This is a genomic window from Streptomyces sp. NPDC042201 (genome assembly GCF_055582185.1).
In genome coordinates, this window is record NZ_JBVJDS010000001.1 from 1 (window position 1) to 56493 (window position 56493).

The following is a 56493-nucleotide window of genomic DNA, read 5'->3' on the forward strand; positions in this document are numbered from 1 at the left end:
TCTATCAGACTCTTTCGTGTCCGATTCCCCGTCGGAGCGGGGTTGCCTTCCGGTTCTTCGCTTTCGCGTTTCCCTTTCCGGCGATTCCGACTCTATCAGATCCTTTCGGGCCTGATTCCCAGTCAGAGTGGGCTGCCGTCCCGGCCCTTCGGCCGTTCCGACGTTCCAAACCCTAGCGGATTTCGCAGGCGACTCATAATCGAGTCTTCGAAATTAATTTCGGCATGCCGAAATGTATCCCGGCTGGGAGATCGCACTGAGTTTTGGTGCCGCATCAGCGGCGGGAGTGGCTGTCACAGAACCGTTCCGGCCACGTGACAACTCGAAGAACCTTACGGATCGGCCGGGGGTGTGTCAAGCGATCCCTGGCGCGCCGTTCAGTCCAGATCGGTCAGCCGGCCTCCGGCGTCCGGCTGGGCGTGCTCGACCCGGCGCAGGAGGCGGATCAGCATCTCGCCGAGTACTCCCCGCTCCTCACCGGAGAGGTCCTGGAGCAGCTCTTCCTCGAAGTCCGTGGCCATCCGCATCGCCTCCAGCCACTTCGTACGGCCCTCGTCCGTCAGCTCCACGATCACGCGGACCCGGTTGTTCTCGTCCCGGTCCCGGGTGACCAGGCCCTCGCCCGCCATGCGGTCGATGCGGTGGGTCATGGCGGCCGGGGTGAGTCCGAGTCGCTTGGCGAGTTCGCCGGGGCCGAGGCGGTAGGGGGCTCCCGAGACCACGAGGGTCTTGAGGACTTCCCACTCGGCGTTGCTGATGCCGAGATCGGCGACCTGCCGGCCGTACGCGACGTTCATACGGCGGTTCAGTCGGCCGAGCGCCGAGACGATCTGCTCGACCTGGGGGTCGAGGTCGCGGAACTCGCGCTGATACGCGGCGATCTGCTCGTTGAGGCTCGGTTCCTGGAGACCCGATGGGCCGGGCTTCTCGGGGGTGTCGGACATCGGGGCAGTATCGCACGCACCCTTCCTGGCGTTGAAGTCCTTCGATGTGTATTGTTGAGGTTCTAACTTTAGCTTTGAAGTCTTCAGGCTTGAGCTCTTCGGGCTCGGCTCGCTTCGGCTTTTCGATCTTTCGACCTCTTGAGGCAGGTGAGTGTGACCAGGGCGATGGGCGCAGCGATGCGCAGGATCCAGGCGGGGAACGCGCTGAGTGCGTTCGGGCTCGGGTTCACGGTTCCGTATCTCTATGTGTACGTGGCTCAGGTACGGGACCTGGGCGCCGGTACGGCCGGTGCCGTGCTGGCGGTCTTCGCCATGGCCGCACTTGTCGTACTGCCGTTCACCGGGCGGGTCATCGACCGGCGGGGTCCGCTGCCCGTGCTGGTGGCGGGTGCGGTGCTGGCGTCCGTGGGCGCGGTCGCCATGGGGGTGTCGGGGAGCGTCCCGGCGGCCGTGCTGTCCGCCGCGCTCCTCGGCGCCGGTACCGCCGTCATGCAGCCGGCGCTCGCCACGATGATCGTCTGGTGCTCGACGCCGTCGACACGGACCCGGGCGTTCGCCACCCAGTTCTTTCTGGCGAACCTGGGCCTCGGCGTCGGGGGGCTGATCGGCGGTCAGATCGTCGACCTGAGCAGGCCGGGCAGCTTCACGCTGCTGTTCTCCATCGAGGCCGTGATGTTCCTCGTCCTGGCGGCCATCGCCGCCACCGTCCGGCTGCCGCGGCCGGCGTCCCTCGTGAGCGCGCTGCCCAAGGAGTCAGGTGCCCGCGCTCAGGGCGGGCTCCGTGCGCTGCTCGGTCATCGGGCCATGGTGCAGCTGTGTGTGCTGGGCTTCGTGCTGTTCTTCGCCTGCTACGGGCAGTTCGAGTCGGGGCTCGCGGCGTACGGCACCGAGGCCGCCGGGATCGACCCGTCGACGCTCGGGATCGCGCTCGCCGCCAACACGGCGATGATCGTGATCGCGCAGTTCGTGGTGTTGCGGCTGGTCGAGCGGCGCAGGCGCAGCCGCGTGATCGCGGCGGTCGGGCTGATCTGGGCCGCTGCCTGGATCTTCGCGGGGTACGCGGGGCTCGGGCACGGCAGTCAGACGATGGCGACGGCCGCGTTCATCTCGACGTACGCGCTGTTCGGGCTCGGCGAGTCGATGCTGTCGCCGACCGTGGCGCCGCTGGTGGCCGATCTGGCGCCGCCGTCGATGGTCGGGCAGTACAACTCCGCGTTCGCGCTGGTCAAGCAGCTCGCGCTGGCGGTCGGCCCCGCGGTGGGCGGGCCGATGGCGGCCGCGCTGCACGGCCCGTACATCGTGACGTTCGTTCTGTTCTCGCTCTGCGTCACCGTGCTGGCGCTGCGACTGGGCAGGCGGCTCACCCCCGTACAGGACCAGCCGGCGCTGATCTCGGCGTCGCGTGTGGTCGCGCGGCACGAGCCGGAGACCGTGCTGACGCCGGCTCACTGAGGCCGCTCAGCTCAGTGGGGCAGTGCGAATTCGCACCAGACGGCCTTGCCGCCGCCCGGCGTGCGGCGCGACCCCCAGGACGAGGCGATCGTCGCGACGATCGAGATGCCGCGGCCCGCCTCGTCCACCGGTTCCGCGCGGCGGCGGCGCGGCAGATGGTCGTCGCCGTCCGTCACCTCGATGATCAGCCGGCGGTCCGTGCGGCGGAGCCTGAGGCGCATGGGCGGGGTGCCGTGCTGGAGGGAGTTCGCGACCAGCTCGCTGGTGGCGAGCACGCCCAGGTCGCGCAGCTCGACGGGGAACCGCCAGGAGGCGAGGACCCCGGTGGCGAAGGCGCGGGCGCGCGGGGCGGCTTCGATCCCGCCGAGCAGGTCGAGCGCGGCGTTGTGGAACAGCTCCGCGTCCTGGCCCTTGCGGGCGGGGTGCTGCAGAACGAGCACCGCGACATCGTCGTCATGGTCCGCGGTGACACCGAGGGAGCGGATCAGCCGGTCGCAGACGACCTGGGGTGAACCCTTCGCGCCGGAGAGGGCACGCTCCAGGGAGGCGACACCTTCGTCGATGTCCTCGCCGCGGCGCTCGACCAGTCCGTCCGTGTAGAGGACGGCGGTGGAACCCGGGGGGAGCGCGATCGAGCCCGAGGTGTGGATCCAGCCGCCGGTGCCGAGCGGCGGGCCCGTCGGCTCCTCGGCGCGCTCGACCGTTCCGTCCTCGGCGCGTACCAGGATCGGCAGATGGCCGGCCGACGCGTAGACGAGCCGGCCCTCGTTGGGGTCGTGGACGGCGTAGACGCAGGTGGCGATCTGGCTGGCGTCGATCTCGGAGGCGAGTCCGTCGAGGAGTTGCAGCACCTCGTGCGGCGGCAGGTCGAGCCGGGCGTAGGCGCGGACGGCGGTGCGCAGCTGGCCCATGACGGCGGCCGCGCGGACGCCCCGGCCCATGACATCGCCGATGACCAGCGCCGTACGCCCGGCGCCGAGCGTGATCACGTCGTACCAGTCGCCGCCGACCGCCGCGTCCGCGCCGCCCGGCTGGTACGTGGCGGCGACGCGCAGGTCGTCGGGCTGCTCCAGCTCCTGCGGGAGGAGCGAGCGTTGCAGGGTGACGGCGGTCTGGCGGTGCCGGCGCTCGCTGGTGCGCAGCCGTTCGGCGGCCTCGGCGTGGTCGGTCACATCGGCGGCGAAGATGAGGACGCCGCCGGTGCCACGGCAGTCGACGGGGGTGCAGGTGACCGTGTAGGAGCCTTCTCCGCGCGGCGCGGCGGACGCCCCGCTCTTGTGGTCCCTGGCTCCCTCGGCCTGTGCCCGCTGCTGGATCTTGCGGGATTTGACGGTACGGGACGTGCCGCTGCGCAGCACCTGGTCGAGCAGCGGGAACAGCCCCAGCTGGGCCAGCTCGGGGCAGCTCTCGGCCGCCGTGGCGCCGAGCGGGCGCGGGCCGAAGGCCGTGGTGTACGCGTCGTTGACATAGGCGACGCGGTGCTCGGGGCCGTACACCAGAGCGACCAGGGCGGGCAGCTCGCCGAGGATCTCCCGTACGGAGAGGTCTTCGAGGGCGGGGACGTCCGTCACGGGATCGGGCTGTCGCTCGTACTCACCACGGGCCGCGGGCACGGAGCCGCGGTCCGTCCGCGCGGCGGCGCGGCGCTGCGTACCGGGGAGTCGGGCGCTCCAACGCGTGAAGTTCACGAATTCTCAGGCCTCATGGTGTCGTGTGGCTGTTCGTCTTGGCCGGGCTGGTCGGGCCGGGCAGTCGTCGGGGCCGGTTGCGCCGAGCGGGCCGGATCACTCTGTGCAGATGTGAATCCACCTATGGTCACACGTCCAGTGTGGCCGAACGAACTGACAGCGACACCGGTCGCGCGCGGGTCGTTGACGTCGGCCGCCTTCCGGTCGTTGACGTCGGCTGCCTTCCGGTCGCCGGCGCCGGCCGTCCTGTGTCGTGGGCGCCGGCCGTCCTCCACACGGGACATCACGTGTCCTTGGGCCGTTCGCCTCCCGCGGCGAGTTCGAATTCGGCGCGCGGGTGTTCCAGCGAGCCGAGGGAGACGATCTCCCGTTTGAAGAGCCCGGAAAGGGTCCATTCCGCGAGGACGCGTGCCTTCCGGTTGAAGGTGGGGACACGGCTGAGGTGGTACACGCGGTGCATCAGCCAGGCCGGATAGCCCTTGAGTTTACGGCCGTACACATGCGCCACACCTTTGTGGAGGCCCAGGGACGCCACGGAACCCGCGTACGCGTGACGGTAGTCGCGAAGGGGCTCGCCGCGCAGGGAAGCGAGGATGTTCTCCGCGAGAACTCTGGCTTGACGTACGGCGTGCTGGGCGTTGGGAGCGCACTCCTTGCCGGGCTCGTCGGCGGTCAGATCGGGGACCGCGGCCGCGTCGCCGGCCGCCCAGGCGTGCTCGGCGCCGTCGACGGAGAGCTTCGCGGTGCAGCGGAGGCGGCCGCGCTCGTTGAGGGGCAGATCGCTGGCGGCGAGGATGGGGTGGGGTTTGACGCCGGCGGTCCAGACGACGGTACGGGTGCGGAACCGGGCGCCGTCGCTCAGCACGGCGACGCGGTTCTCGCAGGAGTCGAGCCGGGTGTCGAGCCGTACGTCGATATTGCGGGCGCGCAGCTCGCGGACGGCGTACTTGCCCATCTCGTCGCCGACTTCGGGGAGGATCCGGCCGGTGGCCTCGACGAGGATCCACTTCAGGTCGTCGGCCTTGATGTTGTGGTAGTACCGCGAGGCGTAGCGGGCCATGTCCTCCAGCTCGGCGAGCGCCTCGACGCCCGCGTAGCCGCCGCCGACGAAGACGAAGGTCAGGGCGGCGTCGCGAATCGCGGGGTCGCGGGTGGAGGAGGCGATGTCCATCTGCTCGATGACATGGTTGCGCAGGCCGATGGCCTCCTCGACGCTCTTGAAGCCGATGCCGTGCTCGGCCAGGCCGGGGACCGGGAGGGTACGGGAGACGGACCCGGGGGCGAGGACGAGTTCGTCGTAGGTGATGTCGACCGTGCCGGTGCCCTCTTCCTCGGAGGCGAGGGTCTTCAGGGTGGCGGTGCGCCTGGCGTGGTCGATGGAGGTGGCCTCACCAATGACGATCTTGCATTTCTCCAGCACACGGCGGAGGGGGACCACGACATGACGGGGCGAAATGTTCCCGGCGGCCGCCTCCGGCAGAAACGGTTGATAGGTCATATAGGGGTCGGGGGATACCACCATGACCTCGGCCTCGCCGCTCTTCAGCTTTCGCTGGAGGCGCAGTGCGGTGTACATCCCGACGTAGCCACCGCCGACCACGAGAATGCGCGCGGGGGGCGGGGACGCGGGGGTCGTCTCTTGATTGATCTCAGCCTTCACCATCCCATGACGCAACGGGCCCCGGTGTTTGTCCACAGCCCCGGCAAATTGTGTGACTGGGGGCCGTCAGCCGCGCCTGGCGGGCAAAAGCGCAGGTATTGACGAAGGCGCGCAGGTCAGCGGGGGCGCGCGGGAGGGCGGGTGTGGGGCGAATCAGGCATCTTCCGGTCCTTGCTCCGATCGGGGGGCGCTCTGTGCGGAACTACCCCTTCTGAATTGACCCGGGCTCAACTATGTTCGTACTTCGTCGGAGTGCCCGGTCGTGACTGCCCGTGCACCCGGCTGTCAGGGCGGGGCGTCTCCGGGGGGAGACATCATTACCGGGGGAACGGTATGCACATTCAGGATTCTCATTGGCAGACCACCGCCGTCGCGGACAGCGACGGACGGGCGGACATGGGCAGGGTCGGCCGCTCGGCGCCGCTCCGCGTGGACGCACAGCGCAATCTCGAACATGTACTGCGGGCGGCTCGCGAGGTGTTCGGCGAGCTGGGGTACGGGGCGCCGATGGAGGACGTGGCGCGGCGGGCCCGGGTCGGGGTCGGCACGGTGTACCGGCGGTTCCCCAGTAAGGACGTCTTGGTACGGCGGATAGCCGAGGAAGAGACGTCCCGGCTGACCGACCAGGCGCGTACGGCGCTGGGCCAGGAGGAGGAGCCGTGGTCGGCGCTCTCCCGGTTCCTGCGCACGTCGGCGGCTTCGGGCGCGGGCCGGCTGCTGCCTCCGCAGGTGCTGCGGGTCGGGGTGGACGTCGACGACGCGGTGGAGCTGGGCGGGCCGGCCGAGCTGCGGGTGCCGCCGCAGCGGCAGGCGGGGCAGCCCGATCTGCGGGTGGTCGCGCAGCGGCTGTCGGCGGAGGACCTGGATGACCCGGGCGCCGTCGAGCTGCTGGAGGTCGTGGGGCAGTTGGTGGAGCGGGCGCGGGCGGCGGGCGAGCTGCGGGTCGATGTGACCGTGGCCGATGTCCTGCTGGTGATAGCCACGGCCGCGCCCTCGCTGCCGGACGCGGCGCAGCAGGCGGCGGCTTCGGCGCGGCTGCTGGACATCCTTCTTGAGGGGCTGCGGTCCCGGCCTGTGTAGGGCGGGCCGGCGTGAGGGGTGTGCCGGCGCGTAAAGGATGGGCCGGCGTGACGGTGAGGCCACTCCGGTCTGTCATCGAACTGGCTTACGGGTGAAACCCGTTGTGCACTCCCCGAACGAGTGAAGGTTGCGGCGCGGATCGGGGAAACCTCCCCGGATGAGTGGTTGCCGGGCTTGAAGGCCCGAGCGGCGCGGCGCGCTGTGGCACGCTGGCTCGGTGTTCGGGTCAGAGGGTGCGTACGGGGGTTTCCGCGATGAGCGGTGACGGACGGGACGAGCCACTCGGTGGCGGCGGTACCGACGGCGGTGCGGATCCCGGCGGGACGCACTCCCGGCAGGTGCCGAACCAGGGCGGCCCCAAGGCGTCCCCCGGCGGGGTCGGCGGTCCGGCCGGCGTTCCCGAGCAGAGCGGGCCCGGCGGTTCAGGCAGGCCCGGCGGTTCCGGTTCCGGCAGGCCAGGCGGGCCGGGTGGTTTCTTCGGTCCGATCGTGCCTCACCCCGCGACCAGTCCGGGCGGGACCGGCGGCGCCGCCGGTGCCCCGGCCGAGGCGGCCGGCGGGGTGCCACCGCAGCGCGAGGGCCGCGGTGGACCTTCCGAGCCGGCCTCAACCGATTCACAGCGGTCCGAGACACCCTTGTCCGAGACACAGCCGGCCGAGACACCTCTGTACGGGACACCTGTGTACGGGACACCTCTGTACGGAACGTCTCCGTCCGAGCTGCCCGCTTCCCATCTGCCTCCGTCCGACGCCGATCTGATCCAGAGGATGCGGGACGGCGACGACAGCGCGTACGAGGAACTGTTCCGCAGGCACGCGGGCGCGGTGCGCCGTTACGCCAGGAGCTGCTGCCGCGACGCGCACACCGCCGAGGATCTGACGGCCGAGGTCTTCGTCCGCACGCTGCAAGCGGTGCGCGGCGGCGCCGGACCCGCGCAGGCGGTGCGGGCCTATCTGCTCACGACCGTACGACACGTGGCCGCGTCCTGGACGAAGTCCGCGAAGCGGGAGCAACTGGTCGACGACTTCGCGGTGTTCGCGGCGCAGGCCGCGCACTTCTCCGGGGCCTCGGGCACGGGCACCCTCGCCCTCGATCCGGGCGCGGACGTCAGGGCGATGCGTGAAGCCGACCGGTCCATGGCGATGGAGGCCTTCCGCAGCCTGCCCGAGCGCTGGCAGGCGGTGCTCTGGCACACCACGGTCGAGGAGGAGTCCCCGAGCGAGGTCGCGCCGCTCTTCGGGCTGACCCCCAATGCCACCGCGGTGCTGGCCGGCCGGGCGCGCGAGGGCCTCAAGCAGGCTTATCTCCAGGCGCATGTGAGCTCCGCGCTGACCTCGGGCGGCGACTGCGCGCGGTACGCCGACCGGCTCGGGGCGTACGCCCGCGGGGGTCTGCGCATGCGCGCGGAGCGCGGGCTGCGCCAGCACCTGGAGGAGTGCGTCAAGTGCCGCCTCGCAGCGGGCGAGCTGGCGCACGTCAACGCCGGGATCCCGGCGCTGCTTCCGGTCGCGGTCATCGGCTGGTTCGCCGCCGGCTATTCACTCAAGGCCGCCGGAATCGTGGCGGGCGGCGCCGCTGGGGCGGCCGGAGCGGGCGCCGTCGCCACCGCGGGCGGTGCTTCCGGAGGTGTCGCCGCCAGTGGGTCCGGCGGAGCCTCCAGTGGTACGACCGGCGCGGCCGCCGGGGGAATCGGCGCTCCGGTACAGGCCGGGCTCGCGGGGATGGTGGCCGTCGCCGCGGTCGCCGGTCTGGTGTGGGCGCTGGTGCATGATCCCCGTCCCGCGCCGAGGGCCGAGGCGAAACCGCCGGCCGCGGGGCCCGTCGTACCGCCGCGTGAGGACCCCTCGCCCGAACCGCCGGCCCCGCCCGCACCCCAGCCGGCCCCACCCTCCGAAAAGCCCGCGCCCCGCCCCACGGCGAAGCCCGCTCCGGCCGCCACCCCGGTCCCCGGTCCCGAGCCGACGACGCCCGCCGTGCCCGAGCCGTCGGCGCCCCCCGACCCGAAGCCGCCGGAGCAGGACCCCAGCCCCGAGCCACCGCCGCCCGAGGAGCCCCCCGCCCAGGTCTCCTACCAGCTCAGCCAGTTGGCGTACGGCATCTTTGGTGACGGCTCCGAGCCGGAGGTGCGGCTCAGTGATAGCGGCTGGCTCTGGCGGCGTTCGGGCATGTCGACCGGCGGCGCCCGTTACGGACACGGGGTGACCGTGCACGCCCCGTCCTCGGTCACCATCGATCTCAACCGGCGCTGTTCCAGCTATGAGGCCAGGGTCGGGGTGGACGATCTGACGCTGGGACTGGGCTCCGTGCGCTTCTCCGTCTACGGCGACGGGGGCCGGCTCTGGCGCTCGCCCGTACTGCGCGGCGGCGACGCGGCCGTACCCGTACAGGTGGGGATCGCGGGACAGCGGACCATCCGCCTGGTCGTGGAGCCGCACACGCCGTTCGACGTGGTGGCGCTGGCCGACTGGGCGCAAGCCCTGATCACCTGCGACTGACGCCCAGGTCCGCGAGCACGCTCACCGGTGCAGCGTCGGGCGCGGAATCACGCCGCCGGCCACCGCACGCTGCCGCGGCGCCGCCGCTCCCGTCCAGCAGGTGCCGCGCCGGGACAGCAGACGCCGCAGCCACAGCTCCGTGGAGACCAGGTCCGCCAGGCCGTCCAGCGGCACCGGCTCGCCCTCGGCCGCCGCCCGCAGGGCCTTGCGCACGACCCGCGCCTCCACCAGCCCCGCGTCGGCCAGCAGCGGCGCGTCGAAGAGGCTGATCAGCTCACCGACGGCCGAGCGCAGGCCCGCGCGCGTCGCGGCGGCCGAGCCGGCCCGCGAGGTCGCGCCCCAGCCCGGCGGCAGATCGTGGATTCCCGCCCCGGCGAGCACGGTACGGAGCACCTCGGCGCGGGCGCCCGGCTGCACCCGCAGCGCCTCGGGCAGGTCGCGGCAGGCCCGTACGACCTGGTTGTCGAGGAACGGGGCGTGCAGGCGCTGGCTGCGGATCTCGGCGGCCTGCTCGAAGACGCGGTGGTCCGCCGCGTACCGGGCGAGCGCGGCGCGGGCGCGGGCCTCGCCGGGGCGCTGGACGGAGGTGGGCCGGGTCGCGGCCCCCGTCAGCCGAACCGATACTTCAGCGAGTGCCTCCCCGGTCAGCCAGCGCGCGGCGGGACCGGGCCTGGACCAGGTGAGGGCCGCCAGCGAAGCGGCCAGCGGGCCGTTCGACGCGGCGGAGCCGGCCGCCCGGTTGGCCGCAGGGAGGAGGGCGGCTGCCTCTTCGAGACCGGTGCGGTACGGCGTACGGGCGAGGCGGCGCGCGGCCCGGTAGACGGTCAGCGGGATGAACAGCGAGGACGGCGAAGGGCCTTCGGCCTTGGCGAGCGCGGTGACCGGGTGCAGCAGATGGCGTCTGCGCCGGTCGAGCAGCAGGTCGGCCAGGCGGGCCGGATGCGCGTCGAGCACCTCGCGCGCGCCGGATCCGGTGAAGTGGTCGGCGCTGCCCGCGGCCAGCCGTCTGCGGTGCCGTTCCGCGGTGACGAGGGAGGGCCCCGGCTCGTCGGTGAGCGGGCCTTCCAACTCGGCGTACGGCAGCGCCTCTTCACCGGCCGCGACGACCACGTGGTGCAGCCGGGGGTTGGCGGCCATGGCACGGGCGCGTTCGAGTTCGGCCTCGTCGCGGCTGCCGGTGGCCAGGTCGTTGAAGGTGACGGCGAGCAGCCGCTCCCCCGCGCCGGTGCCGTGCCCAAGGATCGTGCCCGGCGCCCCCGGCAGCCCCGCGGCCAGCAGCGCGAGAGTCCCGGACGCGCTGCCGCCCGACAGGTCCGCGCCGATGCCGGGGACGGGCGCCCCGCGCGCGGCGCGCCGTTCCGCGGGGCCCATGCCGGGGACGGGACCGGGGTCGGGCGGCAGTGTCTCGGGTGCGTGGCGCGGGGCCAGGAGTCGCGCGCGTACGGCTTCGACGAGCGCGTCCCGTACGCCTTCGACGGCCCGCTCCGGGTCGCGCTGGGGCCCGGCGACGGCGAGGGAGGCGACCGGCTCGTATCCGGTGATCTCGCGCGAGCCCTCGCGCAGGACCAGCGCGTGTCCGGGCGGGATGCGCTTGACCCCGTCGTACGGCGTGGAGTCGCGCAGCGCCTCCGGGGTCTCGGGGCAGGCGAGGAGCGCGGCCAGATGCCCGATGTCCAGCTGCGCCTCGATGAGGTCGGCGAGGGGCAGGGCGGCGGTGGCGTACGCGGTGCCGCCCGCCCAGGGTGTGTAGAAGACGGGTCTGGCGCCGGCCAGATCGCCGGCGACGGTGATCCTGCGGCCGATCTGGGCGACGGTCGTGTAGCTGCCCGGCCAGGCGGTGAGATGGCGCAGCGCGCCGCCGCGCGCCGCGAACAGGCCGACCCGCAGTTCCTCGTCGGTGGCCCCGCAGCAGCCGAGCACGGCGAGCCGGGTGAAGGGGTCGACGGTGACGACACGGATCTCGTCGGGCCGCCAGTCTCCGACGGCCCACAGCGGATCCGGGTCGCCCCAGAGGAGTTGGGAGCCGACGGGATGCACGCTGCGGCTCTCGGCGTCGTCGCCGGCGGGCCCGACGGCCCCGGTCGTACCGAAGCGCGCGGCGATACTGCTCCACCCCACCAACCAGCGCATCGCCGCCTCCACAGCCTGTGGACAAGTCGAGCCCCGGCTCAAGAACTCGCACAGGAGCGCTCAAGTCGAAGCCGTTCGGGAACATGCTGCCACGACAACGGCGCACAGGAGGGCCTACGGGAGCGCGGGAGCCAATGCGAATGCGCCCCTGGCATTGGCCATTTGGCGGAGATACGGCCCTCCGCGGACAGGCAGCATTCAGCCAATCTCCGGGCCCGGTACGGCACTTCAGCACCGGAATACGTTCAGTCCGGGAGGCGTTTCCCGCCTCCCGGACTGATCCACCGCCCGCGGGGATTGGGGCGGCGGTGTCCCCCAGCCCACTGGTTCCAGTACGCAGTGGGCCGACCCACGCAGGACTCATGGAAGCGCTGCCGCTTGATCCAGGCCAAGAGCGCACGGCCGGGCGCACGGCCACACACCCGGAGCACGACACCTCGCCGGAGGACTTAGGCTCGGACCGCGGCACGGACAACAATCCCGCCATACGGAAGTCCGCCCCTTAACGGTCGGGATGTGGCGAACTACGCTGGGTTTACGAATGCCGCGCGCCTATGCCGCGACGCGGCGGCCGTCTGTGTGTCGAGGGGTGGCGCATGTCCAGGGAGCAACGCGGGCCGAACGAAAAGCTCGGCACGGTTCTCGCCCTCGCGGGAATCAGCAACGCCGGCCTCGCCCGGCGGGTCAACGACCTCGGGGCGCAGCGCGGTCTGACACTTCGCTACGACAAGACCTCCGTGGCGCGATGGGTCTCGAAGGGGATGGTTCCGCAGGGTGCGGCGCCCCATCTCATCGCCGCCGCCATCGGGGCGAAACTGGGACGTCCTGTCCCGCTGCACGAGATAGGTCTGGCGGACGCGGATCCGGCCCCCGAGGTCGGGCTCTCCTTCCCGCGTGATGTGGGCGAGGCGGTGCGCGCGGCGACGGAGCTGTACCGGCTCGACCTGGCGGGCCGCCGGGCGGGCGGCGGTGGCATCTGGCAGTCGCTGGCCGGATCCTTCGCAGTGAGCGCGTACGCGACGCCCGCCTCCCGGTGGCTGATAACACCCGCCGACTCCTCCGTCGCCCGGGATCCGGCGGTGGCTCAGGCGGCGCAGGGAGCGCACGGCGGCCCACCGGGGCAGGGCGGCCAAGCAGGTCAGGGCGGCGCGGATGCCGCCGCGGAGATCTCGCCGCTGCGGGTCGGCCACAGCGATGTGGCCAAACTGCGGGAGGCGGCGTCCGACGCCCGGCGCTGGGATTCCAAGTACGGCGGCGGGGACTGGCGTTCGTCGATGGTGCCGGAGTGTCTGCGGGTCGACGCGGCGCCGCTGCTCCTCGGCGCGTACAGCGACGAGGTGGGCCGTGGGCTGTTCGGGGCGACCGCCGAGCTGACCCGGCTGGCCGGCTGGATGGCCTTCGACACCGGACAGCAGGAGGCGGCGCAGCGGTACTACATCCAGGCGTTACGGCTGGCGCGTGCGGCGGCCGACGTACCGCTCGGCGGCTATGTGCTCGCCTCCATGTCGCTCCAGGCGACCTACCGCGGCTTCGCGGACGAGGGCGTGGATCTCGCCCAGGCGGCGCTGGAGCGCAATCGCGGTCTGGCCACGGCCCGCACGATGAGCTTCTTCCGGCTGGTGGAGGCGCGGGCGCACGCGAAGGCGGGCGACGCGGTGGCGGCCGGGGCCGCGCTGAAGGCGGCGGAGGGGTGGCTGGAGCGCTCGCGGGAGGGCGACGCCGATCCGTCCTGGCTGGGCTTCTACTCGTACGACCGGTTCGCGGCCGACGCCGCCGAGTGCTACCGGGACCTGAAGGCGCCGCGACAGGTGCGGCGCTTCACGGAGCAGGCGCTGTCCCGGCCGACGGAGGAGTTCGTGCGCTCGCACGGCCTGCGGCTGGTGGTGAGCGCGGTCGCCGAGCTGGAGTCGGGCAATCTGGACGCGGCGTGCGCGGCGGGCACCCGGGCGGTCGAGGTGGCGGGGCGGATCTCGTCGGCGCGGACGACCGAGTACGTACGGGATCTGCTGCACCGCTTGGAGCCGTACGGCGACGAGCCGCGCGTGGCGGAGCTGCGGGAGCGGGCGCGGCCGCTGCTGGTCTCACCGGGGTAGCCGATCGCACCGGTCTGCCGATCCGTGGTTTAAGCACGCTGTCGGCGGGCCAGTGCACTATCGGGGTGGGAGGTGACGCGCGATGACCGGACGCGTCGGATTCGACTGCGAGGTGCTGGTGATCGGCGGCGGGATCGTCGGTCTGTCGACGGCGTACGCGATCACGCGCGCCGCTCCCGGCACCCGGGTCGTCGTGCTGGAGAAGGAGCCGGGCCCGGCGCGCCATCAGACGGGCCACAACAGCGGGGTGATCCACAGCGGCGTCTACTACCGCCCGGGCTCCCTGAAGGCGCGGTACGCGGTGCGCGGCTCCGCCGAGATGGTGAAGTTCTGCGCGGAGTACGGCATCGCCCACGAGGTCACCGGCAAGCTGATCGTCGCGACCCGGCGGGACGAGCTGCCGCGGCTGCACGCGCTGGTCCAGCGCGGCCGGGAGAACGGCATTCCGGTGCGGGAACTGGGCCCCGCGCAGATAACGGAGTACGAGCCGCAGGTGCGCGGCCTCGCGGCGATCCAGGTCGGTACGACCGGCGTGTGCGACTTCGGCGCGGTCGCGAAGCAGCTCGCGGAGTCGGCGGAGGCGGCCGGGGCGTCCGTGCGGTACGGCGCGGAGGTCACCGTCGTCGACCGCCGCCCCTGGGGTGTCGCGGTCCGTACGGCGGCCGGCGAGGTCGTCAGAGCGCGGGTCCTGGTGAACTGCGCGGGGCTGCAGTGCGACCGGGTGGCGCGGCTGGCGGGCGACGACCCGGGGATGCGGATCGTGCCCTTCCGGGGCGAGTACTACGAACTGGCCAGGCCCGCTCTCGTACGGGGGCTGGTCTATCCGGTGCCCGACCCGGCGTTCCCGTTCCTGGGCGTGCATCTGACTCGGGGCATCGACGGCGCCGTCCATGTCGGGCCGAACGCCGTCCCCGCGCTGGCCAGGGAGGGCTACTCCTGGTCGGCCGTACGCCCCGGTGAGCTGGCCGGCACCCTGGGCTGGCCGGGCTCCTGGCGGATAGCCCGTAAGCACTGGCGGTACGGCGCCGGCGAGCTGCACCGCTCCCTGTCGAAGCGCGCCTTCGCCACGGCCGTACGGCGCCTGCTCCCCGCGGTCACGGACGCGGACCTGCACCCGGCGGCGGCCGGCGTAAGGGCCCAGGCGGTCCTGCGCGACGGTACGCTGGCCGACGACTTCCTGATCCGGCAGACCCCCCGCACGGTCCACATCCTGAACGCCCCGTCGCCGGCGGCGACGGCGTCGCTGCCGATCGGCCGCGAGGTGGCGAGACGGGCGCTGGCGGTGCTGGCGGCGGACTGAGCCGGGCACGCGGCGCCGGGCACACGATCCCGGGCGCGGGGACGGCGAGGGCACGGGGCGTCGGGCACGGGGCGGCGAGGGCACGGATCCGGGCTCCGTAGAATCGGGAGCACTGTGGCCGAGCGCGAGAAGACCGAGATGACCGAACCGACCAAGACCGAGAACCGCACCACGAGCCGGATGTTCCCCGACGGGACGGGGCCCGCCGCCGATCCCGCCGGATCGCATTTCGAGCGGCGCATCCGCAGTTTCCAGCCGCGCAGGAGCCGGGTGACCACCGGCCAGGCCGACGCGCTGCGGCGGATGTGGGGTGCCTGGGGCCTGGACATCGACGGGCAGCGGGTCATCGGGCTCGACGAGATGTTCGGCGGGCTGCCGGTCGTCCTGGAGATCGGGTTCGGCATGGGCGAGGCCACGGCGCGGATGGCCGCCGCCGACCCCGGCACCGGAATCCTCGCCGTCGATGTGCACACCCCCGGCCAGGGAAATCTGCTCCGTCTCGCGGAGGAGCACGGACTGTCCAACATCCGGGTGGCCAACGGCGACGCGATCATCCTGCTCGGGGAGATGCTGCCGCCCGAGTCCCTCGCCGGGCTGCGCGTCTACTTCCCCGACCCCTGGCCCAAGAAGCGGCATCACAAGCGGCGGCTCATCCAGCCGGAGTTCCTCACGCTGGCCGCGGGCCGGCTGAAGCCCGGAGCCGTACTGCACTGCGCGACCGACTGGGAGCCGTACGCCGAACAGATGCTGGCGGAGCTCACGGCCCACCCGGGCTTCGAGAACACCCAGCAGGATGGCGGCTACACGCCACGGCCCGCCTTCCGGCCGCTGACCCGGTTCGAGGGGCAGGGTCTCGACAAGGGGCATGTGGTGCATGACCTGCTGTTCCGCCGCGTGGCGGAGTTCCCTCTCAGCTGACATGACCGAGGGTAGTGGCGTGAACACCATCGCCAGCTGTCGGTGCCCCTCGTTAGGGTCATCGGGTGTCAGAACCGTCCCCGCAGCGCATCGGTCCCCATCCGGCTCCGCATCCGGCGATCCCCGTCTACGAGCAGCAGGAGCAGCTCGGTGACCTGTGGTCCGCCGTGCCGGAGCCGGCCCGCAGGCGTTACCGCCCGCGCCGCGCGTTCTGGCGCCACCGGGCGGTCCGCGCGGGGGCCGTGATCACGCTGCTGGCCCTCAGCGGTCTGGTGATCCTCGCGCTCGTCCGGGACCAGACCGGCACCCAGGGCTTCCTGGTCGGCCTCGGCCTGGCCGTCCTGCCCGTGCCGCTGCTCATGGCGGCCTTCCGCTGGCTGGACCGGGTCGATCCCGGCCCCTGGCGAAATCTGCTGTTCTCGTTCGCGTGGGGCGCCTGCGCCGCCGCCCTCGTCGCGATCATCGCGAACTCCTTCGCGACCCACTGGATAGCCACCGCCACCGCGGACCCGGCCGGTGCGGAATCCCTCGGCGCCACGGTGATAGCGCCGGTCGTCGAGGAGAGCGCCAAGGCGGCGGCGGTCCTGCTGGTCTTCCTCTTCCGCAGACGGGACTTCACCGGGCTCGTGGACGGCGTCGTGTTCGCGGGCTTCACCGCCAGCGGCTTCGCGTTCACCGAGAACATCCTCTATCTCGGCACCGCCTTCGGCGAGGACCAGAGCCTCAACGGCTCCGGCTTCGCCTCCATCACGGCCGCGACCTTCTTCGTACGGATCGTGATGTCGCCGTTCGCCCACCCGCTCTTCACCGTGCTGACCGGCATCGGCTTCGGACTGGCGGCGATGGCGAACCGCCGCCAGAAGATCCGCCGGTTCGCCTGTCCGCTGCTCGGCCTGGCCCTGGCGATGGGGATGCACGCGTTGTGGAACGGGTCCTCGTCGCTCTTCGGCCCGTACGGCTTCTACGCGGTGTACGCGGTGTTCATGGTCCCGGTCTTCGCCCTGCTGACCTGGCTGGCGATCTGGAGCAGACAGCGTGAGCTGCGTACGGTCTCGGCCCAGCTGCCCGCGTACGCCGCGGCGGGCTGGCTGACCCCGGCCGCGCCGCACGCGCTCTCCTCCATGCGGGCGCGCACGATGGCGCGCGACTTCGCGGCGCGTGCGTACGGATCGAAGGCGGCCAGGTCGGTCGGGGAGTACGAGGCGTTCGCGACGTCCCTGGCGTTTCTGCGCGACCGGGCCCACCGCGGGACGGTGGGCCCAGACTTCGTCGAGCGGGAGCAGGAGCTGCTGCACCATCTGTGGCAGCGCAAGGACATAGCCGGGCCCGCGCTGACCTACGCGGCGCGGGCCACGGGCCGGGTGCGGGTGCCGCCGCCGTACATCGACTACGACGGCTACAACCCGTACCGCCAGTACTAGTGCGCCTCCCGGCTACCGACTGTGGGCGGTCAGGCTTCCGGCGTCGGGCTTCCGGCGCGGTCCCGGGCCGAGAGCCCCGAGCCCCAAAAAAAAGGGGCGTCAGGCGGACGCGGCGGTGAGTTCCGCCAGCTCCTGCGCCGTGAGCTCCAGGTCGGCCGCCGCCAGCAGCGCGGGCAGCTGCTCGGTCGTCCGCGCCGACGCGAGCGGCGCGACGACGGTCGGCTGCGCCGCCAGCCACGCCAGCGCGACGGTCGCGATCTCGGCGCCCCGCGCCTCGGCGATCCGGTCCAGCGCACCGAGGACCTTGATGCCCCGCTCGGTCAGCAGATGCTTGCCGGCGCCGCCGGCGCGCGCGCTGTCGACCGTGACCCCCGGCCGGTACTTGCCGGTGAGGAAGCCGGACGCGAGGGCGTAGTACGGCACGGCGGAGAGCCCGTAGCGGATCGCGGTGTCCTGGAGCGCGCCCTCATAGGTGTCCCGCGAGACCAGGTTGTACTGGGGCTGGAGGGCCACATAGCGGGCCAGCCCCTCGCTCTCCGAGAAGGCGATCGAGGCGGCCAGCCGCTCCGGGCTGATGTTGGAGGCGGCGATGGCGCGGACCTTGCCCTCCCGCACCAGCTGGTCGAGGGCGGTGATGATCTCCTCGACGGGGACGTTCGGGTCGTCGAAGTGCGTGTAGTACAGGTCGATGTAGTCCGTACGGAGCCGGCGCAGCGACTCCTCGGCGCCGGTCTTGATGGTGGTCGCCGACAGGCCGGTGTACTGCGGGTGGCGGCCGACCTTGGTCGCGACAAGCACGTCGGAGCGGTTGCCGCGCGAAGCGAGCCAGTTGCCGAGGACCGTCTCGGACTCACCGCCCTCGTTGCCAGGCACCCACGAGGAGTAGGTGTCGGCGGTGTCGACGAAGTTGCCGCCCGCGGCGGCGTACGCGTCGAGCACGGCGAAGGACTGCGCCTCGTCGGCGGTCCAGCCGAAGACATTGCCGCCGAGGGCGAGCGGGAAGACGTGAAGGTCGGAGGAGCCCAGCTTGCGCAGATCAGTCATGGGTTGATTCAACCCCGGCGACGGGCCGCCCTATTCCGTTCCCCCGGGCTTTCGCCGCGTTTTGACCGCGTTTTCGCCGCGCTATCGCCGTGTTTCGTCAGGGGAAGAGCCGGCGGCTCCGGCGTCGGGGGGTGAGCGCCGGAGCCGCCGGGGACTGTGCGTACGTCAGGGAGTGAGGCCCATGCCCCGCAGCCAGCTCATCGGGTCGACCCCCGAGCCGCCCGGCGTGTGGATCTCGAGGTGCAGATGCGGACCGGTCACATTGCCGGTCGCGCCGACGCGCCCGATGACCTCGCCCGTGGTGACCTTCTGCCCGGCGCTGACGGTCATCGAGGACTGGTGGCAGTACCAGATCTCCGTACCGTCGGCCAGCTCCAGGACCGTGCGGTAGCCGTACGAGCCCGACCAGCCGGCCGACTTCACAGTGCCGCTGTGCACGGCCTTGACCGGCGTGCCCGTCGGAGCGGCGAAGTCCAGGCCGGTGTGGTAGCCGGAGGACCACATGGAGCCGGACTCACCGTAGGTGGAGGTGAGCGTGTACGAGGAGGTGGGGAGGGAGTAGCTGGCGGCCAGCTTGGCGAGGCGCTCCGCCTCCGCCTTGGCCTTGGCCTCCGCCTCGGCCTTCTTCTTCGCCGCCTCGATCTTCTTCTCGGCCTCGGTCTGCTGCTTCTTCGCCTGCGCCGCGGCCTTCTCGGCGGCCGCCGTCTCCGCGGCCGCCTTCTCCGTGGCGTCGGCCTCGGCCTGCTGCTGCTCGGCCTGCTGGAGGATGCGGGCGCGCAGGGCCTCGCCCGCGTCGGTGGCCCCCTGCTCGGCGTCGGCGGTCGTGAGGCCGGCCGTGGTGAGCGGTGCGGTGGCCAGCAGGTCGGGCTCGGCGTCGTCCGATGCCAGGGAGCCCACGCCGGGAAGCGATTTCGCGTCCGGGAGATTGTCCGCGATGGCGTCGGGCAGGGATATGGAGACCGCGGGCTTGTCCTGCGCGGTGGCCATGCCGCCCGCGCCGACGGCGGCGAAGACGCCGACACCGAGGACCGTGGAGCTACGGGCGAGCCCGTTGCGGGCGATTCCGCTGCGCTTGGCGACGCGGTGTCTGCCGCGTACGGGCCGGAGGGACTCCTCGGTGGGATTCCACTCCCCCCATGCCCCGTCTGCCTCGTTACCGAAGGTGTGAGTTTCGAAGGGGGCTGCGGGGGCAGGCTTGTTGGACGCCACTGGGGCGCGCTCCTTTCCTTCCTTCTCGCCTACCGGGTTAGCTGACGGGTTCGGAGCAGGAAGGTCTCCTACGGGTGTTCTCGCTGCTCAGGGCAGCAGAGGGCACCCGATTCACCCCAATTGGTGGTTCCCCGGTTCCCTTGCGGGATTCGGCGCGTGCGCACGGTGCCATCTCTGGCGACGGCTGGGACGACCGCGCTGCGTTATCGAACGTTAATAGAGACCCGGGTCTTATTCCAAGCCGTTCCGGGTGATCATTAACAACTTCGCATCGGACGTACCAGGACACATGGAGTCGCAACCGGGCGAGTTGACCCTCCATCAGAACACGTTTCATTCCTGACGGTGTGTCAAATGTTATGCGGAGGGATACCCCGCGATTACGGACGGTGGCAATGACCCGAAGCGCACTTCTACACGCGTCACACGCCACGCGATCTCTCCCGCCGCACGGCCTCCCCCGCTGCTCGGCCTCGCCCGCCGCGGGGGCTTCCCCGCCCGTCAGGGGCGTCAGGGGCGTCAGGGAAAGGCGGGCATGGCCCTGCGCCAGTCCAGCTGCCCCTCGATGGGCCGGCTGACCGCCAGCAGCGCCATGTCGTCCTGGCTCCCGGTGCCGCCGGTATGCACGCGTACGTCATCGATCAGCGCCTGCAGCAGATCATCGGGCCCATGGAAGATCCGCCCGTCGAGCCGGTCGCGCGGGACGTAGAAGGCACCCCGGTTGTCGCGCGCCTCAGTGAGTCCGTCCGTGTAGAAGAGCAGGGTCGCGCCGTCGGGATAGGCGGCCTCTTCCGCGCGGTCCGGCCACGCGCCCAGGTCGCTCATCCCGAGCGGCAGCGCGGGGTCGGTCGGTGCCAGCATCCGTACCGCGCCGTTCTCGCACATCAGCAGCGGCTCGGGGTGGCCCCGGTTGAGCAGCCGCACCACGTTCTCGCCGTGCGGGATCTCGGCGAGCACAGCCGTGGTGAACCCCTCGAAGACATCGAGCCCGTCCCGCCGTGTCCCCTCGCGTCTCAGCGCCCGCTCCAGCCGCTGTGCGACCCCTTCCAGCGAGCTCTCCTGCTCGGCGGCCTCCCGGAACGACCCGATGACCACGGCCACCGCCTCGACCGCCTCCAGCCCCTTGCCCCGTACGTCCCCGACCACCAGCCGGACCCCGTACGGCGTGTCCTGTACGGCGAACAGGTCCCCGCCGATGAACGCGCCCTCCTGCGCGGCCTCGTACCGCGCGGCGATCCGCAGACCGCCGATCCGTTCGGCGGGTCTGGGCAGCACGGCGCGCTGGGCGGTCTCGGCGATGATGCGGGCGGAGGCGAGCCGCTGTCCGCTGCGGCGTACGACGCCATTGATGTACATGGCGAGGACGGAGACGACCACCACGGTCAGCAGCTCGGTGAGCGCCGCGGGGTCGAACACCGGCGAATCGGTGTAGAGGTGCAGCAACAGCTCGGCGCACAGCGAGGCGAAGGCGACCAGCAGCGTGCCGATCGCGGGATAGAACGGGGCGGCGACCAGCGGGGCGGCCGCGAACAGGGGAGCGGCGGTGATGCGCGCGGGGGTCACGAGGTCGAAGACCACCCCCGCCAGGATCACCACAGCGGGCAGAATGCGCACCAGCCGACGCCCGGTGGGGCGTCCCAGCCGATGGCCCGCACGGCCGGTACCGGCGCCCGACCAGAAGCCCGCCTTCTCGTCGGCCCAGAAGCCAGCTCCTTCCTGGGCCCGCCGGTCTCTGCCGCCGATGCCCTCTCGGAGCTTCCTCAGCTTCCCCACCAGTGGTCTCCTGCCGGTCCGCCTGCGGCTGCGGGACGGTACCGCGCCCCACCCAGGCTGGCCGCTGCCGCGCTCGGCGGCGACTCGCCATCGGCCGAGTGGGCTACGGGGCCCGGTCGGTCGGCCGGGCCCCCAGCGGGGCGGATGGCCAGTCGGTCAGTCGGTCAGGTGGCGCTCGGCGTACACCTTCATGGCGTCCCGTACGAGCACAGCCGTCCCTTCACCGTACTTCTCATATGCGGCGGCGAAACGTGGATCATCCACGTACATCGCCGTGACACCGATGACGTACGACTTCGTCGGCTCGACCGTGACCGACAGCCACGCGCAGTGGCGCCGGGCGACCGCCTGCGCCTCGTCGCTTCCGGCGCCGAGGCCGGCCGCCCGTGTCCGCCCCCAGTCGCGGGCGATCTCCTCGTGCTGCTCCTGGAACCCCTGCCGCTCCCGCTCGCTGAGCGAGCGCCACCAGCGGTCGCTCTTCGCGTAGGCCTCCCGGCCCCACCTCTGGGTCACCTCCTGCTCGTACTGCGTGTGATCGAAGCCGTCGAGCACTTCCTCGGCCATGAGTTCCTCTCCCGTCGCGGTCTTGTGGAGAGTGGTCCGCACCGACGTGATCAGGCGTCCGATGCGCTCGCGCTCCTGCTCCAGCAGCCCGAGATGGGTGCGCAGGGCGGCGGCCGTGTCCTGCTGGCCGTCGAGTACCCGGGCAATCGCCGGCAGCCCGAGGCCGAGCTCACGCAGCAGCAGAATCCGCTGCAGCCGGACCAGGGCGTCCTGGTCGTAGTAGCGGTACCCGTTGGCGCCGGTCCGGCTGGGCTCCAGCAGCCCCAGCTCGCCGTAGTGCCTGAGCGTGCGGCTCGTCGTACCGGCCTTCTTCGCGATGTCCTGGATCGACCACTCCATGACGTTCACGCTAGAACTTGACGTTACGTAAAGGTCAAGCCCGGCACGTAATGGCCCAGCACGTAAGGGTCAGGCCCGGCGGCAGCGCGGCACGGAACGCGGTGGAACACGACGAAGGCCCGGATCCAGGGATCCGGGCCTTCGTTCTCTTCAAGTAGCGGGGACAGGATTTGAACCTGCGACCTCTGGGTTATGAGCCCAGCGAGCTACCGAGCTGCTCCACCCCGCGTCGTTAAACACAACTCTACGCCATCCAGAGCAAGATCCAAACCATCTTCCCCACGGCTGGGTCGGACGGGTCCGGAGACCGCCCAGGGCGCCCGGGCCGCTTAGGCCGCCTCGACGACATCGGCCCGTACCGCCGCGGCCCACTCCACCAGCAGCCGCTGATAACGCTCCTGCTCGGCGGGCGGCAGCGCGCCACCCGCCCGTACCCACAGGGCACGGATCTCCATGTTGACGACATCGGCGGACCGCACGGGACCGCGGGCACCGGAAGAAGCGGACGAGGAAGCGAACATGAGACCAAGGCTACGGCCAGCCACTGACAATCGGCAGAGCGTATCCCCCTACGCTTACACCGGTGATTGAAACCATCGTGTTCGACGTCGGCGAGACCCTCGTACGCGACGACCGCTACTGGGCTTCCTGGGCCGACTGGCTGGGCATCCCCCGACACACCATCTCGGCCCTCGTCGGCGCCGCCACCGTCCAGAACAGGGACAACGCCGACGCCCTGCGTCTCATCAAGCCGGGCATAGATGTCAGCGAGGCCTACCGGGCCCGAGAGGCCGCGGGCCGCGGCGAGCACCTCGACGAGTCCGATCTCTACCCGGACGTACGGCCCGCCCTGGCGGGTCTTCAGTCGCTCGGCATCCGCGTCGTCCTCGCGGGCAACCAGACCGTCAAGGCAGGCGAGCTGCTGCGCGGCCTCGATCTGCCCGCCGATCTCGTGGTCACCTCCGGCGAGTGGGGCGTCGCCAAGCCGTCCCCGGAGTTCTTCACGCGCGTCATCGAGGCGGCGAAGAGCGCGCCCGACAGGACGGTGTACGTCGGCGACCATCCCGCGTACGACCTGTTCCCCGCCAAGGAGGCCGGCCTGCGCGTCGCCCATCTGCGGCGCGGGCCGTGGGGCTATCTGTGGGCGGACGACCCGGACGTGGTCGCGGCGGCGGACTGGCGGATCGACAACCTGACGCAGCTCGCGTCGATCGCCGCGGACGGCGGGAGCGGCGGAAGCGGGGGGAACGGCGGGAATCGCGGAGACGAAGGCGTACGGGAGCTGGACGCGGAGGACGGAGCCGTACACGACTGAGCCGTACACGCTGAGCCGTACGACAACGGGGGCGGCCCGCCACGAACCACCGGTGGGCGCCCCCGCCGCGCTCGCGGCCTTCACACCACGCTGTACTCGTGCCGCTCGCGGCTCTCACACCACGCTGTACTCGTGCGCCGGACCCCCCTGCCACTCCACCCAGGCCGGATCGTCGAGCAGGTCCCAGGCGTCGGGCAGGCCCGCCAGACGCAGGAACTCGATCAGATGGTCGTCCGAGTGGGCGAGCCCCATGATCCGCCCACGAACGGTGACCCGCCGGCCGCCTGTCCCGGACGCCCGGTGTACGACGATCGGTGCATCACTCATAGGCCCTAGGGTGCGACGATCTCGCCCGCTCCGCAGCCTCTGAGACCTGCCTCTTTTCGCGGTCCGCCGCGTATGATTGCCTTATATGCGGGTAAAAACCACATAACACTTACCGAGGATTCTCCCCTGGACCGGGCGAGCAGGACCGGGCGGGAACTCGTCGACCCACGCGAGGGGGTTTGCCATGGCCGACGCCGACTTCTACTCACACGACCGGCCGGAAAACCCGAAGCTGCGAGAGGACCGGCCGCGCGGAGGCGGCCCCAAGGGCCCCCGCGTGGCGCACAGCCGCACCTGGACCGTTGTCGCCGTCATCATCGCCATCCTCGTGGTGGCCATCGTGGGGGTAGCGCTGTTCCCGTAATGCCGTGCCCTCGGTCACGAGTTCGCCCTCCTCATGCGCTCCGCGACGCGGACAGCCGATTCCGAACCGTCGGACTCGTCGATCCCGCTGTCGGGGTCTCCGACATAGACGGCGAAGGCGACCAGCCTTCCCTGCCCCGACCGGGCATACGAGATGAACCACGCGGCAGACTGCTCGCCGGACGACAGAGCGGGTGGCACCCATCCGGTCTTGCCCCCGATGACGGCTCCCGGAGCACGGTCGGTCACCACATCGTCCGCCGCGTCCTCCAGCGCCGATCGCAGCCGCTCCGCCGTGTCCTGCCGGATGACCCGCTCGGCGGGGCCGCCGGAGCCGTTCCCCCGCTTCTCCACACTCCCGTCGGCGCGTACGACCTTGGAGACCAGCTGGGGGCCGATGAGTTTCCCGCCATTGGCGATCACCGCGACGACCCTCGCCATCTGTATCGGCGTGGCGGTGATTCCTCCCCGCCCGACGCCGGTGAGAGCCGCCTCCGGCTCCGCCATGTCGTCCGTGGGATAGCTGCTCTCCAGCACGTTCATGGGTACGCGCAATCCGTCATCGTTGAAGCCGAAGGCTTCAGCCATCGACGCGAGGCTCGGCTGTCCCAGCTCAACAGCCATGGCCGCGAAGACATTGCGGCATGAGTACCGCAGGGCAGTGCGGATGGAGGCGTTCTCGCAACGGGCCTCGGCCGGCAGCTCCGTGGTGCTGCCGGGCAGGGTGTACGGGACAGGGCTGCGGGTGCTCTCATCCACCGACCCGTAGGTGCCCTTCTCCAGCGCGGCAGCCGCCACGACGACGTTGAACGTCCCGTCAGGCGTCACTGCCTCCACGATCGCCCGATTGCGCAGCGGCTCGTCCTTGTCCTCCCCCACCTTCCGCCACGCCTCGGCATCCGCCGTGCCGTAGCCGCTGAACAGCGAGGGGTCGTACGACGGCGCGCTCGCCAAGGCCAGAATGTGTCCGCTCTCCGCGTCCAGCGCGACCGCGGCGCCCTTGTGCCCACGCAGCGCGTCGGCGGCGGCCTTCTGCACCAGAGGATCAATGGTCGTCATCACATCACCCGACGCGGAACGGCCCCCGGTGGAACCGGCGGCCAGCACATCGTCGTACACCGCTTCCAGACCCGCGTGCGAGAACGCCATCGACCGATAGCCCGTGACGGCCGCGTACAACTCGCCATCCGTATAGGTGCGCTGATACGGGATCTTCGAATGCCCGGACGGCTTCGATCCCGTGACGGCCCGGCCGCCGACGAAGACATCGCCCAGCCCTTGACGCGCCGCTCTCGTCGACGACGGCTTCCCCTCGGCCTCACTCGGCTCGGAGCCCGTCCCGCCTGAACAGCCCACGACAGGCGCGATCAACAGCGCAACGAGGGCAGCGCGGACGACGGGGTGTCTGTTCGTCGAGTACATGATCGACAGCGTAAAAGAAGCACCTTGATGCTCACCGCCGGGCCGTCGGAATTACGTGCCACCGCAGCAGCCGCATCCCTAATCACCTGCACCACTCACGCAAGCGGGCGGGAAAGAAGGAGCGCCCCGGCCGGTTGGGACCGGGCGGGGCGCTTCTTAGCAGGTCGGCGGGGGTGTTCCCGTCCTGCGGGTGGTAGGCCGTGTGGGACTCGAACCCACAACCAACGGATTAAAAGTCCGCTGCTCTGCCAATTGAGCTAACGGCCCTCGGCACAACACACACGAGCATAGCCCGCCGGGGGCGGTGCGCCGATCGGGTATCGGGTCGTGGGGATGTCGCGTGGGGGTGAGGGTGGGGGTGAGGGGGACGTGGCAGGGCCCGTGGCCCACCTGGGGGGTGGGGCACGGGCCCTGGCGGTGTGTCAGGTCAGGCGGTCAGCGGCGGTCAGCCGTTGCGCTTCCAGCGCGGCTTGTCGTCGCGGCGGCCGAAGGAGCCGGTGCCGGTGCCCGTGGTGCCACCGTCGCGGCGGGCGTACGGGCGGTCGTGGCTGGCGGCGCGGAGGGTGCCACCCGTGGCCGGGCGGTCGTCGCGGCGGTCACGGTTGAACGGGCGGTCGGTGGTCCGGTGGTCGCGGTTGAACGGGCGGGCGCCACGGTCGTCACGGCGCTCGCCGCCACGGTCGTCGCGGCGGTCGCGGTTGAAGCCGCCCCGCTCGCCACCACGGTCGTTCTCCTTGCGGTCGTCCCGACGGAAACCGCCCGTGGGACGGTCGTCACGACGCTGGAAACCACCACGGTCGCCGCCACGCTCGCCACCGCGGTCGTCACGGCGGTCACGGTTGAAGCCGCCCCGCTCGCCACCACGGTCGCTGTCCTTGCGGTCGTCCCGACGGAAACCGCCCGAGGGACGGTCGTCACGACGCTGGAAACCACCACGGTCACCGCCACGGTCGCCACCGCGGTCGTCACGCGGGGTGTAACCCCGTGCGCCGCCCCGGCCGCTCCGCTCGCCGCGGTCGTCACGGCGCTCGAAGCTTCCGCGGTCGTCGCGCCGGTCCCTGCGCTCCTCGCGCGGCGCCGGTACGGCAGCAGCCGCGGCCGCGGCTTCCTCCACCGCGCGCTCGGCCTCGGCGGCCACCTCGGCCACCGCTGCCTCCGGGTCGTCGCCCCGCTCGCGCGCCGCGCGGGCGACCAGGCGGTCGGCCTCGTCGCGGAGTTCGGCGGCGCGGCGCTGGACGCGCTCCAGTTGCTTGGTCAGGTCGGAGACCTCGCGCTCGGCCTGCTTGGCCGCGTTGTTCGCGGAGTCCGCCTGGACCTCGGTGAGCGAACGGGCGCCGGTGATCTCGGCGACCTCCGGGTCGAACGCGCCGGCTCCGCCGACCATGTGGCGCGAGGCGTCGACGCCCGCGTCCTCCATCAGCCGGAAGATCTGGCGGCGCTGGTGCGGGAGCGCCAGCGAGACGACCACACCGGACTTGCCGGCGCGCGCCGTACGGCCCGAGCGGTGCAGGTAGTCCTTGTGGTCCCCGGCCGGGTCCACGTTGAGCACCAGGTCGATGCCGTCGACGTGGATACCGCGGGCGGCGACGTCGGTGGCGACCAGCGCGTTGACGTAACCGTCCTTGAAGTCGGCCAGCGTCCGGGTGCGCGCGCCCTGCGTCATGCCGCCGTGCAGCGCGTCGGCCTTCACGCCCGAGTCGCGCAGCTGCTCGGCGATACGGTCGGCGCCCAGCTGCGTACGGACGAAGATGATCGTGCGGCCCTTGCGGGCGGCAATCGCCGCGGTGACCGGGGCCTTGTCCTTCGGCTTCACCACGAGCACGTGGTGGGTCATGGTCGTGACATTGCCCTGGGCGCTGTCGACCTCGTGGCTGACCGGGTTGGTCAGGTAGCGCTTGACCAGCGTGCTGATCTCGTTCTCCATCGTGGCGGAGAAGAGCATGCGCTGACCGCCCGCGGGCACCAGGTCGAGCAGCTCGGTGACCTCGGGCAGGAAGCCCAGGTCCGACATCTGGTCGGCCTCGTCGAGGACCGCGATCTGGACCTGCTCCAGGGAGCAGGCACCGCGGTTGATGATGTCGCGCAGCCGGCCCGGGGTGGCGACGAGGACGTCGACGCCGCGCTCCAGGGCGTAGATCTGGTTGCCCATCGACGTACCGCCGCAGACGACCTTCATCTTCAGGCCGAGCACATCGCCGTACGGCTGGAGCGCGTCCGCGACCTGCATCGCGAGCTCACGGGTCGGGGTGAGGATGATGCCGCGGGGCTTCTTCTTGTCGGTGTGGCCGCCCGAGAGCGTGGCCAGCAGCGGCAGGCCGAAGGAGAGGGTCTTGCCGGAGCCGGTACGGCCACGGCCCAGGATGTCCTTGCCGGCCAGGGCGTCCGGGATGGTCGCGGCCTGGATCGGGAAGGGGGCGGTGACGCCGTTCTGCGCGAGCTTGCGGACGATGCCGTCCGGCAGGCCCAGGTCGCTGAACGTGAGTCCCGGGGTCTCCGAGGTCTCGTCCGTCTCGGAGACCTCGTCGGCCTCGGGGGAATCGATGGCCTCAGGGGCCTCGGGGGCCGTCTCGGTGGCCACGGCGGCCTCCGTGTCCTCGATGGTCTCCACCGTCTCGACGGTCACGTCGGCGACCGTTTCGGTGGACTCGTTCTCGGGCATGACGGCACGGTCAGTACTGGAAATGGACATGCGAAATGCGAAACCTTCCGGAGTCTCGGCACGCGCCCAAACTCCGTGATTCGCAAATCGACCGCCTCAATGCGGTCCAGCCACGGCAAGGGAGAGTACGCGCCACGCGGCGCTCTTCTGTGTCGGCGCCGGGCAATGATCAAACGATCTACTACCATACGCACCCTCCCCCCTCCCTGGCAAACCGCTTCCGGCGCGACCCACGTCACACCCGCCGCACGCCTCCCGCGCGCCCCCCACGCAACCGTCCCCCGGCCGTCCCGCGCCCTCCCCGCGGCCGCTCCGGGCCCAGCTCACACCGGCCCGACCTGCGGTGATGCCACCGGCTCCGTCAGCATCCCCATCCCGTCCATCGAGATCACGCCGCTCCGCGTAATGGCCGCCGGTGGCGCGGACGGCTGGCCGGGCGGCTTCGTCGGCTCCGGCTCGGGCTCGGGGCCCGGGTCCGGGCTCTGGGCCGGCGGCTGGGAAGGGGGCGGCACGGAGCGTGTGGGCTCCTTCGTCGGTACGGGCTCGTCCTGCGGCGGGGTCGGCTTCGCGGGCCACGGCCGCGTGCCCTTCGAGGGCTTCGGCGAGGGCGTGACCCGTGAACTCGGGCTGGGCGACGCGTCCTTGCCCTTGGCCTCACCGTCCTGGCCGGCGCGCTCCGCACCGCCCCGTCCCGTACGGCCCTGGTCCTGTGGGCCGCCGGGCGCCCCGGCTCCGGCGCCCGCGACCGTACCGCCGTCGGGCTCGGCCGCGGCGCCGTGACGATTCGCGGGACGGGACGGGGCCGGCTTCTCTTCCTCGTCACTGACGCTCATGCAGCCCGCGGAGGCGGCGACCGCCAGTGACGTGACGATCCAGACAGCGAGACGGCCTGGGGCGGACAACTGGCGCGACGGACGCGACTGGCGCACGGGCGGCACCTCCGGGGGCACGAAAACGGTCTCCCCGCCGACGGCGGGAGAAGGGTTTCACTGCCCAACTCCCTTTGCCCCGCCGGGGACACGCCCGGACCAGGACCCGTAACCGGCTCCGGCCTATAACCGGCTCCGGCCCACAACCGGGTCCGGGCCCGTTATCGGCTCCGGCCCGTAACCGGCTCCGGACTCATCCGTACCCGAGCGCGTGCAGCCTCTCGTCGTCGATCCCGAAGTGGTGCGCGATCTCGTGCACGACGGTGATCTCCGTCTCCGCCACCACGTCCTCACGCGTCTCGCACATCCGCAGCGTCGGCCCCCGGTAGATGGTGATCCGGTCGGGCAGCACCCCCGCGTACCACTCCCCGCGATCGGTCAGCGGCGTTCCCTCGTAGAGCCCGAGCAGCTCGGGGTCGGACGCCTCGGGCTCGTCCTCCACGAACACCGCGACGTTGTCCATCAGCCGCGTCAGCTCCGGCGGGATCCTGTCCAGCGCCTCGGCGACCAGTTCCTCGAACGCCTCACGCGTCATCTCCAGCACCCCGCCATTGTCACGTAGGTCACGCGATCACGTCGGCCGGGTCGCGCGATCGGACAGGGCGATCGGACACGACGGCTCGCGCGCGATGGCCTAAGCCGCGCATGGCCGGTCCCCGGCTTGGGCATACGCGCACAATGGCCCGTGTTGTGCACCGTTTCCCCTTCCGCCGCACGTTTCCCCGCATCCACGGCCACCTCCGGTCCCGCCGCGACGGGCCGACCAGCGCGCTCGTCCACTCCCCGCACCCCTACACCCGCGCGCTCGCCCTGGTCGCCGTGGTGCTGCTGGGCGCCTGGCTCGGGCTGCTGATCGTCGGCAGCGTGCGGGCCCCGGTCGGCCCGATGGACACCCGGATGACCCTGCGGCCATCCCTGGCCGGCGGCACCAAGATCAATGTGTCGCCGCTGGGCGCGCTGGAGCTGAACACGCACACCGCCCCCATCCGCCTCGACGTCGATGTCGACCGGCTGGACCCGGTCCGCTCCCAGGCCCTCGTCGAACACCCGGAACGGCTCTCGGGCCTCCAGAGCGAGGTCTCCCGCGACGTGGTGAGCGGCACCACGGAACTGGCCGTACGCTCCTGCGTCGCCGTCGTCTCCGGAGCGACCGCCCTCGGCCTCGTCGTCTACCGCCGCCCCCGCCGCGCACTCGCCGCCGGCGGCCTCGCGCTCACCCTCCTGGCCGCCTCCGGCGTCGGCGCGTACGCCACCTGGAACCCCACGTCGGTGCTGGAGCCGAAGTTCTCCGGACTGCTCTCCTCCGCCCCGCAGGTCGTCGGCAACGCCCGCTCGATCGTGACCGATTTCGACGTCTACCAGAAGGAGTTGGCGCGGCTGGTCACCAATGTGACCAAGCTGTACGACGCGACCTCGACGCTCCCCACCTACCAGCCGGACCCGGCCACCCTGCGGGTGCTGCAGGTCTCCGACATCCATCTAAACCCGGCGGCCTGGCACATCATCGGCTCGCTCGTGGAGCAGTACGGGATCGACGTCATCATCGACTCGGGCGACACCATGGACCACGGCGCCGCCGCCGAGAACAGCTTCCTCGACCCGATCGCTGACCTCGGCGTCCCGTACGTCTGGGTCCGCGGCAATCACGACTCGGAGATCACGCAGCGGTATCTCAGCCGTATGAAGAACGTGCGGGTCCTGGACGACGGCCGGGCCGTGACCGTCGCCGGGGTACGCGTGGCGGGCATGGGCGATCCGCAGTTCACGCCCGACCGCTCGGTGGAGGCGAAGGGCGACCCGGCCGAGCGCATGGCGGGCATCCGGCTCGCCTCCGCGCTGCGCGACCAGGAGAACGCGGGCACCCCCGTGGACATCGCGGTGGCCCACGAACCGGTGGCGGCCCGGGAGACCGACGGGCTGGTCCCGCTCGTCCTGGCGGGCCATGTCCACCACCGCGAGAACGAGGTCATGCCGTACGGCACCCGGCTGAAGATCGAGGGGTCGACGGGCGGCGGCGGTCTGCGCGCCGTACAGAACAACAAGCCGGAGAAGGTACGCGCCTCGGTGCTCTATCTGGACCGGAAAACCAAGCGGCTCCAGGCGTGGGACGAGATCACGCTGGGCGGGCTCGGGCTGACGACGGCCGAAGTCAGCCGCCATCTTCCTAAGGAGGCGGGCACCCCGGGGACCGGCCCCTCACCGACCGGCAGCCCGTCATCGAGCACGGACCCTTCGGCGAGTACGGCGGGCACGGCGGGTACGGACCCGTCGGCGCGTACGAGCCCGGCACCGGGCACGGACCCCTCGGGTACCCCGTCAGGCCCCGGCGGCGCCGCACCCCGGCGGACCTCCCCCGGTGTCCCCGAGCCGGCCCCGTAACCCGCCGCCTGACCCACCCCGTAAACCGTTTTGGCGATAGCTCCCCGCATCCCATATGCTTCTCACGTCCCCGACGCGCTGCAAAGCGCCCAGGCGGGCCCTTAGCCCTCATCGTCTAGTGGCCCAGGACGCCGCCCTTTCAAGGCGGTAGCACGGGTTCGAATCCCGTTGGGGGCACGCAACACCGTGTGCGAGACTAGTGCTCGCACATTGCTTGGTCCTGTGGAGCAGCTTGGAGTGCTCGCCACCCTGTCAAGGTGGAGGCCGCGGGTTCAAATCCCGTCAGGACCGCTGCAGCCGCGAGGTTGCGTGGCTGGGTAGCTCAGTTGGTACGAGCGATCGCCTGAAAAGCGATAGGTCGCCGGTTCGATCCCGGCCCCAGCCACCACAGCCCGCAAGGGCAGAAGCCCCCCACCGAGATTCTCGGCAGGGGGCTTTCTCATGCGCCCGCTTCGGTACGGGGCTGCTCCGCGCGGGCCTCTTCCGGCCGGGCGTCCGCCGTACGGGCCTCTTCCGTACGAGCCTCTTCCGTACGGATCTCCTCCCGCGCACCGCGCCCGCGACGCCACCGCACCAGGGTGACCGCGGCCGCGACCAGCGCCACCCCGCCCAGCAGCGCCCAGTCGGGCACGGCCTCCCCGATCCCTCGCGCCCACTGCTCGGCCGCGAAGGAATCGTCGACCGAGAGCAGCCCCGGCAGCGCCGTCGTCCCGTCGAAGGCGAGGAAGACCGCGCCCAGGACGATGAAGAAGAGACCCGAAAGCAGCGAGGTCGTGTGCAGTTCGAAGCGGCCGAGCCGGAACGCCCGGCCGCGCAGCCACCGCCGCCCGCCGAGGTCGAACCGCTCCCAGAGCAGGGCGAGAAGGAAGAGCGGTACGGCCATGCCGAGCGCGTACACCGCGAGCAGCAGACCGCCGTAGACCGGGTTGCCGCCCAGCGCCGCCACCGTCAGCACACTGCCGAGGATCGGGCCCGCGCAGAAGCCCGCGAGTCCGTAGACCAGCCCGAGCGCGTACACGGACAGCGCGGTCGTCGGCCTGATCCGGCCCGACAGCGCGGCGATCCGGCGCGAGGCGAAGCCCAGGCCCAGGATCTGGGCGAGGCCGAGCGCGATGATCAGCCAGCCGCCGAGGGCGACGAGCAGATCACGGTGACCGTAGAAGAGCCGCCCCGCGAAGGAGCCGGCGGCGCCCAGCGGGACGAGGGTGGTGGCAAGTCCCGCGTAGAAGACGCCGGTACGGGCGAGGAGCCGTCCTGCCGAGTCGAGGGAGTACGCGAAGAACGCGGGCAGCAGCAGGGCGCTGCACGGGCTGAGCAGGGCGAGGAGGCCGCCGAGCAGGGCGGCCGGATAGCCGATGTCCGTCACTTGGGGTCCTCGGTGCCCTGCTTCGCGTCGTGCTTCGCCGACTCGATGGCCTTGGGCTCCTTGGCCTCCCGCTTCGCGACGCCCTTCGCCGACTCGATGGCCTTGGTGAAGGTCTCCATCGACTGGGCGCCCGCGATGGGGCGGCCGTTGACGAGGAAGGACGGGGTGGAGGTGGCGCCGAGACCGTACGCCTCCTCCTGGTCCTTCCGTACGGCCGCCGAGGCGTCGCCGCCGAGGTCGCGCCGGAACCGGTCGAGGTCCTTGACCCCCGCCTCGCGGGCGAGCGCGTCGAGCCGGTCGGCGCCGAAGCCCTCCTCCTTCGATCCGTCGGCGTACGCGGCGGAGTGGAACTCCCAGAAGCGGCCCTGCTGTCCGGCGGCCCAGGCGGCGCGGGCGGCGGCCTCAGATTCCTCGCCGAAGATCGGGAAGTTGCGCCACTCGATGCGCAGGGTGCCCTCGTCGACGTACTTCTTGACGAGTTCCGGCTCGCTGTCGCGGGCGAACTTCCCGCAGAAGCCGCACCGGAAGTCGGCGTACTCGACCATGACGACCGGCGCGTCCACACGGCCGACGGCGAGCGGGTCCGCTGCGTCGCGCCGGGCGAGCTTCGCCAGTTCGGGATAGACACCGGCCTCCGGCTCGGCGGAGACCTCGGCGACCGGACCGTCGCTGGACGACACGCCCGACGGCGCGGCCGGCTTGGTGGCGGTGTACGAGACGACGCCGAGCACCGCGGCCGCGACGACGATGCCCGCACCGATCGCGATGCCCTGACGGGAAGTGCGGGAGGAACGCGAGGGACGGCGAGGAACGGAAGGCCGGGAAGGGGTGGCAGGCATGGGGGGTGCAACTCTCCGTAGCAAAGGGGACGAAAGGGATGGATCCGAGGCGGAGTCGGGCCCTATACGCGCAGTACGGAGAGATCGACGGGAGAAGGCGCGGCGAGCGGCGGCGGACCCCGCTCCGGGCTGACGGAGAGAACGCACTGGCCGGCACCCCACGAGCCGGCGGCGGCACGGACGTCGTGCAGTGCGGGCAGCAGCTCATGGGAGGACGTGCCGCGCGAGGGAGTGACGGGCCGGCTCGCCCCGTCGTCCTCTCCGCTCCGGCCGCATCCAGGGGTCTGCCCCTGGCCGTTGCCGGCCGCGAGGACAACGACGCCGCCACCGTCGGGGCCCGGCCCCGCGCTCGCGACGCCGGCGGAGTGAAAGACGCCGGCGGAGTGAAACGCGCCGGCGGAGTGAAACGCGCCGGTGGAGTGAAAACAGAAGAGCAGCGCGACCAGCACCCCGAGCGCCCCCACGGCCGCGAAGCGACCGCGCCTTCCGCCGCAGTGGGTCATCTGCTGGGCCTCTCGGGGTCCGGGGTACGTATCCCGGAATGGTAAGGGCCGCAGGCGCCGATCAGGCAATACGCCCGGACGGCGCGCCGGGCCCCGCCCGACCGGCCCCCACAGCCGACCGCCACGACCAGACGCCATGCCCGGACACCACGGCCGGACACCACACCCGCACACCACGCCCGGACGCCACGGCCGCCCCGCTCGAAATGGGTTCGCCACCCCGGAGCCGCGGGTGAGACCCTGGGCTCGGTATGTCTACTTCCTTCGCCGACCTCCAGGCCCTGCTGGCCGACGTCTCGCTGCGTGACGCGCAGCGGCTCGGCCGCCGGCTCGAGGGCGCACGGCGCATTCGCAAGCCCGACGCGCGGCAGGCCGTGCTGGACGAGATCGCCGGTGAGGCCGAGAAGGCCGCCGAGCGGACGCGGCGGCGCGGGACGCGGGTGCCCGCGGTCTCGTACCCCGAGCAGCTGCCCGTCAGCCAGAAGAAGGACACGATCCTGGAGGCGATACGCGACCACCAGGTCGTGATCGTCGCGGGTGAGACCGGGTCGGGCAAGACGACCCAGATCCCCAAGATCTGTCTGGAGCTGGGCCGCGGCGTCCGCGGCATGATCGGGCACACCCAGCCCCGCCGGATCGCCGCCCGCACCGTCGCCGAGCGCGTCGCGGAGGAGCTGGACACGCCGCTGGGCGAGGCGGTCGGCTGGAAGGTCCGCTTCACCGACCAGGTCAACCAGGACGCGACCTTCGTCAAGCTGATGACGGACGGCATCCTGCTCGCCGAGATCCAGACGGACCGCGAGCTGCGCGCGTACGACACGATCATCATCGACGAGGCCCACGAGCGAAGCCTCAATATCGACTTCCTGCTCGGCTATCTCGCCCAGCTGCTGCCCAGACGCCCGGACCTCAAGGTCATCATCACCTCCGCGACCATCGACCCGGAGCGCTTCTCCCGCCACTTCGGCGACGCCCCCATCGTGGAGGTCTCGGGGCGTACGTACCCGGTGGACGTCCGCTACCGCCCGCTCCTGGAGGAGGACGGCGAGGAGGGCGACCGTGATCAGATCACCGCGATCTCGGACGCCGTCGACGAACTCCAGTCGGAGGGCCCCGGCGACATCCTCGTCTTCCTCTCCGGCGAGCGTGAGATCCGCGACACCGCGGACGCCCTGGAGAAACGCAAGCTCCGGGGCACCGAGGTCCTCCCCCTCTACGCCCGGCTCTCGCACGCGGAGCAGCACCGCGTCTTCCAGCGCCACAGCGGCCGCAGGATCGTTCTGGCGACGAATGTCGCCGAGACCTCGCTGACCGTCCCCGGCATCAAGTACGTCATCGACCCGGGCAACGCCCGTATCTCCCGCTACAGCCATCGCACCAAGGTCCAGCGGCTGCCGATCGAGCGGATCTCGCAGGCCAGCGCCAACCAGCGCAAGGGCCGCTGCGGCCGTACGTCCGACGGCATCTGCGTCCGGCTCTACTCCGAGGACGACTTCGAGTCCCGCCCGGAGTTCACGGACGCCGAGATCCTCCGTACGAATCTGGCCTCCGTCATCCTCCAGATGACCGCGGCCGGCCTCGGCGACATCGAGAAGTTCCCCTTCCTCGACCCGCCGGACCACCGCAATATCCGTGACGGTGTGCAACTGCTCCAGGAGCTGGGCGCCTTCGACCCGGCGCAGAAGGATCCGAAGAAGAAGCTGACCGAGCTGGGCCGCAAGCTCTCCCAGCTGCCCGTGGACCCGCGTCTCGCCCGTATGGTCATCGAGGCCGACCGCAACGGCTGTGTGCGCGAGGTCATGGTGATCGCCGCCGCGCTCTCCATCCAGGACCCGCGGGAGCGGCCCGCCGAGAAGCAGGCCCAGGCGGACCAGCAGCACGCCCGCTTCAAGGACGAGACCTCGGACTTCCTGTCGTACATCAACCTCTGGCGGTACATCAGGGAGCAGCAGAAGACGCTGTCCTCCTCGGCCTTCCGCCGTACGTGCAAGTCGGAGTATCTGAACTTCCTGCGGATCCGGGAGTGGCAGGACATCTACTCCCAGCTCCGTACGGTCGCCAAGCAGATGGGCATCCACCTCAACGAGGAGGACGCGACGGACCAGGCCGTCCATGTCTCGCTGCTGGCCGGGCTGCTGTCGCACATCGGCATGAAGGACGTGAAGGAGGGCGCGAAGAACGAGTACGTGGGCGCCCGCAGCGCGAAGTTCGCGGTGTTCCCGGGTTCCGCGCTCTTCAAGAAGCCGCCGCGCTTCATCATGTCCGCCGAGCTGGTGGAGACCTCCCGGCTCTGGGCGCGCGTCAACGCGAAGATCGAGCCCGAGTGGATCGAGCCCCTCGCCGGCCATCTCCTCAAGCGCACGTACAGCGAGCCGCATTGGGAGAAGGACATGGCGGCCGTGATGGCATACGAGAAGGTGACGCTGTACGGCGTACCGATCGTCGCCCAGCGCAAGGTGAATTTCGGCCGGATCGACCCGGAGGCGTCCCGCGAGCTGTTCATCCGTAACGCGCTCGTCGAGGGCGACTGGCGCACGCATCACCAGTTCTTCCATGACAATCGCAAACTGCTCGGCGAAGTCGAGGAGTTGGAGCACCGCGCCAGGCGCCGCGACATCCTCGTGGACGACGAGACGCTGTACGACTTCTACGACCGGCGGGTGCCGGACGATGTGGTCTCCGGCGCGCACTTCGACTCGTGGTGGAAGGGCAGGCGCCGCGAGGAGCCCGAACTGCTCGACTTCGAGCGGTCGATGCTCATCAACGAGAAGGCCGGGTCGGTCACCAAGGACGACTATCCGGACTCCTGGCGGCAGGGACAGCTGAAGTTCCGGGTGACGTACCAGTTCGAGCCGGGCGCGGACGCGGACGGTGTGACCGTGCACGTACCGCTCCAGGTGCTCAACCAGGTCACCTCCGAGGGCTTCGACTGGCAGATCCCGGGACTGCGCGAGGAGGTGGTCATGGAGCTGATCCGCTCCCTGCCCAAGCCGATCCGCCGCCACTACGTGCCCGCGCCGAACTACGCGAAGGCGTTTCTGGAGCGCGCCGTGCCGCTCCAGGAGCCGCTGCCCGTCACGCTGGCGCGCGAACTCCAGCGGATGGTCGGGGTGCCCGTCACGGGCGACGACTTCGACATGGCCCGGGTCGACGACCATCTCAAGATCACGTTCCGGATCGTCGACGAGCGGCGCCGCAAGATCGCCGAGGACAAGGATCTGGAGGCGCTGAAGCTGCGGCTGCGCCCCAAGGCCCGTCAGGCCCTCTCCCAGGCCGCCGCGGCCACGGCCGAGCGCGCGGGCGGGGAGGCGATCGAGCGCACCGGGCTGACGGACTGGACGATCGGCACGCTCTCCCGGATCTTCGAGACCCGGCGGGCCGGCCAGCCGGTCAAGGCGTACCCGGCGCTGGTCGACCAGGGCGGGACCGTGGCCGTACGGCTCTTCGACACGGAGGCCGAGCAGCAGCAGGCGATGTGGGCGGGTACGCGGCGGCTGATCCTGCTGAACATCCCGGTCAATCCCGCGAAGTTCGCCTCGGACAAGCTCACCAATCAGCAGAAGCTCGCGCTGTCCCGCAATCCGCACGGCTCGATCCAGGCTCTGTTCGACGACTGCGCCATGGCCGCCGCGGACAAGCTGATCGGCGATCACGGGGGCCCGGCCTGGGACGAGGAGTCGTTCCGCAAACTGTTCGACAAGGTCCGCGCCGACCTCGTCGACGCGACCGTACGGACCATCGGCCAGGTCCAGCAGATCCTGGCCGCCTGGCAGGCCTGTGAGCGCCGTCTGAAGGCCACGAACAGCCTGACCCTGGTGAACAACGTCCAGGACGTCAGGGACCAGCTGGCGGCGCTCGTACCGGCCGGCTTCGTCACCCGCACCGGACTGCGCAGGCTGCCGGACCTGATGCGCTATCTCGTCGCCGTGGACCGGCGGCTGCAGCAGATGCCGACGGGCGTCCAGCGCGACACCACGCGGATGGAGAAGGTCCACGAGATGCAGGACGAGTACGCCTGGCTGCTCGAACAACTGCCCCGGGGACGGCCGGTGCCGCAGCAGGTCCTGGACATCCGCTGGATGATCGAGGAGCTGCGGGTGAGCTACTTCGCGCACGCTCTGGGCACCGCCCAGCCGGTCTCGGACAAGCGCATCGTGAAGGCGATCGACGCGGCCGCGCCGTAACGCGATCATCGTCAGGTACCAGTTCGACCGGACCCTCCGAGCTGCTGTACAGTCTGTTTTCGCAGCCACGGAAACACGGCCGCGAAACCTGGTCCTGTGGAGCAGCTTGGAGTGCTCGCCACCCTGTCAAGGTGGAGGCCGCGGGTTCAAATCCCGTCAGGACCGCAGTAACGTCGGAGCCCGCATCCTCTCGGATGCGGGCTCTTTCGCTTCCCGCCGCGGACAGGGGAACCACCCCGGTTACGGCAAGCGCGGTCGACGCCCCGGTAACGCCGCAGTAATGGCGGGCCCAAATCCGTCGGCAGAGGTCCGTGCCGTCTTGACGGGGTCATCTGCCAGGGGTAATCAAGCACCAGGACCCCAGTTTTCCTCGCAGCCAGGGGCCCGCACCGGGGGTGGTGTGCGTGACGACATCGACGACGAAGCACGAGACTCGCGCGCTGCTGCGCGCCCATCTGGCGGCCGCGTCCGGCCATCCGCACCGCACCGGGTTCTGCCCGGTCTGCCATCGCCTCCAGCGGCTCGTCATGGACCCGGCGTCGGCCGAGGACGACTTCTCTGACGACGAGTTACCCGACGGCCAATCTCCCTCCTCCTCCTGACGCGTGGCGAGCCGGCCTCCTGGGCGGCCGGCCACGATCCGGGCGGCGGTACGTCCATACCCGGCCCGAGCCGCAGTCGGCAAGAGGCGTGCAGTGTGACGGGAGTCACCGAACGAGTTTCTGGAATGACCGCGCTTACAACCGTCATACGGGCCACCGATTTAATATGTGCAATTGCACCCTTCCTCCGACCCCTCCCGGAGCATCCGTCCCACCCTCCACACAGCGGCCGAGCAGGGGCGGAACGGCGCATTCCCCTGACACAAAAAAAATCGCGCTGGACTCGGCGGAGTCCAGCGCGATCGACGACTTACCCGTGTTGCGTGGGCATGGGGCCTGTTGGGGCAGGCGCCCGTCGTATGGAGCTATGGGTCGGGACGACCGAGTTGGGGGCCCGGCTGTTCCCTGCTTGTGTTGAGCCCTAACGAGCCTTAACGGGGTGTTCAGGCCTCGCTGCGCTGCTGCGGAATACCCGCAAGCAGTGCGCGGACCTCTGCCTCGCGATACCGGCGATGCCCACCGAGCGTGCGGATGGACGTGAGCTTGCCGGCCTTTGCCCAGCGCGTGACCGTCTTCGGGTCCACACGGAACATCGTGGCAACCTCAGCCGGGGTCAGCAGCGGCTCGGCATCAGGGGTGCGAGCGGTCATGAGCGGCCTCCTCGGGAGAACCGAACCATCTCGGTTCTTTCCTCTAAATTCTGCACCTTGACCCACGTTGCCCGAAATGGCGGACGCGGGCCGAGTCGGTTATAGGACGAACGGCTTGTCCTCGGCACTACAACTACACCATCCGTCCAGCCGCGTCGGCCAAACCGATGGAATTGCCCTCTGAGGTGTCCATCAGCGGCGGAAGCCGATGGACCATGCCATAGCGGACAGTCACGTCACAGATACGATCAGTCACAGAGCGATCAGGAAGTCATCAGACCCCCCGTATAGAGTGCAATGCAGAGCATTCCGCCCTTACTCGGGCGGAAGGAGCCCTCCCCGGGCTCCTTGTCCTATTTTGACACGAGGGGGGGTGATGGGCGCAAGAGCCCCGTTAGTGCGGTCCGTCACGCTTGAGGGGTAAAGGCCCGGATCGGGCCTGCGGCCCCGGGGCCGTATCCGCACATCAGTACGGGCTCCCGACGGCTCCCGGCCGAGCGGGAGGCTCAGTTCGCGAACTGCCGGTCCCTGACGGCCCGCCAGCGTTCCGTGAGCCGTCCGTACGCCTCTCCGGCCCCCTCGCCGTCCCCGTCGCGCAGCGCCGCGATCCCGGCCGCCACATCGGCCGCCGAGCGGTCCGCCGCCAGCTGGGCCCCGGACAGGGCGTGCACCAGACCGCCGTAGTCCAGCTCGACCAGCGAGCGCGGGTGGAACTCCTCCAGCCACCGCCCCACGTCCACCAGGCCCTCGATGAGCGGCCCGTCGTCCATGGTGTCCCGCAGGGTCTTCAGCGCGCGGGCCAGCCGCCGCCTGGCCTGCACCATCGGTGTCCGGTAGCGCAGCACGGCCGCGCCAGGACCGCCGGCGCCTGCGCCGTCCGCCTCGACCGCGCCCGCCTCCTGGTACGTCCGCTCGTCGTCGGAGAAGAGCGTGAACCAGCGCACCGGCACCTGCCAGACCGCCGTCCTGATCCAGGGCCGCGCGTCCGGGTTGCGGTCCCGCCAGAGCTCGTAGTCCGCGGCGGCCTGCCCGCGCACCACGGGCGGCAGCACCGCGTCCAGCAGCGGCATGGGCAGCAGCTCCCCCAGCTCCTCCAGCGCCAGCCAGCCGCGCAGCCGGGTCCGCCAGGGGCAGACGCACACCACCCCGTCCACCTCGGCCACGAACGCGTCCGCGCTCTCGTGGACGGGCACGGGCATCGGCGGGGTGGACAGCAAATCGGCCAGGGAGCGGCGCAGTTCGTCCTGGGCGGTGGGCGTACGGTCCCGCCTGGCGTAGCGCGCCCAGTGAGCTCTCTCGGGCTCGGGGAAGGCCGCCAACGGCTCGTACACGCGCAGGTAGGACGCGTAGGGGACGAGGACAGAGGACACCGCCGGCATGCGGTGATCGTCCCACGCCTGTACTCCTCAAGGGGGTGATCCTCGGCACTGCGGCCGATCTACGCCCCCGTAGGACTTACCCTCTTGCCCAACTGGTCCCTCCCCACCCACAGGAGGGGCATTCCATCGCCGCTTCGTACTTGGGAGTCACCACCGTGACCGATGTGACCGACGGCGTCCTGCACACCCTGTTCCGCTCGGAGCAGGGGGGCCATGAGCAAGTCGTGCTCTGCCAGGACCGTGCCAGCGGCCTCAAGGCCGTCATCGCCCTTCACTCGACCGCCCTGGGCCCCGCCCTGGGCGGCACCCGCTTCTATCCGTACGCGTCCGAGGAAGAGGCCGTCGCCGACGCGCTGAACCTCTCCCGGGGGATGTCGTACAAGAACGCCCTGGCCGGGCTGGACCACGGCGGCGGCAAGGCCGTGATCATCGGTGACCCCGAGCAGATCAAGACCGAGGACCTGCTGCTCGCCTATGGCCGGTTTGTGGCCTCCCTCGGCGGCCGTTACGTCACCGCCTGCGATGTCGGCACCTATGTCGCGGACATGGACGTCGTGGCCCGTACGTGCGCGTGGACCACCGGCCGCTCCCCGGAGAACGGCGGCGCGGGCGATTCGTCGGTGCTGACCGCCTTCGGCGTCTTCCAGGGCATGCGGGCGAGCGCCCAGCACCAGTGGGGCGACCCGTCGCTGCGCGGTCGTACGGTCGGGGTCGCGGGCGTCGGAAAGGTCGGGCACCACCTGGTCGGCCATCTGCTCCAGGACGGCGCGCACGTCGTGATCACGGACGTACGGGAGGAGTCGGTACGCCGGATCACCGACCGGCATCCGCACGTCGCCGTGGTCGCCGACAACGAGGCGCTGATCCGCACCGAGGGGCTGGACATCTACGCCCCGTGCGCCCTGGGCGGCGCGCTGAGCGACGAGTCCGTGGCCGTCCTCACCGCGACGGTGGTGTGCGGAGCGGCCAACAACCAGCTCGCCCACCCGGGGATCGAGAAGGATCTCGCGGACCGCGGGATCCTCTACGCGCCCGACTACGTGGTGAACGCCGGCGGGGTGATCCAGGTCGCCGACGAGCTGCACGGCTTCGACTTCGAGCGGTGCCGCGCGAAGGCCGCGAAGATCTTCGACACCACACTGCAAATCTTCGCACGTGCGAAGGAGGACGGCATTCCGCCGGCCGCGGCGGCCGACCGGATCGCCGAGCACCGGATGGCGGAGGCCCGCCGCCGCTGACCCGCGGGAGGGGTGGCGGGCGGACCGGGGAGACGAGACTCACGCCGGTCGGCGGGTCGCCCCTCCAGAAGAGGTTAAAATCGCAGCTGACCAGCGAGGACGGGGCGCCTCGTTGGTCCTGCGCCGGGGCGCGTCATGCGGGCGGCGTACCGTATGGCCGCGGAAGCAGGTACCGTTGAAGCCCTACGGACGGGTCTCTCCGCGGAGAGCTCGTTCTGATTCATGAACGCGTGTCAAGACTCTGGGGCCGTCGAGCCCCGTCACCGAGGGGGTCGAGCCATGGGGCGCGGCCGGGCCAAGGCCAAGCAGACGAAGGTCGCCCGCCAGCTGAAGTACAACAGCGGCGGCACAGACCTGTCGCGTCTGGCCAACGAGCTGGGCGCATCGCCTTCGAGTCAACCGCCGAACGGCGAGCCGTTCGAGGACGACGACGAGGAAGATGACCCGTACGCACAGTACGCGGATCTGTACAACGACGACGAGGACGAGGACGACGAGTCCGGCCCCTCGGCGCAGCGCCGCGGCGCTTGACGTCCGTATACCTCGAGCAGTAGCTCATCGCCCGGTCCGGGGCCGTAACCCTGGACCGGGTTCTGTGCTGCCCGCGGACTTTACGGACCGATCCCGCTCCGGGCGGCCCGCTGTGTCCGGGCCGCCCAGACGCACTCAGTGGAGATAGTCGCCGGTCAGGGCCGCTCCCGTGGCGTGCTCCGCACGCTCGGTGATCTCTCCGGCGATCCACGCGTCCACGCCGCGGTCGGCGAGCGTGGTGAGCGCGGCGTCCGCCGACTCCGCGGGGACGACGGCGATCATGCCGACGCCCATGTTCAGCGTCTTCTCCAGTTCGAGGCGCTCCACCGCGCCCGCCGCGCCGACGACGTCGAAGACCGCGCCGGGCGTCCAGGTCGAGCGGTCCACCGTGGCATGCAGATGGTCCGGGATCACCCGGGCCAGATTGGCGGCGAGACCGCCGCCGGTGATGTGGCTGAAAGCATGCACCTCGGTGGTCCTGGTGAGCGCCAGACAGTCCAGCGAGTAGATCTTGGTGGGCTCCAGCAGCTCTTCGCCCAGGGTGCGGCCGAACTCCGGAATCTCCCGGTCCAGCGACCAGCCGGCCCGGTCGAAGACCACATGCCGGACCAGCGAGTACCCGTTCGAGTGAAGACCGGAGGACGCCATGGCGATCACCGCGTCACCCGTACGGATACGATCCGCGCCGAGCAGCCGGTCCGCCTCGACCACCCCCGTACCGGCGCCGGCGACATCGAAGTCGTCCTCGCCGAGCAGTCCCGGGTGCTCGGCGGTCTCGCCGCCGACCAGGGCGCAGCCGGCCAGCACACAGCCTTCGGCGATGCCCTTGACGATGGCGGCGACCCGCTCGGGGTGCACCTTGCCGACGCAGATGTAGTCGGTCATGAAGAGCGGCTCGGCGCCGCAGACGACCAGATCGTCGACGACCATGCCGACGAGATCGTGGCCGATCGTGTCGTACACGCCCATCTTGCGGGCGAGGTCGACCTTCGTGCCGACACCGTCGGTGGCGGAGGCGAGCAGCGGACGCTCGTAGCGCTTGAGGGCGGAGGCGTCGAAGAGGCCGGCGAAGCCGCCGAGGCCACCGAGAACCTCGGGGCGCTGCGTCTTCTTCACCCACTCCTTCATCAGCTCGACCGCGCGGTCACCGGCTTCGATGTCGACGCCCGCGGCGGCATAGCTGGCACCAGTGGTCGTATCGGACATGGCTGAGTACTTTCCTGTCGTCATACGGTCGTCAAACGGGGTGGTTACGGGCGACGGAGCGCGTCGGTGGCCGCGGTGTTGGCCGGTCCCGCCGCCAGCTCGGTCTCCAGAAGCTGCTTGCCGAGCAGTTCGGGATCGGGAAGATCCATCGGGTACTCGCCGTCGAAGCAGGCGCGGCAGAGGTTCGGCTTGGCGATGGTGGTCGCCTCGATCATCGCGTCGAGGGAGATGTACGAGAGGGAGTCGGCGCCCATGGAGATGCCGATCTCCTCGACCGTCATACCGTTGGCGATCAGCTCGGCGCGGGTGGCGAAGTCGATTCCGAAGAAGCACGGCCACTTCACCGGCGGGGACGAGATCCGGATGTGGACCTCGGCGGCGCCCGCCTCGCGGAGCATCTTGACCAGGGCGCGCTGGGTGTTGCCGCGGACGATCGAGTCGTCGACGACCACCAGGCGCTTGCCGCGGATGACTTCCTTGAGCGGATTCAGCTTGAGACGGATACCCAGCTGGCGGATGGTCTGGGACGGCTGGATGAAGGTCCGGCCGACGTAGGCGTTCTTGACCAGGCCCGAGCCGTACGGAATGCCGCTGGCCTCCGCGTAGCCGATGGCGGCCGGGGTGCCGGACTCAGGGGTCGCTATGACCAGATCCGCCTCGACGGGCGCTTCTTTCGCGAGTTTCCTGCCCATTTCCACCCGGGACAGATAAACGTTCCGCCCAGCGATGTCCGTATCGGGACGGGCCAGGTAGACGTACTCGAAGACACAGCCCTTGGGCTTCGCTTCCGCGAATCGCTGCGTACGGAGACCGTTCTCGTCGATGGCGATCAGCTCGCCCGGCTCGATCTCACGGACGTAGGAGGCACCGCAGATGTCGAGGGCGGCGCCCTCGGAGGCCACCACCCAGCCGCGCTCCAGCCGGCCGAGGACCAGCGGGCGGATGCCCTGCGGGTCACGGGCGGCGTAGAGCGTGTGCTCGTCCATGAAGACGAACGAGAAGGCTCCGCGCACCTCGGGCAGGATCTTGGCGGCGGCTTCCTCGACCGTGAGGGGCTTGCCGTCGTCGTCCGTCTGGCTGGCGAGGAGCGCCGTGACCAGATCGGTGTCATTGGTGGCGGCGACCCGCGTCGTCCGGCCGTTCTCCTTCGGGAGATCGGCGACCATCTCGGCGAGCTGTGCGGTATTGACCAGATTGCCGTTGTGACCGAGCGCGATCGAGCCGTGGGCCGTGGCCCGGAAGGTCGGCTGCGCGTTCTCCCACACCGAGGCACCGGTGGTGGAGTAGCGGGCATGGCCCACCGCGATATGGCCCTGGAGAGAGCTGAGAGATGTTTCGTCGAAGACCTGTGAGACGAGGCCCATGTCCTTGAAAACCAGGATCTGGGATCCGTTGCTCACTGCGATGCCCGCGGATTCCTGTCCGCGGTGCTGCAGGGCATACAGTCCGAAATAGGTGAGCTTGGCGACCTCTTCGCCCGGGGCCCAGACTCCGAAGACGCCGCAAGCGTCCTGGGGGCCTTTCTCACCGGGGAGCAGGTCGTGGTTGAGTCGTCCATCACCACGAGGCACGCCACCGAGTGTAGGCGAGATCGACCACTGGTCCGAATTGGGGATACGGTCCCGGCCCGCCGCCTACTTCCCGGGAGCGTCCGCGACAGCGCCCAGACCTGCGCCGTTCCCCGCCGTGAGGGTCAGACCGCGGTGGTGAAGCTCATAGCTGACCTTGCCGTCCAGCACCTTCTGTACCTGGCGTTCCACGGTCATCTCCGGGCCCGGACAGAGCTTGCGGGTGGAGGTGATGCGGCCGAAGGTGACCGTGGATCCGGAGACCTTCGCGGTGGAGCTGAAGGTGTTGCAGCCGAGACTTCCCTCCACGGAGCCGTCCTTACCGAGCGTGAAGTGCGCCTTGCCCTCGGTGCCCTTGGGCAGGGACGTCGCGGTGGCGCCCGCGGCCAGCGAGTTCACCGTCCACTCGGTACCGGCGAGCGGGGCGGGCGGCTCGGAGGTCAGGCTGATCGCGTCGCCGTCCGCCGTGGTGAGCGTGAGCCGCTTGTCCTCGACCTCGGCCTTGAGCTTGCCGGAGAACGCGCCGCTCAGGGCCTTCTCGAAGCCTTCCAGCTCTTCAGGGCAGCCGATCAGCGTCGACTCCTTCTTGCCCACGGTCACGGTGTCACCGCTGACGGTGACGTCCGCGCCGATGGTGTTGCAGCCCGTCTTCGCGCTGGCCCGGCCCTTGGAGTCGATCTCCACGCTGGCTCCGGCGGGGGCGGCGGTCTTCTTCCCGCCGACGCTCACGCTGTCCACGCTCCAGACGACATCGGTGAGGGGCAGCTCGCTCCGTACGGAACCCCCGCTGCCCTTCGAACCGGCGTCCGAACCGGACTCCGTGCCGCAGGCGGCCAGCGTGAGCAGTGCGACGGCAGTGACGGCAGTGACCGTAGTGATCTGTTGCTTCAGCATGCGGATGAGACGGGACGGGCGGGGCTCCGGTTCCGTCACCCCATGAGCGGGAGCAGAGCCGCGAGGTCCGCGCGCTCCCCGCTCGCGCTGACGTGCGCGGCGTCGAGTTCCTCGGCCCATGACGTACGGCCGGTGGCGAGCCGGATCCAGGTGAGCGGGTCGGTCTCGACGACATTGGGCGGAGTGCCGCGGGTGTGCCGGGGGCCCGGCACGCACTGGACCACGGCGTACGGCGGGATACGGACCTCGGTCGACGAGCCGGGGGCCTTGACCGCAAGGGCGTCGGCGAGCAGCCGCGTACAGGCGGCCAGGGCCTGCCGGTCGTACGGGATGCTCAGCCCGGCTGCCCGGTTCAGGTCGTCGGTGTGGACGACCAGCTCGACGGTCCGGGTGACGAGGAAGTCCGCGAGGCGCATCGCGCCGACCCGGATCGCCAGCGGCCGGCCGTCCGCCGCGCCGGGGAGGAGGGCGGCAATCCGGTCGGCGGTGTGTTCGAAGAACTCCTCCGGCGTGGTGGACGCGGCGAGCCGCTTCACGTCCTCGGAGATGTCGTCCGCGAGGGCGGCCGTCAGGAACGGCCAGTCCACCAGGGCGACCACGGGACCGGCCGGCTCGGGTTGTTCGAGGCTCCTGCTGACGGACTCGATGCCGAAGGCCAGATGCGCGACCAGCTCGCGGACGGTCCAGTCACCGAGCGCGGTGGGCAGGGCGAGCTGCTCGGGAGTGAGCCGGCCGACGGCCTCGCGTACGTTCCCGAACTGGGCGAGGACGGCGGCCCGGGTCTTGGCGGGGTCGTAGCTGCGCGTGCGCTTCTTGGCCGGTGGCATAGCGGTGAGGCTAACCGAGAGCGGTCGGCCCTTCGCCGGCCGTCCGCCCTTCAGTTTGTTCGCCCGCTTGCTCGCCCGCCAGGAAGGGGTCGCCGTTGGCCGGGACGCCGATGCCGTGCCAGCGGAACGGGATGCCGCGGGCCAGATCGAGATCGGCGTGGTCCATCAGCTGGAAGTGCACATGCGGCTCGGTGGAGTTTCCCGAGTTGCCGCAGCGGGCCAGGACCTGGCCCGCGCGCACCCGGTCGCCGGGACGGACCGCGAGGGAGCCGCGCTGGAGATGGGCGTACATCGCGTACGTACCGTCGCCGAGGTCGAGCACCAGCTGATTGCCCGTGATCCAGCCGGCTCCGCTCAGCTCCCGTACGGCGGCTTCGATCAGCGTCATGTAGACGAGGGCCGGGAGCGAGGTGCGACTGAGATGGTCGCGCTGCCGGTCGGTGGCGTGGACGACGGTTCCGTCGGCCACCGCGAGCAGCGGTTCGCCGAAGGCCGGGAAGGCGCGGTTGCGCCGGACGACCGGCCACAGCCAGGCGAAGGCCGGGCGGGCGCCGGGCTCCGGCTCGGCGACGATGTCGACGGCGTACGTCTGGCCGAGGCTGTGGGTGCCGTGGCTGGGCACCTTGTCGGCCGGGCTGTTGAGGGCGGTCCAGCGGCCGGTGACGGGTGCGGCCACCTCGACCGCGGGCGGCCGGACCGCGTGCCGCGCCCGCGCCTGACGGCTCATTTCCAGCGTGAGGGCGATGGCGACGGCCGCCGGCACCCAGATCCACCCCAGGCCGAAGGGCAGCCGGCCGGAGAGCGCCACGACTATCAGGGCGACGTAGGTCACCCAGGACAGCCGGCAAAAGATCACGAGTAATTTACGAGCGGGCATCGTTCCCCCTGGTGACAGCGACAGCGGCAGCGGTGACGGTGACGGTGACGGTGACGGGCAAAACGGCCGAGCCCCCGCCCGGTGGTCATCGGGCGGGGGCTCGGCGGACGTCACGCCTGCCGCGGACGTTCGAGGGTCAGGAGCAGACCCTCGACGGCGCCGGGGCCGATGCGGCCCTTGACGTCGGCGGCGGTGATGGCCTTGAGGGCCCAGCCGTCCGCGGCGTGCTTGTTGAGCGTCTTCTCCAGCTTGTCGCTGTCCAGGGCGTCGCCGATGAGCGATTCCCTGAACGTCACGACCTTGTACTCGTAGGACATGGGGTGTTCCCCTCGTTCATGGCTCGTACGCACGGCAGGACGCGTGCGGGACCAGCCAATCACGACGGGGGTCAGGCGAGCAGGGCCGGGATGGTCGCCTCGTGGGCGGCCTTCAGCTCGCTCAGCGTGAGGCTGAACTCGCCCTGCACCTCGATCTCTTCGCCGTCCACGACACCGATCCGGGTGACGGGAAGCCCGCGCGCCCCGCACATGTCGGTGAAGCGGAGCTCCTCGCTGCGCGGTACGGCGACGACCGCGCGGCCCGCCGACTCGCTGAACAGGAAGGTGAAGGCGTCGAGCCCGTCCGGTACGACCAGCCTGGCGCCGTTCCCGCCGCGCAGGCAGGACTCGGTCACCGACTGGATCAGACCGCCGTCGCTCAGATCGTGCGCCGCGTCGATCATTCCGTCGCGGGACGCCGAGATCAGGATCTCGCCGAGCAGCTTCTCCCGGTCCAGGTCCACGGCCGGCGGCAGTCCGCCGAGGTGGTCGTGGACGACCTGCGACCAGGCCGAGCCGCCGAACTCCTCGCGGGTGTCCCCGAGCAGATAGAGGAGCTGGCCCTCTTCCTTGAAGGCGATCGGCGTACGCCGGTTCACGTCGTCGATCACTCCGAGCACGGCCACGACCGGCGTCGGGTGGATGGCCGTCTCACCGGTCTGGTTGTAGAGCGAGACATTGCCGCCGGTGACCGGGGTGCCGAGCTGGAGGCAGCCGTCCGCCAGACCACGGGTGGCCTCGGCGAACTGCCACATCACGGCCGGGTCCTCGGGCGAGCCGAAGTTCAGGCAGTCGGAGATGGCGAGCGGCTTGGCGCCGGAGGCGGCGACATTGCGGTACGCCTCCGCCAGCGCGAGCTGCGCGCCCGTGTACGGGTCGAGCTTCGTGTACCGGCCGTTGCCGTCGGTCGCCATCGCCACGCCCAGATTCGACTGCTCGTCGATCCGGACCATGCCGGCGTCCTCGGGCTGCGCGAGCACGGTGTTGCCCTGCACGAAACGGTCGTACTGGTCGGTGATCCATGCCTTGGAAGCCTGGTTCGGCGACGCGACCAGCTTCAGGACCTGGTCCTTCAGCTCGGCCGAGGTGGCCGGGCGCGGCAGCTTGCCCGCGTCGTCGGCCTGGAGCGCGTCCTGCCAGTCGGGGCGGGCGTAGGGGCGCTCGTACACCGGACCGTCATGGGCCACGGACCGCGGCGGTACGTCCACGATCTGCTCGCCGTGCCAGAAGATCTCCAGCCGCTCGCCCTCGGTCACCTCACCGATGACGGTGGCGATGACATCCCACTTCTCGCAGATCTCCATGAAGCGGCCGACCTTGTCGGGCTCGACGACCGCGCACATGCGCTCCTGCGACTCGCTCATGAGGATCTCCTCGGGCGAGAGGGTCGCGTCACGCAGCGGAACGGTGTCGAGTTCGACGCGCATACCGCCGGAGCCGGCGGACGCCAGCTCGCTCGTCGCGCAGGAGAGACCGGCGCCGCCGAGGTCCTGGATACCGGCGACGAGCTTCTCGCGGAAGATCTCCAGGGTGCACTCGATGAGCAGCTTCTCCTGGAACGGGTCGCCGACCTGGACGGCGGGGCGCTTGGCCGGGCCGGTCGCCTCGAAGGTCTCCGAGGCCAGGACGGATACGCCGCCGATGCCGTCGCCGCCGGTGCGAGCGCCGTACAGGATGACCTTGTTGCCGGCGCCCGACGCCTTGGCGAGGTGGATGTCCTCGTGCCTCATCACACCGATACAGCCGGCGTTGACCAGCGGATTTCCCTGGTAGCAGGCGTCGAAGACGACCTCGCCGCCGATGTTCGGCAGGCCCAGGCAGTTGCCGTAACCGCCGATGCCCGCGACCACGCCGGGCAGCACCCGCTTGGTGTCGGGGTGGTCGGCCGCGCCGAAGCGCAGCGGGTCCACCACGGCGACCGGGCGGGCGCCCATGGCGAGGATGTCGCGGACGATGCCGCCGACGCCGGTGGCCGCGCCCTGGTAGGGCTCGATATAGCTCGGGTGGTTGTGGGACTCGACCTTGAAGGTGACCGCGTAGCCCTGGCCGACGTCCACGACGCCCGCGTTCTCGCCGATGCCGACGAGCATCGCGTCGTTGGCGGGGACCTTCTCGCCGAACTGCTTGAGGTGCACCTTGCTGCTCTTGTACGAGCAGTGCTCGGACCACATGACGGAGTACATGGCCAGCTCGGCGCCGGTGGGACGGCGCTCCAGGATCTCGCGGATCCGGTCGTACTCGTCCTCCTTGAGGCCGAGTTCCTTCCAGGGCTGCCCGACGTCGGGGGTTCCGCTCGCGTGCTTGACGGTGTCCAGGGTCATGAGGCGCTTACCAGCTTCTTCAGGATCGAGGTGAAGAATCCGAGACCGTCGGTACGGCCCGTACCGATCAGCGGCTCCACGGCGTGCTCGGGGTGCGGCATCAGACCGACGACATTGCCCGCCGCGTTGGTGATGCCGGCGATGTCACGGAGCGAGCCGTTGGGGTTGCCGTCCAGGTAGCGGAAGGCGACCCGGCCCTCGGCCTCCAGCTCGTCGAGCGTGTGCGCGTCGGCCACGTACCGGCCGTCGATGTTCTTGAGCGGGACGGAGATCTCCTGGCCGGCGGCGTAGTCGGCCGTCCAGGCGGTGTCCGCGTTCTCCACCCGCAGTCTCTGGTCACGGCAGATGAAGTGCAGGTGGTTGTTCCTGAGCATCGCACCGGGCAGCAGGTGGGACTCGGTGAGGATCTGGAAGCCGTTGCAGATCCCGAGGACCGGCATACCGGCCTTCGCCTGCTCGATGACCGTCTCCATCACCGGCGAGAAGCGGGAGATGGCTCCGGCCCGCAGATAGTCGCCGTAACTGAAGCCGCCGGCCAGCACGACCGCGTCGACCTGCTTGAGGTCCTTGTCGCGGTGCCACAACTGGACGGGCTCGGCCCCGGCGATCCGGGCGGCACGGAGGCTGTCCCGGTCGTCGAGCGTGCCGGGGAAAGTGACGACTCCGATACGAGAAGTCACTTCGACTCCTCGACCTTCACGACGAAGTCCTCGATGACGGTGTTGGCGAGGAAGGTTTCGGCCATCTCGTGGATGCGGGCGAGGGCGGCGTCGTCGACCGGCCCCGCCACCTCGAGCTCGAAGCGCTTTCCCTGGCGGACATCGGCGATTCCCTCGAAGCCCAGGCGGGGCAGTGCGCGCTGCACCGCCTGGCCCTGCGGGTCGAGGATCTCCGGCTTGAGCATGACGTCGACTACGACGCGTGCCACTGGCACTCCCGGTGGTGTGGTGCGGCTGGTTCTGCTGCTGTGTTCTCCAGGGAATCCCCCGGACCCCCCGAGCTTCCCTCAGCGTACCCGTCCCGAAAATCTACGCGGGTAGATATGGTGGTTCACAGATCGCGCGGCGATTTCGCCCCCGGAGAACGCACGGAAAAATCCAGGGAAAAAATCTCGCCCCCCATTGCCCAGGGACACGCTGATGTAATTGGCTGGGCTTCACAATGCGATGCTTGCCGCTGTACAAAGGAATACAGAGGAAAGCAGCATTGCCCCATAACAGCCGGAAGGCCGGTATCGCCGCACGTCAGCCGTGTTTCCTGCACGTGTCCGACAGAGCGGTACCGCAAGAGAGGACCGATATCCGTGGCGCAGCGCGTAGTGGTCACGCTCTCCGATGACATCGACGGCGGAGAAGCGGCGGAAACGGTCACGTTCGGCCTCGACGGGAAGTCGTACGAGATCGACCTCAATCCCGCCAATGCAAAGAAACTGCGCAAGGCCCTGGCGCCGTACTTGGCCGCGGGCCGAAAGCAGACAAACGCGAGCAAGTACGGCAAGTCCCGCACGACCTATCGGCACACTTCCCTCGCGCCCGACCCGGCGGCCGTCCGCGCCTGGGCGCTCTCCCACAAGATGGAGGTGCCGGCCCGCGGCCGGATCCCCAAGCGGGTCTACGAAGCGTTCCGTGAAGCCAGTTGAGCGACGCGGTGGCGTACCGAGTTGCGAACCACCCCTGCTGATCGGCTAGAGTCTGGAGCACGCCGAGGGGCAAGGCCGAAAGGCCCGAACCTCACGGAGCGTGCGGGTGTAGTTCAGTAGTAGAACGCCCCCTTTCCAAGGGGGAGGCGCAGTGTGCAATTCCTGTCACCCGCTCCGCATCACGCTCCGATCCACTCCGGTGGATCAGGTAGAGTGATGGCCGCACCGGTCACCTGGTGCGCTGCGGACGTAGCTCAGTTGGTAGAGCGCAACCTTGCCAAGGTTGAGGTCGCCAGTTCGAACCTGGTCGTCCGCTCAGTAGAAGAAGCCCCCAGTCGAATTGACCGGGGGCTTCTTCACGTGCGCCGTCGATGACAAATGTCATCGGCGGCGATGACAGCGCGCACTGCCCCGGGGACCGGTCCGGCGGAAACCTGGAAGACATGACTGAGTCTTCTTGGGAGGACGGCCACATGGACGTCCCGGTAATCGAGACGGACGAGCTGCGGCGTACCTATTCCGGCGGCTTCACGGCGGTGGACGGTGTCTCCTTCTCCGTGGCGCGCGGTGAGCTGTTCGCGCTGCTCGGGACGAACGGGGCGGGCAAGACCTCCACCGTCGAACTGCTGGAGGGTCTCGCCCGGCCCAGCGGCGGCACGGTACGGGTCCTCGGCCACGACCCGTACAAGGAACGGGCGGCCGTGCGCCCGCAGATCGGCGTGATGCTCCAGGAGGGCGGCTTCCCCTCCGACCTGACGGTCGCCGAGACCGTACGGATGTGCGCCGGCTGCACCAGCGGAGCTCGGCCGACCGATGAGGCGCTGTCCCTGGTCGGGCTCGGCAAGCGGTCGGGCGTACGGGTCAAGCAGCTGTCCGGCGGTGAGCGGCGCCGCCTGGATCTGGCGCTCGCGCTGCTCGGCCGGCCCGATGTCCTCTTCCTCGACGAGCCGACGACCGGTCTGGACGCCGAAGGGCGCCGTGACACCTGGGAGCTGGTACGGGCGCTGCGGGACGGCGGCACCACGGTGCTGCTGACCACGCACTACCTGGAAGAGGCGGAGTCGCTCGCCGACCGGCTGGCGATCATGCACCAGGGGCGGATCGTGGTCACCGGCACCCCCGCCGAGGTGACCGCCGCGCGGCCGGCCCGTATTCGCTTCGTCCTGCCGTCCGGAGTGGACGCCTCCCGGCTGCCGCTGTCACTGACGGCCGGGGTGGAGGGACGGCAGGTCGAGATCCGTACCCAGCGGCTTCAGCGGGACCTGGGCGAACTCCTGCGGTGGGCCGAGGAGTCCGACGTACAGCTGGAGGGACTGGACGCCCGGTCCGCCTCCCTCGAAGAGGCCTTTCTCGATATCGCTGCGCGGAGCGCGGAAAAGGTGGATGCGTGATGAGCGCGGTGACCACAGAGGTGAGCACGACGACGAACGCGCGGCGGACGACGACTTCGGGACGTCTCGCGGCGCTCGGGCGGGCCGAGCTCACGCTGCTCGTACGGAACAAGACGGCGCTCTTCTCGGCGGTGCTGGTGCCGCTGGGAATGATCGGGGCCATCAAGGCGTCGCTCGGGGGCGTCAACCTCGACAAGGCCGGGATGACCGTCGCCGAGGTGGCGATGATCGGCGGGATCGGCATGGTGCTGATCTTCGCCGTGTACGCCAACCTCGCCACCGCGTACACGGCCCGGCGCGAGGAACTGGTGCTCAAGCGGCTCCGTACCATCGAGGCGCCCGACCGGGAGATCCTGGTCGGCACCGCGCTGCCGGCGGCCGCGCTGGCGTTCACGCAGTGTGCCGTGATGATCGCGGCCGGCGTCGTGTTCCTCGGGCTGAGCGCGCCGCAGCAGCCCGTGGTGCTGGTCCTCGGGGTGCTGGGCGGTCTGGTGCTGCTCACCGCGCTGGCCGCCACGACCTCCGCGTTCACCAGGACCGTGGAGAGCGCCCAGCTCACCACCATGCCGCTGTTCCTGATCTCGGTGGTCGGCTCGGGCCTGTTCGTCCCGCTGGACGCGCTGCCCGACACGGTCGCCTCCGTCTGCGAGCTGCTGCCGGTGACCGGCGTCATGACCCTGATCCGGGCCGGCTGGCTGGGCGGTGTCGAGGGGTACGACCTGCTCGGCGCGGCGCTCAACGCGTTGGCCTGGACCGTGCTCGCGGTGTTTGCTGTACAGCGGTGGTTCCGCTGGGAGCCGCGCCGCTGAGGCACACGCCGCGGCGGTTACACCGGGGAGGGGACGCGGATGGCCACGCTGACGGGCTGGTGGCACCGGAAGAGCAAGCCGGTCAAGATCGAGTTCTACACCCGCTGGTCGTTCCACTTCTTCGGGGTCATCGAGGTGGTGGCGATCGGCATCCCGTCGCTCCCCCGCGAGACGGGGCCGCTCGGCGGCTGGCTGTTCCTGCTGGTCTGTGCGCATGCCGGGCTGTGCACCGCGCTCCAGGCCAGAGCCCTGGACTGGCGGCTCGGCCGGCGCGAGCAGCCCGTGAAGCTGGTGCTGGCCGTGGCGGTGCTGTCCACGGCCGGCCTCTTCGCCGCCCTCGCGCTGCGCGGTACGGACACGATCCCCGACAACACCGTGTACGCCCTGTCCCTGGGCGGCTTCGCGGGCTTCGGCCTGGGGTCGATCGCGCTGGGCCTGCGCACGGCGGCGCAGATGACGTATGCCGTGCTGGGTATGGCGGCCGCCGTGGCGGCCGCCAGTCTGCTGCTCGGGCTGGCGGGACGGAACGTCTTCGGGAACGCCCTCGGGGTCGCCGCCACCGGCTCGAGCCTCGTCCTCACCTATGTCTTCTCCGCCTGGCTGCTCAAAGCCGTCTGGGATCTGGACGCGGCGGGCGAACTGCAGTCGCGGCTCGCGGTCGCGGAGGAGCGGCTGCGCTTCGGTCGCGATCTGCACGATGTCATGGGCCGCAATCTGGCGGTGATCGCGCTGAAGAGCGAGCTGGCGGTCCAGCTGGCCGAGCGCGGCCGGCCGGAGTCCGTGGCCCAGATGTCCGAGGTGCAGCGGATCGCCCGGGAGTCGCAGCGGGAGATCCGTGATGTCGTACGCGGCTACCGGGAGGCGGATCTGCACAACGAACTGGAGGGAGCCCAGGGGGTGTTGAAGGCGGCCAGCATCGAATGCGTGATCGAGGGCGACGACGGCAGGGGGCTGTCGGCCGAGATCCAGTCGACCCTGGGGTGGGTGGTGCGCGAGGCCACGACGAACGTGCTGCGGCACGGGGACGCGCGGCGTTGCACGGTGCGGCTGACGGAGCTGAAGGGGCGCGAGGCGATCCTGGTCGTCGAGAACGACGGCGTGCCGGAGCCGGCCGACGAGGCCGGCGGTGAGGGGCGGAAGGGCTCCGGGCTCGCGGGTCTGCGAGAGCGGCTGAGCGCGCTGAACGGCACGCTGGACGCGGGGCGGGCGGGCGCCGGGCGCTTCCGGCTGACGGCCAGGGTGCCGTTGCCGGCGGCGGGGCGCGGGGGCGAGGGTTCGTCCGGGGGCGCTGTCGCCGACGGGTCCGGGCCGGCCGGTGCCGCGCCCGGCAAGGAGGTGGCGGCATGATGTCCGTACCCGCTACCCCCGAACCCACCCGGCTGGCCGCTCCCTTGACCGCTCCTCCCTCGGCCATTCCCGCTCCCGTCCCCGTACGCGTCCTGCTCGCCGACGACGAGCACCTGATCCGGGGCGCGCTCGCCGCGCTGCTCGCGCTCGAAGACGATCTGGTGGTGGTCGCCGAGGCGGCTTCCGGCCCCGAGGCGCTGGCGATGGCACGGGCGCACCGCCCCGATGTGGCCGTACTCGATCTGCAGATGCCGGGCGCGGACGGTGTGAAAGTCGCCACATCGCTCCGGGCCGAACTGCCCGGCTGCCGGACGATGATCGTGACCAGTCATGGCCGTCCCGGCCATCTGAAGCGAGCGCTGGCGGCGGGCGTACGGGGCTTCGTACCCAAGACGGTCAGCGCACGCCAGCTCGCCGAGATCATCCGTACGGTGCACGCGGGGAACCGCTTCGTGGACCCGGAGTTGGCGGCCGACGCGATCTCCGCCGGTGACTCGCCGC

General features: G+C 70.7%; 47 protein-coding genes, 8 tRNA genes and 1 riboswitch (1 of these 56 only partly in view). Of the genes, 25 read left to right on the top strand and 30 right to left on the bottom strand.

What is annotated here, in order from left to right:
* Positions 1-377: 377 nt before the first annotated feature.
* The gene (locus ACZ6MZ_RS00005) at positions 378-944 is read right to left on the bottom strand and encodes a MarR family winged helix-turn-helix transcriptional regulator (protein WP_389785898.1); all 567 of its coding nucleotides are present in this window, start codon (positions 942-944) and stop codon (positions 378-380) included.
* Positions 945-1109: 165 nt separating this feature from the next.
* On the opposite strand from ACZ6MZ_RS00005, the gene ACZ6MZ_RS00010 reads away from it, so the two are divergent.
* On the top strand, positions 1110-2396 hold the full coding sequence (locus ACZ6MZ_RS00010) for an MFS transporter (protein ID WP_389785897.1): 1287 nt from the start codon (positions 1110-1112) through the stop codon (positions 2394-2396).
* 11 nt (positions 2397-2407) lie between these two features.
* Here ACZ6MZ_RS00010 and ACZ6MZ_RS00015 read toward each other — a convergent pair whose 3' ends face one another.
* A complete protein-coding gene (locus ACZ6MZ_RS00015) occupies positions 2408-4084 on the bottom strand; it encodes an ATP-binding SpoIIE family protein phosphatase (RefSeq protein ID WP_384334962.1) in 1677 nt (558 codons plus the stop codon).
* Positions 4085-4367: 283 nt separating this feature from the next.
* A complete protein-coding gene (locus tag ACZ6MZ_RS00020) occupies positions 4368-5747 on the bottom strand; it encodes an NAD(P)/FAD-dependent oxidoreductase (RefSeq protein WP_384189035.1) in 1380 nt (459 codons plus the stop codon).
* A gap of 330 nt (positions 5748-6077) precedes the next feature.
* Here ACZ6MZ_RS00020 and ACZ6MZ_RS00025 point away from each other — a divergent pair, with 330 nt between their 5' ends.
* Positions 6078-6824, top strand: coding sequence for a TetR/AcrR family transcriptional regulator (locus ACZ6MZ_RS00025; RefSeq protein ID WP_384189037.1), 747 nt, complete (start codon positions 6078-6080; stop codon positions 6822-6824).
* Positions 6825-7078: 254 nt separating this feature from the next.
* Positions 7079-9319 (top strand): sigma-70 family RNA polymerase sigma factor, encoded by a 2241-nt coding sequence (locus ACZ6MZ_RS00030; RefSeq protein ID WP_469348828.1) that lies wholly within the window; start codon positions 7079-7081, stop codon positions 9317-9319.
* Between the two features lie 21 nt (positions 9320-9340).
* Here the strand turns inward: ACZ6MZ_RS00030 and ACZ6MZ_RS00035 are convergent, their stop codons facing one another.
* Positions 9341-11449, bottom strand: coding sequence for an asparagine synthase-related protein (locus tag ACZ6MZ_RS00035; RefSeq protein WP_469348830.1), 2109 nt, complete (start codon positions 11447-11449; stop codon positions 9341-9343).
* Positions 11450-12045: 596 nt separating this feature from the next.
* On the opposite strand from ACZ6MZ_RS00035, the gene ACZ6MZ_RS00040 reads away from it, so the two are divergent.
* The 4 genes from ACZ6MZ_RS00040 (at position 12046) to ACZ6MZ_RS00055 (ending at position 17181) form a co-directional block, all read left to right on the top strand.
* Complete coding sequence (locus ACZ6MZ_RS00040) at positions 12046-13542, top strand: sporulation protein (protein ID WP_384189043.1); 1497 nt, start codon at positions 12046-12048, stop codon at positions 13540-13542.
* Between the two features lie 82 nt (positions 13543-13624).
* Positions 13625-14842 carry an L-2-hydroxyglutarate oxidase gene (gene lhgO / locus ACZ6MZ_RS00045; RefSeq protein ID WP_384189045.1) on the top strand — a complete coding sequence of 406 codons (1218 nt, stop codon included), beginning with the start codon at positions 13625-13627 and terminating at the stop codon, positions 14840-14842.
* 138 nt (positions 14843-14980) lie between these two features.
* Positions 14981-15760: a tRNA (guanosine(46)-N7)-methyltransferase TrmB gene (trmB, locus tag ACZ6MZ_RS00050; RefSeq protein WP_469348832.1), complete on the top strand. Its 780-nt coding sequence runs from the start codon at positions 14981-14983 to the stop codon at positions 15758-15760.
* Positions 15761-15825: 65 nt separating this feature from the next.
* Positions 15826-17181 carry a PrsW family intramembrane metalloprotease gene (locus ACZ6MZ_RS00055; RefSeq protein WP_469348833.1) on the top strand — a complete coding sequence of 452 codons (1356 nt, stop codon included), beginning with the start codon at positions 15826-15828 and terminating at the stop codon, positions 17179-17181.
* A 99-nt stretch (positions 17182-17280) separates the two neighbouring features.
* Here the strand turns inward: ACZ6MZ_RS00055 and ACZ6MZ_RS00060 are convergent, their stop codons facing one another.
* The 6 genes from ACZ6MZ_RS00060 to ACZ6MZ_RS00085 form a co-directional block, all read right to left on the bottom strand.
* The gene (locus ACZ6MZ_RS00060) at positions 17281-18225 is read right to left on the bottom strand and encodes an aldo/keto reductase (protein WP_469348835.1); all 945 of its coding nucleotides are present in this window, start codon (positions 18223-18225) and stop codon (positions 17281-17283) included.
* A 165-nt stretch (positions 18226-18390) separates the two neighbouring features.
* Positions 18391-19434, bottom strand: coding sequence for a M23 family metallopeptidase (locus tag ACZ6MZ_RS00065; protein ID WP_384334945.1), 1044 nt, complete (start codon positions 19432-19434; stop codon positions 18391-18393).
* Positions 19435-19445: 11 nt separating this feature from the next.
* Positions 19446-19599: riboswitch (cyclic di-AMP (ydaO/yuaA leader) on the bottom strand.
* Between the two features lie 354 nt (positions 19600-19953).
* Positions 19954-21177, bottom strand: a complete 1224-nt coding sequence (locus tag ACZ6MZ_RS00070; RefSeq protein ID WP_386879403.1) for a PP2C family protein-serine/threonine phosphatase — start codon at positions 21175-21177, stop codon at positions 19954-19956.
* Positions 21178-21363: 186 nt separating this feature from the next.
* Complete coding sequence (locus ACZ6MZ_RS00075; protein ID WP_469348837.1) at positions 21364-22110, bottom strand: MerR family transcriptional regulator; 747 nt, start codon at positions 22108-22110, stop codon at positions 21364-21366.
* Between the two features lie 155 nt (positions 22111-22265).
* Positions 22266-22339 (bottom strand) — tRNA-Met (locus tag ACZ6MZ_RS00080).
* 100 nt (positions 22340-22439) lie between these two features.
* A complete protein-coding gene (locus ACZ6MZ_RS00085) occupies positions 22440-22631 on the bottom strand; it encodes a hypothetical protein (protein WP_389785871.1) in 192 nt (63 codons plus the stop codon).
* A 65-nt stretch (positions 22632-22696) separates the two neighbouring features.
* Here ACZ6MZ_RS00085 and ACZ6MZ_RS00090 point away from each other — a divergent pair, with 65 nt between their 5' ends.
* Entirely contained in the window at positions 22697-23425 is a 729-nt protein-coding gene (locus ACZ6MZ_RS00090; protein ID WP_469349610.1) for an HAD family hydrolase, read from the top strand.
* A gap of 114 nt (positions 23426-23539) precedes the next feature.
* Here ACZ6MZ_RS00090 and ACZ6MZ_RS00095 read toward each other — a convergent pair whose 3' ends face one another.
* Positions 23540-23752, bottom strand: a complete 213-nt coding sequence (locus ACZ6MZ_RS00095; protein ID WP_383914134.1) for a hypothetical protein — start codon at positions 23750-23752, stop codon at positions 23540-23542.
* Between the two features lie 184 nt (positions 23753-23936).
* On the opposite strand from ACZ6MZ_RS00095, the gene ACZ6MZ_RS00100 reads away from it, so the two are divergent.
* Positions 23937-24116 (top strand): hypothetical protein, encoded by a 180-nt coding sequence (locus ACZ6MZ_RS00100; RefSeq protein ID WP_469348838.1) that lies wholly within the window; start codon positions 23937-23939, stop codon positions 24114-24116.
* 14 nt (positions 24117-24130) lie between these two features.
* Here the strand turns inward: ACZ6MZ_RS00100 and ACZ6MZ_RS00105 are convergent, their stop codons facing one another.
* The 5 genes from ACZ6MZ_RS00105 to ACZ6MZ_RS00125 form a co-directional block, all read right to left on the bottom strand.
* Positions 24131-25537, bottom strand: a complete 1407-nt coding sequence (locus tag ACZ6MZ_RS00105; protein ID WP_469348840.1) for a penicillin-binding transpeptidase domain-containing protein — start codon at positions 25535-25537, stop codon at positions 24131-24133.
* A gap of 191 nt (positions 25538-25728) precedes the next feature.
* A tRNA-Lys gene (locus ACZ6MZ_RS00110) sits at positions 25729-25804 on the bottom strand.
* A 178-nt stretch (positions 25805-25982) separates the two neighbouring features.
* Complete coding sequence (locus ACZ6MZ_RS00115) at positions 25983-28226, bottom strand: DEAD/DEAH box helicase (RefSeq protein ID WP_469348842.1); 2244 nt, start codon at positions 28224-28226, stop codon at positions 25983-25985.
* A 293-nt stretch (positions 28227-28519) separates the two neighbouring features.
* A complete protein-coding gene (locus ACZ6MZ_RS00120) occupies positions 28520-29125 on the bottom strand; it encodes a hypothetical protein (RefSeq protein WP_469348844.1) in 606 nt (201 codons plus the stop codon).
* A gap of 193 nt (positions 29126-29318) precedes the next feature.
* Positions 29319-29669, bottom strand: a complete 351-nt coding sequence (locus ACZ6MZ_RS00125) for a metallopeptidase family protein (RefSeq protein WP_384189068.1) — start codon at positions 29667-29669, stop codon at positions 29319-29321.
* A gap of 134 nt (positions 29670-29803) precedes the next feature.
* Between ACZ6MZ_RS00125 and ACZ6MZ_RS00130 the strand changes: the two genes are divergently transcribed.
* The 4 genes from ACZ6MZ_RS00130 (at position 29804) to ACZ6MZ_RS00145 (ending at position 31892) form a co-directional block, all read left to right on the top strand.
* Complete coding sequence (locus tag ACZ6MZ_RS00130; RefSeq protein ID WP_389785832.1) at positions 29804-31504, top strand: metallophosphoesterase family protein; 1701 nt, start codon at positions 29804-29806, stop codon at positions 31502-31504.
* Positions 31505-31608: 104 nt separating this feature from the next.
* Positions 31609-31681, top strand: a tRNA-Glu gene (locus tag ACZ6MZ_RS00135).
* A 39-nt stretch (positions 31682-31720) separates the two neighbouring features.
* Positions 31721-31795 (top strand) — tRNA-Asp (locus ACZ6MZ_RS00140).
* Between the two features lie 20 nt (positions 31796-31815).
* Positions 31816-31892: transfer RNA gene (locus tag ACZ6MZ_RS00145), tRNA-Phe, on the top strand.
* 51 nt (positions 31893-31943) lie between these two features.
* Here ACZ6MZ_RS00145 and ACZ6MZ_RS00150 read toward each other — a convergent pair.
* From ACZ6MZ_RS00150 to ACZ6MZ_RS00160, 3 genes are all read right to left on the bottom strand, one after another.
* Positions 31944-32870: a cytochrome c biogenesis CcdA family protein gene (locus tag ACZ6MZ_RS00150; protein WP_469348845.1), complete on the bottom strand. Its 927-nt coding sequence runs from the start codon at positions 32868-32870 to the stop codon at positions 31944-31946.
* Entirely contained in the window at positions 32867-33709 is an 843-nt protein-coding gene (locus tag ACZ6MZ_RS00155; protein ID WP_469348846.1) for a DsbA family protein, read from the bottom strand. Before ACZ6MZ_RS00155 ends, ACZ6MZ_RS00150 begins: the two co-directional genes overlap by 4 nt.
* 62 nt (positions 33710-33771) lie before the next feature.
* A complete protein-coding gene (locus ACZ6MZ_RS00160; RefSeq protein ID WP_469348848.1) occupies positions 33772-34212 on the bottom strand; it encodes a hypothetical protein in 441 nt (146 codons plus the stop codon).
* A gap of 251 nt (positions 34213-34463) precedes the next feature.
* Between ACZ6MZ_RS00160 and hrpA the strand changes: the two genes are divergently transcribed.
* From hrpA to ACZ6MZ_RS00175, 3 genes are all read left to right on the top strand, one after another.
* The gene (hrpA, locus tag ACZ6MZ_RS00165; protein ID WP_469348849.1) at positions 34464-38396 is read left to right on the top strand and encodes an ATP-dependent RNA helicase HrpA; all 3933 of its coding nucleotides are present in this window, start codon (positions 34464-34466) and stop codon (positions 38394-38396) included.
* Positions 38397-38486: 90 nt separating this feature from the next.
* A tRNA-Asp gene (locus ACZ6MZ_RS00170) sits at positions 38487-38561 on the top strand.
* 239 nt (positions 38562-38800) lie between these two features.
* Positions 38801-38998: a DUF6274 family protein gene (locus tag ACZ6MZ_RS00175; protein ID WP_384189078.1), complete on the top strand. Its 198-nt coding sequence runs from the start codon at positions 38801-38803 to the stop codon at positions 38996-38998.
* A 443-nt stretch (positions 38999-39441) separates the two neighbouring features.
* On the opposite strand, the gene bldC is transcribed toward ACZ6MZ_RS00175, so the two are convergent.
* Both bldC and ACZ6MZ_RS00185 read right to left on the bottom strand, forming a co-directional pair.
* Positions 39442-39648, bottom strand: coding sequence for a developmental transcriptional regulator BldC (bldC, locus tag ACZ6MZ_RS00180; protein ID WP_003949541.1), 207 nt, complete (start codon positions 39646-39648; stop codon positions 39442-39444).
* A 506-nt stretch (positions 39649-40154) separates the two neighbouring features.
* The gene (locus ACZ6MZ_RS00185) at positions 40155-41027 is read right to left on the bottom strand and encodes a DUF8083 family protein (protein WP_389785819.1); all 873 of its coding nucleotides are present in this window, start codon (positions 41025-41027) and stop codon (positions 40155-40157) included.
* Positions 41028-41182: 155 nt separating this feature from the next.
* Here ACZ6MZ_RS00185 and ACZ6MZ_RS00190 point away from each other — a divergent pair, with 155 nt between their 5' ends.
* Together ACZ6MZ_RS00190 and ACZ6MZ_RS00195 are read left to right on the top strand one after the other, a co-directional pair.
* Complete coding sequence (locus tag ACZ6MZ_RS00190) at positions 41183-42265, top strand: Leu/Phe/Val dehydrogenase (RefSeq protein WP_389785818.1); 1083 nt, start codon at positions 41183-41185, stop codon at positions 42263-42265.
* A gap of 279 nt (positions 42266-42544) precedes the next feature.
* Positions 42545-42796: a DUF3073 domain-containing protein gene (locus ACZ6MZ_RS00195; protein ID WP_319683984.1), complete on the top strand. Its 252-nt coding sequence runs from the start codon at positions 42545-42547 to the stop codon at positions 42794-42796.
* A 135-nt stretch (positions 42797-42931) separates the two neighbouring features.
* On the opposite strand, the gene purM is transcribed toward ACZ6MZ_RS00195, so the two are convergent.
* The 9 genes from purM to purS all read right to left on the bottom strand — a co-directional run bounded on the left by purM (position 42932) and on the right by purS (position 51734).
* Positions 42932-44002, bottom strand: a complete 1071-nt coding sequence (gene purM / locus ACZ6MZ_RS00200) for a phosphoribosylformylglycinamidine cyclo-ligase (protein WP_469348852.1) — start codon at positions 44000-44002, stop codon at positions 42932-42934.
* Between the two features lie 44 nt (positions 44003-44046).
* Complete coding sequence (gene purF, locus ACZ6MZ_RS00205) at positions 44047-45573, bottom strand: amidophosphoribosyltransferase (RefSeq protein ID WP_469348853.1); 1527 nt, start codon at positions 45571-45573, stop codon at positions 44047-44049.
* Positions 45574-45636: 63 nt separating this feature from the next.
* Positions 45637-46464 (bottom strand): META domain-containing protein, encoded by an 828-nt coding sequence (locus ACZ6MZ_RS00210; protein WP_469348854.1) that lies wholly within the window; start codon positions 46462-46464, stop codon positions 45637-45639.
* A gap of 35 nt (positions 46465-46499) precedes the next feature.
* Entirely contained in the window at positions 46500-47291 is a 792-nt protein-coding gene (locus ACZ6MZ_RS00215; RefSeq protein ID WP_469348855.1) for a maleylpyruvate isomerase family mycothiol-dependent enzyme, read from the bottom strand.
* A gap of 10 nt (positions 47292-47301) precedes the next feature.
* Positions 47302-48168, bottom strand: coding sequence for a M23 family metallopeptidase (locus ACZ6MZ_RS00220; protein ID WP_469348857.1), 867 nt, complete (start codon positions 48166-48168; stop codon positions 47302-47304).
* 110 nt (positions 48169-48278) lie between these two features.
* Positions 48279-48485: a DUF4177 domain-containing protein gene (locus ACZ6MZ_RS00225; protein ID WP_041986919.1), complete on the bottom strand. Its 207-nt coding sequence runs from the start codon at positions 48483-48485 to the stop codon at positions 48279-48281.
* Positions 48486-48556: 71 nt separating this feature from the next.
* A complete protein-coding gene (gene purL / locus ACZ6MZ_RS00230) occupies positions 48557-50806 on the bottom strand; it encodes a phosphoribosylformylglycinamidine synthase subunit PurL (protein WP_469348859.1) in 2250 nt (749 codons plus the stop codon).
* Positions 50803-51486: a phosphoribosylformylglycinamidine synthase subunit PurQ gene (gene purQ, locus ACZ6MZ_RS00235; protein WP_389785800.1), complete on the bottom strand. Its 684-nt coding sequence runs from the start codon at positions 51484-51486 to the stop codon at positions 50803-50805. Before purQ ends, purL begins: the two co-directional genes overlap by 4 nt.
* On the bottom strand, positions 51483-51734 hold the full coding sequence (gene purS, locus ACZ6MZ_RS00240) for a phosphoribosylformylglycinamidine synthase subunit PurS (protein ID WP_384189094.1): 252 nt from the start codon (positions 51732-51734) through the stop codon (positions 51483-51485). Before purS ends, purQ begins: the two co-directional genes overlap by 4 nt.
* A 375-nt stretch (positions 51735-52109) precedes the next feature.
* Here purS and ACZ6MZ_RS00245 point away from each other — a divergent pair, with 375 nt between their 5' ends.
* From ACZ6MZ_RS00245 to ACZ6MZ_RS00275, 7 genes are all read left to right on the top strand, one after another.
* Positions 52110-52445, top strand: coding sequence for a histone-like nucleoid-structuring protein Lsr2 (locus tag ACZ6MZ_RS00245; RefSeq protein WP_384189096.1), 336 nt, complete (start codon positions 52110-52112; stop codon positions 52443-52445).
* A gap of 102 nt (positions 52446-52547) precedes the next feature.
* Positions 52548-52619 (top strand) — tRNA-Gly (locus tag ACZ6MZ_RS00250).
* A gap of 69 nt (positions 52620-52688) precedes the next feature.
* Positions 52689-52761: transfer RNA gene (locus ACZ6MZ_RS00255), tRNA-Gly, on the top strand.
* A gap of 157 nt (positions 52762-52918) precedes the next feature.
* The gene (locus ACZ6MZ_RS00260) at positions 52919-53836 is read left to right on the top strand and encodes an ABC transporter ATP-binding protein (RefSeq protein ID WP_384189116.1); all 918 of its coding nucleotides are present in this window, start codon (positions 52919-52921) and stop codon (positions 53834-53836) included.
* Positions 53836-54645, top strand: a complete 810-nt coding sequence (locus tag ACZ6MZ_RS00265) for an ABC transporter permease (protein ID WP_469348861.1) — start codon at positions 53836-53838, stop codon at positions 54643-54645. The genes ACZ6MZ_RS00260 and ACZ6MZ_RS00265 overlap by 1 nt, the downstream gene beginning before the upstream one ends.
* A gap of 39 nt (positions 54646-54684) precedes the next feature.
* The gene (locus ACZ6MZ_RS00270) at positions 54685-55992 is read left to right on the top strand and encodes a sensor histidine kinase (RefSeq protein ID WP_469348863.1); all 1308 of its coding nucleotides are present in this window, start codon (positions 54685-54687) and stop codon (positions 55990-55992) included.
* Positions 55992-56493: the 5' portion of a response regulator gene (locus ACZ6MZ_RS00275; RefSeq protein ID WP_469348865.1), read on the top strand. The gene runs 185 nt beyond the window's last position; only the first 502 of its 687 coding nucleotides appear in the window; its start codon is at positions 55992-55994; its stop codon lies beyond the right edge, outside the window. Before ACZ6MZ_RS00270 ends, ACZ6MZ_RS00275 begins: the two co-directional genes overlap by 1 nt.

Bases quoted from the DNA above. Each gene is read 5' to 3' on its own strand.
- ACZ6MZ_RS00005 (WP_389785898.1), bottom strand. From the start codon at position 944: ATGTCCGACACCCCCGAGAAGCCCGGCCCATCGGGTCTCCAGGAACCG.
- ACZ6MZ_RS00010 (WP_389785897.1), top strand. From the start codon at position 1,110: ATGGGCGCAGCGATGCGCAGGATCCAGGCGGGGAACGCGCTGAGTGCG.
- ACZ6MZ_RS00020 (WP_384189035.1), bottom strand. From the start codon at position 5,747: ATGGTGAAGGCTGAGATCAATCAAGAGACGACCCCCGCGTCCCCGCCC.
- ACZ6MZ_RS00025 (WP_384189037.1), top strand. From the start codon at position 6,078: ATGCACATTCAGGATTCTCATTGGCAGACCACCGCCGTCGCGGACAGC.
- ACZ6MZ_RS00030 (WP_469348828.1), top strand. From the start codon at position 7,079: ATGAGCGGTGACGGACGGGACGAGCCACTCGGTGGCGGCGGTACCGAC.
- ACZ6MZ_RS00035 (WP_469348830.1), bottom strand. From the start codon at position 11,449: ATGCGCTGGTTGGTGGGGTGGAGCAGTATCGCCGCGCGCTTCGGTACG.
- ACZ6MZ_RS00040 (WP_384189043.1), top strand. From the start codon at position 12,046: ATGTCCAGGGAGCAACGCGGGCCGAACGAAAAGCTCGGCACGGTTCTC.
- lhgO (WP_384189045.1), top strand. From the start codon at position 13,625: ATGACCGGACGCGTCGGATTCGACTGCGAGGTGCTGGTGATCGGCGGC.
- trmB (WP_469348832.1), top strand. From the start codon at position 14,981: ATGACCGAACCGACCAAGACCGAGAACCGCACCACGAGCCGGATGTTC.
- ACZ6MZ_RS00060 (WP_469348835.1), bottom strand. From the start codon at position 18,225: ATGACTGATCTGCGCAAGCTGGGCTCCTCCGACCTTCACGTCTTCCCG.
- ACZ6MZ_RS00075 (WP_469348837.1), bottom strand. From the start codon at position 22,110: ATGGAGTGGTCGATCCAGGACATCGCGAAGAAGGCCGGTACGACGAGC.
- ACZ6MZ_RS00085 (WP_389785871.1), bottom strand. From the start codon at position 22,631: ATGTTCGCTTCCTCGTCCGCTTCTTCCGGTGCCCGCGGTCCCGTGCGG.
- ACZ6MZ_RS00095 (WP_383914134.1), bottom strand. From the start codon at position 23,752: ATGAGTGATGCACCGATCGTCGTACACCGGGCGTCCGGGACAGGCGGC.
- ACZ6MZ_RS00100 (WP_469348838.1), top strand. From the start codon at position 23,937: ATGGCCGACGCCGACTTCTACTCACACGACCGGCCGGAAAACCCGAAG.
- ACZ6MZ_RS00105 (WP_469348840.1), bottom strand. From the start codon at position 25,537: ATGTACTCGACGAACAGACACCCCGTCGTCCGCGCTGCCCTCGTTGCG.
- ACZ6MZ_RS00115 (WP_469348842.1), bottom strand. From the start codon at position 28,226: ATGTCCATTTCCAGTACTGACCGTGCCGTCATGCCCGAGAACGAGTCC.
- ACZ6MZ_RS00130 (WP_389785832.1), top strand. From the start codon at position 29,804: ATGGCCCGTGTTGTGCACCGTTTCCCCTTCCGCCGCACGTTTCCCCGC.
- ACZ6MZ_RS00155 (WP_469348846.1), bottom strand. From the start codon at position 33,709: ATGCCTGCCACCCCTTCCCGGCCTTCCGTTCCTCGCCGTCCCTCGCGT.
- ACZ6MZ_RS00160 (WP_469348848.1), bottom strand. From the start codon at position 34,212: ATGACCCACTGCGGCGGAAGGCGCGGTCGCTTCGCGGCCGTGGGGGCG.
- hrpA (WP_469348849.1), top strand. From the start codon at position 34,464: ATGTCTACTTCCTTCGCCGACCTCCAGGCCCTGCTGGCCGACGTCTCG.
- bldC (WP_003949541.1), bottom strand. From the start codon at position 39,648: ATGACCGCTCGCACCCCTGATGCCGAGCCGCTGCTGACCCCGGCTGAG.
- ACZ6MZ_RS00185 (WP_389785819.1), bottom strand. From the start codon at position 41,027: ATGCCGGCGGTGTCCTCTGTCCTCGTCCCCTACGCGTCCTACCTGCGC.
- ACZ6MZ_RS00195 (WP_319683984.1), top strand. From the start codon at position 42,545: ATGGGGCGCGGCCGGGCCAAGGCCAAGCAGACGAAGGTCGCCCGCCAG.
- purM (WP_469348852.1), bottom strand. From the start codon at position 44,002: ATGTCCGATACGACCACTGGTGCCAGCTATGCCGCCGCGGGCGTCGAC.
- ACZ6MZ_RS00210 (WP_469348854.1), bottom strand. From the start codon at position 46,464: ATGCTGAAGCAACAGATCACTACGGTCACTGCCGTCACTGCCGTCGCA.
- ACZ6MZ_RS00215 (WP_469348855.1), bottom strand. From the start codon at position 47,291: ATGCCACCGGCCAAGAAGCGCACGCGCAGCTACGACCCCGCCAAGACC.
- ACZ6MZ_RS00220 (WP_469348857.1), bottom strand. From the start codon at position 48,168: ATGCCCGCTCGTAAATTACTCGTGATCTTTTGCCGGCTGTCCTGGGTG.
- ACZ6MZ_RS00225 (WP_041986919.1), bottom strand. From the start codon at position 48,485: ATGTCCTACGAGTACAAGGTCGTGACGTTCAGGGAATCGCTCATCGGC.
- purL (WP_469348859.1), bottom strand. From the start codon at position 50,806: ATGACCCTGGACACCGTCAAGCACGCGAGCGGAACCCCCGACGTCGGG.
- ACZ6MZ_RS00260 (WP_384189116.1), top strand. From the start codon at position 52,919: ATGGACGTCCCGGTAATCGAGACGGACGAGCTGCGGCGTACCTATTCC.
- ACZ6MZ_RS00265 (WP_469348861.1), top strand. From the start codon at position 53,836: ATGAGCGCGGTGACCACAGAGGTGAGCACGACGACGAACGCGCGGCGG.
- ACZ6MZ_RS00270 (WP_469348863.1), top strand. From the start codon at position 54,685: ATGGCCACGCTGACGGGCTGGTGGCACCGGAAGAGCAAGCCGGTCAAG.